Source organism: Acinetobacter sp. TUM15071 (assembly GCF_008980925.1).
GTDB lineage: Bacteria > Pseudomonadota > Gammaproteobacteria > Pseudomonadales > Moraxellaceae > Acinetobacter > Acinetobacter dispersus.
The window spans coordinates 1-57,671 of sequence record NZ_BKGB01000003.1; the positions used below are offsets into that span (position 1 = coordinate 1).

A 57,671-nucleotide genomic window follows, 5' to 3' on the forward strand; every position below is an offset into this window, starting at 1 on the left:
CTTTATTGGTCAATTGTTGATATAATTGATTCTTGCTGGTCTCATCCACCTTTAGAAAAATATATGGAATACAATAGAGAGTTAAAAAATGAACTATTCCGCCTATGTAGTATTGATAAAATACAGTTTACTAGAATTTTAAAAAAATATAACTACCCGAATATACAACGCAACCAAGGTCACAACTTTTTAGAAGATCTTACGGTTTATTTTGAATCCATTATGCCTGTAAGTTCAAATCAAATAAGCAGACTTTTAATATCTATACTTAAGGAAGCAAGAGAAAGTAGAGAATTAGATTTCCTAGTTGACAATGATAACGACACACTAATTGATAATTTTTTTGATTTATATTTGCGACCAGTTTGTTTATTTCCAAATAGCACTCATACTTTTGATGAAGAGAAAAAATTCAAAAAGCATTTAATAAATATAATATATTTTATAAAAACACATCTATTGATTATAAATTTGTTAAATCCATAGAACATATCAAAATCCAACTTTCTGATGTTATATGTGGACTTCTGGGTAGTTACTTTAATTATTTAAAAGAGTTTACTATTCAGTCCCTTTTATCTCACAAAGTAGCTCTGAATCCAAGACAAGTAGAAAACTTGAAATTATTAAGGTTACTAATAGAAAGTTCAGATTATATTCCCAATGGTTTTATTCATAGAACAGCTCCAATGGATAGTGATGCAAAAAGTAACTTTTACCTTTTTGATATGGAACCAGCTGGTTTTCTATTCCTTTAAAAAAATTATTGAGGTGCATCAAATTTCTGTTATCCCTTCATGAATTGTCATTATACCAAATTAGTGATCAACTTCTAAGTAGTACAAAAAAACTAAAGGTGTATATCGAGTTGGAAATGCTACCCTTTCTTGATGGCCTCATGTCACCTGAGTAAGCTAATCTGAGGCACTTTAAAAATAGTTCTCAGCCCTCCTTAGAGGGCTTTTACACATATCCCTACATGAATATTTTTGTTGACAGTCCAAAATATATTTAATACTTTACATATAGTTCATCAAAAAGATGATTGTGTTTAAAGGTTTTCTCAAGGCTTTTAGGAACTGTCTCGGCAATTATTCAGTTTTATTTAAGCCTTCCCTATCAAAGAGCCCTCTCACACTTCGCAGCTCGACCAAAGCCTATAAGCTTCATACATTATTTGTATTGGAGTTTTTATGCAAAAATCTCAGAGTAAAACCCTTCAAAAAAACAGAGTTTTGGCTTATGAATCACAGCGTGGTCTATGCTATTACTGCGGACAACCAATGTGGACAAGTCAACCTGAAAATTTCTGTAATAAATACAGAATTTCTCTCAAATCTGCGAAATTTCTAAAGTGCACAGCCGAACATGTATTCGCACAACAAGACGGCGGCTCAAATCAGCGTGTCAACATAGTTGCTGCATATCTTCATTGCAATAAGACAAGACATAAAGCAAAAAACGCTTTGTCAGTTGAGAAATATAAAGCCAAAGTTATTCGGAGAATGGCCCAAAATAAATGGCACCCTATCCGATTAAGTTAGCGATACCATTATTTATACAGCCCTCAATTGAGGGCTTTTACATATATACAATTAAGCTAATTATTATGAATTCAAGCACCTACTATATGCTTAATTGAAACTAGTTAACGAATAAAAATTCGTGATAAAATCCTATAGACTCTAAATGTAAAAATAAATATCTATACTTTATTAACAATTTAATTCAGAACACAACTATATTCATCTGCAAATTTAATTACACTATGATCAATATTATCAATATAATCGTTAATAAAGATAATACGCACTCCATTTATTTTTCCATCTTTTGAAAAACTCAAATCAAATTTATATAATGACCCGCCTATGACTGGTATAAAACTTTGAATATATGTTGAAAACTTATAGCCATTATCCGAAATACTTAATGCACTATCATAATATCCACCCACCATATAAATAGACTCTTGCACTTCATCATTTGGTACCAAATTCATGCCATTTGCTATAGTAAATTTAATATTATCCCCTTGCTTTTCTAAGACACATGTCTGTTCTCGATCACTAGTAATCAACTCATTAACTTTAAAATCACTAAGTACATCATTTGAACAATTTGTATAGATATCTGAACTTGGTCCTGCTTTACATGCTTCCAAATTTGGAAAGATAACCGGGCTATTAACAGCAACTTTTCTGGGTATTAGAATATTATATTTATTTATATTTTCCATAAAATACAAGTAGTTATTATATTTTAAATCTATTGCTATTCTTAATCCTTTGATGTTATCAAGTATATTTTCATCAAGATCAATAATATCTGTGAAGAACCGAGTTGATGGATCAACATCATAACCTTTTTCATTAAGTTCTTTTACTAGGAGAATATTATTATTATTCATTTTTTCATGAAATGTGGAATAATCTATTAGACTCCCTCTCGCATTATATAGATCACTAGGTAAATATAAATAACCTGACTTATAAGCGATAACCAAATCTGTAAATGGATTTATATTAGTATTATCAGTTGATTTAAACACAACACTATAGTGCATCATATTATCATGATTATTTTTTGAAACTTTTAATCGACAAGGTAATTGATCTGATTTAACTTGTCCTTCCCATCTTCCTTTCTCATCCGTTGTTACAATATCTTTAAACCCTGAATCATCTTTACATCGTGCTGTAACAGTGGCATCGGATAATATATCCCTCGAAATTGCTGTGCCATTAATAGTTACATAAGAGACTACCGGATGGGGTTCCTCTTTAGGCGGAGATTGAATTACAACAGTTGAATCATCTCCACCACATGCAGACAAACTTAAAATTGTTACTAACCCTATAGTTTTCAATGAAAAATTAGACATCTTTATAATCTCCTTTATAAGATTTATATTAATATGAATTAAAAAAATTGAGTATATTAAAAAATCTCAAGATAGTTATATTAAATCAACCTACGACACATTATCCACATTTAATTACTTTTAATTTAATAAACTGTACATTTTAATTGTACAGTAAAATTAGCACTATTATTACGAAACTCGATTGCTGATCCAGCCATAAAAGAACTGCTCCTGTGTAGGGTTACGTTCGCATATTTCGATATAGCGTTGCCCTTGCATGATGTTGAGCACTCGGATTAAGACCTTTTCACCTTCTTTCCTACGTTTGGCCACAAAGGTTTTCAGGGCATTCAAAGTGGCTGGACCATAGATTCCATCAATTACTAAATCTGGCCATCCTCCTTTACCTTGATTGTTCAAAAGATTTAAAGTACGTTGCAGTAACGGTTTGGCAAAGCCAGTCCCACAGTTCACACCTGTATCGAGTAGTTCTTCAGCCACGGCGGCACTGATCGTATTCACTCGATCAAATCGTGGTGAGATCCAGTATTGTTTTCGATAAATGTCTTTGGCCACACTTAATGGCAGATCTCACATGTGTCCTTTAAATCCACTCACACGTGCGACCTCTTCAATGATACCAAACTTGGTCGCTCCTCCTCGATCTGCTGGATTATTTACATACCTACCTTCACGATTGATCAATTCATTTAAATATTGCTCAATGTTCATTTCACTTTCCTTTAGGCAATAAAAAACCGCCATGACGGCGGTATCGATTAATTCTTTAACTGTTAAAAATTATCTTTAAAGTCTTTAACCTCTTTTACGACTTCAAAGATCGTTGATTCTTCCCGGGCATTTACATAATTGAATGACCAGCGGATAATTGCCCAAAATGGTAAGCCTGCAGTAAAGAACAAACCACCTAAGGCGCTTAACCCCGCCCAAGTCGTCGCATAATCATGTAGCCCAAAATGCTGAGACCTACGGCAATCCGTTGGCGCAATTCTTCTCTTAAATCAGCTGGGAAAGATTTACAAAACGAAAATAAGGTATCCATTAATTGCTGTAATGTAATTGACAAATATTCAATAATTCACCTATAAATTAATATAATTTTCATATACCTATAGGTCTAGGAATAAGTGCAATGGAACATCAGAATGATCTTCATCCTTTGGTTGCTCCATTAGCATCGCTTAACTACCTGCATGAAGCACATCAATACATCGACAAGAATCTGACAGTGATACAAGTTTATAACTTAATGACAGGTCATCCACCTTTTTGGCTACGTATCGCCTTTAGAATTAGAGATTTTTTAAGTTTAAAGTTTGGAGGCATTCAACCGATCAAAGGCTTTAATTCAGTTAAACCAGAAAATGTTGCGATCAATGAAAAATTGGATTTTTTTGATATAGTGAAAATTACGGACAAGGAATTATATTTACAGTCTACAGATAAACATCTCAGTGTATTAGTCGCATTACAGCTTCAGGAACATGATGAGCTTAAGAATGAGTTAACGGTCACAACCAGTGTGATCACTTATAATTTTTTCGGAAAAATTTATATGCTTCCTGTCTCCTTGGTGCATGATCTAATCGTCAAAAATTCATTAAAAAATCTAAATTAATCGTTCTCAAGAACAACCACTGGAAGTCTTTATTGAGTATTTCTTCCAGTGGGTAAACTTAAGATAGAAGATTCACACAACTATATCTTCATATTAATCCCAAGCTGAAAACCTCGTCCTGGCAGTGGTGCAATATATTTCAAAGGAGAATTATGTGGTCTCGCTTCCTCATTCAGCAGATTTGAACCGTTTAGGAACACATCAATATCAGAATTCTTTAATTTTAAATGCTTGCTAATCTGCATATCGACCATATTGAAGGCTGGTAAAGGCTTTTCTTCCGAAACATTCTTTCCTAGATATTTAGGTTTATCATAATAAATACTTGAGAGGCGTGCAGCCCAATCCCCTTTACTCCACTCTACGCTTGCGCCATAACGGCTTGTTGGCATGTTAGGTAAATAATTGCCATCATTAAATAAGCTATATTGATTTGGATTTAAGTTTTTATTTTTAACAAAATCAGCTAATGTGCCAAGCGTAAACATGCCAAATTGCTGCGTATTGATTTTCTGTTTAAGGTCAATTTCAAAACCTGTGATTTCAGTATCTGTTTGGGTCCAGTATTTGAGTGGTAATCGGTTCGCCGTTTGCATTCCAGAATGCGTGAGATAGAGATAGTTTTCAAATTTCATCTTATATACAGTAGCCTCAAGATTAAAATTTTGATAATTGAACAAAGCTGTCAACTCTGTATTTTTAGATTTTTCAGGCTCTAACTTTTGATTTCCTTGCTCATTAATCATAATAGAATAATGGTTGCCACTCGCATAAAGCTCATTCAGCTCTGGCGCACGCTCCGATACTGAATATCTAAGCTTCATGCCTAGATAGTTATTCATTTTGAAATATGAACCAAAACTGTAGCTTTCTAAATCGAAATTGGTATCTTGCAACTTGGTATTCGGCGAGTTGCGAGATACTTTAAAGTCACTGTCTTTGATTGTGTGATCAATACTTTCTTGACGATAGCCTGCATCGAAAGATATACGATTCAGGTCAATTTTTTCTTGAATAAAGATCGCTTGTGTCTTGGTTTTTATATTAGGAAGATAGCGTAACTTGCCCTGTCCTTCGATAGTTCGATTAGTCTGACTCAGCCCAAGTAAACCATTTAAGTACGGCAAAGGTTGATGTCTGAATAGTAACTCAGTTTGTTTGGTATCAAAGCGGTAATCATTTGCAAGCTGCGTACCTAAATATTCACCTGAACGATTGATCACTTGATTCGCTTTGAAATCGATCCCCTTCAAAAATGGCGTATCAAAATTATATTGACTATCCAATGTATATTTTCGTTGATCCGTCTTTATTCCTACAGGTAGACCATCATCATAAGAAGATTGAAACGACTTATTTTCTAAAGAAAATCCTGGTACGCCGTATGCATTTTTCTGGGAATCTGCACTCAAGCCAATATAGCCATTTTGCAGAAAGTAAGTACTTCCAATCGCATAATGCTGATTTTCCAAATAGCTATTGCCTAGCTTTCGATTGTAATTTGGTGTCACATCGTTATTAATTCTGTTTTCTTTAAACTTGGGTGTATCAGCAATATATTCAGGATTTACTGGATTGATATATGTCTTACCACTCCAAACAGATGAGGGTTTATCGGTATAGAATGAGAATTTTCCATCTGCCCAATCTGGATTTTCAGTCATAAATTGGTCAATATATTTTTGCGATGCGGTGTTATAAATCTGCTGTATGCGCGTATCTTTTTGACAAGCATCTGCCAACGCTGAATTCACACCACCTGTTGTTGGGAAAACTGCACTATTACAAAGTTCAGCTTTACTGTAGCCCGGAATTTTATATGACGATATGTCCTGTTTTGAAAATAAGAAGTTGGTTGAAAAGTTGCTTTGATTATTTAGATTAAGTTTAAAACCATGGGCATCTGCATTATTCCAACCTTTTCGCACAGCCAGCTCTAAATCATGATCTTTCTTGGGAATTTCTTTGCTAATCAGACCATTCTCAACATTTACACTACCACCAATTGCATTTCCGCCGTATCGAACACTATCCGAAGATTTATTGACAAGAATAGACTGATTAAATAACGGATCAAAAGGAATTGCAATATTGCCACTGATTGCATTCATTCCATAAGCAGAGAGCCCATCCTCAAGAATTTGTACTCTATTGCCACTTAAGCTACGAATGACGGGTGCGCCAGCATTGGGGCCAAAGGCACTACTTTGCACGCCTGACACCTGCTTAAGTGCATCCCCTAAAGTTTGATTATGTGTATTGCGATTATCTACAACGATATTGTTCCCGATTGAAAGATCTGTTTCTGCTTTTAAACTAATATTTGGCAAAATTACAGGGTTATCCTGCTCATTTGCAAATGCTTGATGATTGATTAATAGAATGGCTATTGCCAAGGCTTTGTAACGCACATTGAACTCCTTATTTTCAATTGTTATGTTATAACATAACAATTAAGTGTTCAAACAAAACCTAAGCTTCATTTTTCATTCTTAATGTGCGTGAAAAAGATATCGCTCAAATCCTTTTGAGTGATTAAAAATTTTATGGTTGATTAAAGTAATTCAGAGGCAACTTTAGATAGCGGATTCCATTAGACTCAGGTTCTGGGAATCTGCCTGCATCCATATTAATTTGAATCGCAGGAAGAATGAGCTTAGGCATCGACAAAGTTGCATCACGCTCTTGGCGCATTTGTACAAAATCATGTTTAAGCGTTTTGGCATTTAAGTGAATATTGTTTTGTTTTTGCGCTCGAATATCTGTTTCATAAATATATTTATCGCGGCTTTCTGGTTTATAGTCATGACACAAAAGGACGCGGGTATGTTCTGGCAACTGATATAGCTTTTGTACGGAATCAAATAAGACATTCGCACTGCCTTTGGGAAAATCACAACGCGCCGTTCCATAATCAGGCATAAATAAGGTATCACCAATAAAAACAGCATCACCAATCACATAACTTAGACACGCTGGCGTATGTCCAGGTGTAGGTATGTTATATGCCTCTAAATTGCCAATACGAAAATGTTCATTGTCCTTGAACAGATAATCAAACACCTGATGTGTATTAAAATACTTCATATCCATATGATAAATTGCACTAAATGTTTCCTGAACAATCGCAATTTTCTCGCTTATGGCAATTTTTCCACCAAGCTTTGATTTCAAATACTGTGATGCCGTTAAATGATCGGCATGAACATGCGTTTCTAATATCCATTCAACTGTAAGGGCTTGAGATTCAATATAAGCAATGATCTCATCTGCGTGCTGTGTAGATGTTAATGCCGAGGCAGCATCATAATCCAACACACTGTCTATAATGGCACAATGCTTTGTTTCCGGATCATGCACGACATAGCTAAAGGTATTACTGTTTTCGTCGAAGAAAGCTTTGATAACTGGCTGTTGCACTGCATTTCTCCTACTGTTTGGCCCAAAGACGATGAATCAACATACCGAGCAGCATTGCTGCAATAAAATACCAAACCTCAAAATAACCTAGTCCAATCAAGGTCAATGCCGGTGCTGGACAAATACCTGCAATTCCCCAGCCAATACCAAATAATATCGCACCAGTAATCAACTTCTTATCAATTTGATTATTGTTTGGTAAAGCCATCAGCTCTCCTAATAATGTTTTCGGGCTGCGCAAGGCTTTCTGAAATGGGATAAATGCAACTACAATTGCACCAATCATCACAAACATCAAACTGATATCCCACGCACCAAAAATATCTAGAAAGCTTAATACTTTTTCTGGGTTTGACATTCCTGAAACCAATAAACCCAATGCAAATATACTGCCAAAGAGAAATGCAAATAAATTTTTCATTATGCCACCCCTAGAAGATGACGTATTACATATACTGTCACAAAGCCAGCGAACATAAATGTGATTGTGGCTACCATAGAACGTAGCGATAAACGGCTGATTCCGCAGATCCCATGTCCACTGGTACAACCCGAACCTAAACGTGTTCCAAATCCCACTAATAACCCTGCAATGATTAAAGCCAGCGGAGAAGACTGCATAATAATTTCAGGCTGTATAAAAAATTGATAAACGAAAGGCGTAATGATTAGACCTAAAAGAAACCAAAAAGCTGAACTTTTGAAAAAGGTGTTTGGTTGCAATAGTTGTGCAATCAATCCACTCACACCAGCAATACGTCCATTCACATACAGATAGCCAACTGTAGCAAACCCAATCAGTGCACCACCTATCAAAGCTAAAATAATGCTAGCCATGTTCCACTCACAAAACAATATATGTTTTTATAATATGTTAATTTTAATATTAACTAAAGAAAAATTTGATCTACAATTAAAAAAGGCTGAATTACCTTTGGTAATTCAGCCTTTTTTAATTGTAGATCAAAACTACACTTAACGTACTAGATCTTCAATACCAATCAGTTTTGGCAATTTATCAATTACTTTATTCAACTCGGTATTTGCTGGTGAAATACAACCTGTGTAATGACTGAGTTTCGTTACTGTACCATCAGGTTTTTTCCAAGAGAAATAAGCACTTGGTTGGTCTGTTGCTGTTTCTTCACAACCGGTTGTTTTTACATTTGCACCCGTTGCAGGACGATAGGTTTTTAGCTCTTGTTGCAATTTTTTATAAACAGAAGGATCAACTGTTAAATCTTGAGTACCTGTCACCTTGGTATATTGTTTGCCATCGAAATGGACAGCACCTTCAGGTGTAATCTCAACAGAATAAATTGGGCATGCACCAAAACAAGGGCTAGATGAATAGCGAATTGTTTCCTGTACAGTATCTTGTGGCTGTTGAGGTGTTGTTGCGCAGCCAACTAAAGAAAAAGTAAAAAGGCCCGCAATTAATAATTTTTTCATTTGTTGATCCGTTATAAAGTATGTTATTCAAATTTAACAAATAGTAGAAATTTTGTCATTTAGAATGGTGTAAAAATAAGAAATTTCATCTAAATTTACTTAGGCTATTTTGCAATAACCCCAAAAGTATTGCATCAATTGAAGAAAATTAAGAATGGCTTTGAGATTGCAGAATTAATCGAGCAAGCTCTAAATCATCTGCATAGGTAATCTTGATATTGTCTGAACGCCCTTGTACCACTTGTACAAGTTCATTCGCATGTTCTAAAGCACTCGCTTCGTCTGTAATCGTAACTTGGTCAGCCAATGCTGCTTTAATCGCATTTTTAAGAAGACCCAGTTTAGCCATTTGTGGTGTCTGTGCCTGCCACAAAAACTCACGACTCACCGTTTTCTCAATCTGATTTTGGCTTACGACATGTTTAAGCGTATCACGCACAGGGATCGCTAAAATTGCACTTTGATTTGAATGCTGGGCAGATTCAACCAAACGGATTAAACAATCTGAAGTAACACATGGACGTGCAGCGTCATGGACCAATACCCAATCATCTTCATGAGCAATGTCAGATAAATAGATCAAGGCGTTTAAAACTGAATGGACACGCTCAGTGCCACCAATGCAAAAATGTAGCTTATCTTTGTGCTGAAAAGAGAGGGTTTTCGCGAAATTATCTTGCTCACCAATGGCGAGTACACAACCTGCTAAATCTAAGGAATTCAGTCGATTAACCGTATGTTCAAGTACAGTATGATCTTGAATATACTGATATTGTTTTAATTCAGTTTTTGAAAAACGACTGCCCGAACCTGCTGCTGGTACAACCGCCCATAGCTTAGTCTGGGTTTTCATTTGTTGCTGTATCTTCTTTTGCGTTTGGATCGATATAAATTGGTTTGTAATGGGTACTAATGGTACTCATTTGCACAAAAGTTTCATTCGGCTTGACCAAACCTAAATCTAAACGGGCATGCTCTTCAATGGCTTCACTACCACTTTTTAAATCAAAAACTTCAGCGGCTAAAATACGATTTCGCTCTTTGAGCTCAGTATTAATTTCTGCTTGTTGGGTAATTTGTTGAGTCAAAGCTTGGTGAGGAAAATAACCACCCTCACCTAGCCAAAATTGATACTGCAAACTTGCCACCAAAAATATGACAAGCAACAGAATCAATTTACTCGAGGTCGATCGAAACATATCTAGCATGAAAAAATCCCTACATCCTTCTTACAAGGAAGATCATCTGCAAATTCTATATGATTATGAATTTGCAGAGTTTCTGTCTTTTGTAAAGAAAGATGATCAGAAGTATTCAACATAGATAAATTGACCTTAGTTTAGACCTTTGAATTCAGCTTTACCGCGGTAAGCTGCATTCGTTAATTCTTCAATACGAAGCAATTGGTTATATTTCGCTACGCGGTCAGAACGGCAAAGTGAACCTGTCTTGATTTGACCAGCTGCTGTACCTACTGCCAAGTCAGCAATCGTTGAATCTTCAGTTTCACCTGAACGGTGTGAAATCACTGTGCTATAACCATTTGCTTTCGCAAGGTAGATTGCATCTAGAGTTTCAGTCAACGTACCGATCTGGTTATATTTGATCAGAATAGAGTTACCTACTTTCTCATTAATGCCGCGTTGTAAAATCTTAGGATTAGTTACGAATAAATCGTCGCCAACCAATTGGATTTTATCACCAAGGATTGATGTTAAGTAGCTCCAACCTTCCCAGTCAGATTCATCTAAACCATCTTCAATCGAAATGATTGGGTATTGGTTTACAAGACCCGCTAAATAGTCAGAGAACTGGTTACTTGTGAATGCTTTATTGCCTTCACCAGCAAGAACATATTGACCATTTTTGTAGAATTCTGAAGAAGCACAGTCAAGTGCCAGCATAATATCAGAACCAGCTTTGTAACCCGTTTGACCAATTGCTTCAAGAATAACAGTGATCGCTTCTTCATTTGAACGCAAGTTTGGTGCAAAACCACCTTCATCACCAACAGCAGTATTTAAACCTTTTTTGTTTAAAACTGATTTTAGAGAATGGAAGATTTCAGCGCCTGCACGTAATGCTTCAGCAAATGATGTGAAGCCTACAGGCTCAATCATGAATTCTTGAATATCAACATTGTTGTCTGCATGCGAACCACCGTTGATGATGTTCATCATTGGTACAGGCATCGTCAAAGTTGTTTGACCACGAAGATCTGCGATATATTGGAAAAGAGGGATTTTCTTTTCATCTGCAGCGGCACGAGCAGCAGCCAATGAAACAGCTAAAGTTGCGTTAGCACCTAGTTTTTCTTTGTTTTCAGTACCATCAAGCGCAATCATCGTATTATCGATGTCTTTTTGCTCAAATACTGATTTGCCCACTAAAGCATCACGGATAATGGTATTTACGTTATTAACCGCAGTTTTAACACCTTTGCCCAAATAACGTGCTTTATCGCCATCACGAAGTTCTAAAGCTTCACGAGAACCAGTTGAAGCACCAGATGGTGCACATGCACGACCAACAACCCCAGATTCTAAAATAACGTCTGCTTCGATGGTTGGGTTACCACGAGAGTCCAAAATTTCGCGTGCACGGATGTCAACGATTTGGCTCATGAACAATTCCTCTGTTGAATGAAAAACAAGATGCAAGTTATTGCATCAGTGGGTGTCTAACTTTTTGAATCCTTTAACTAAAGTATCCAATTCTTTTAATTGCGCCAAGAATGGCTCAAGCTGAGATAAACGCAATGCACATGGTCCATCACATTTTGCGATTTCTGGCTCAGGATGTGCTTCCAAGAATAAACCAGCCAATCCTGTAGCCATACCTGCACGCGCTAAAGTCGTGATTTGGGCACGACGACCACCAGCAGAATCAGCGCGTCCGCCTGGTGTTTGCAATGCATGGGTAACATCAAAGAATACTGGCACATTCATTTCTTTCATGGTATCGAAGCCAAGCATATCAACAACCAAGTTGTTATAACCAAATGCTGAGCCACGTTCACAAAGAATGAGTTTGTCATTTCCAGCTTCCAAACACTTATGCAAGATATGACGCATTTCATGTGGTGCTAAGAATTGTGCTTTTTTGATATTGATAATGGCTTGAGTTTTGGCCATTGCTTCAACGAGATCAGTCTGACGACTTAAAAAAGCAGGAAGTTGGATGATATCAGCAACTTCAGCAACAGGTGCTGCTTGGTAAGGCTCATGAACGTCAGTGATAATGGGCACATTAAAATGCTTTTTAATGTCTGCAAGCCATTCAATCCCTTTTTCTAAACCTGGTCCACGGTAAGAGTTCAGACTTGAACGGTTTGCTTTATCAAAGCTCGCCTTAAATACATAAGGAATATCTAAGCGCTTGCAAATATCAACATAAGTTTCAGCAATTTCAAAAGCTAAATCTTTTGACTCTAATACGTTCATTCCGCCAAATAATACAAATGGCAAATGATTTGCCATTTGTATATCGCCTAAACGTACAACTTCTTGTGGTTTTAATTGTGACATTTAAACTTTCCCAGTTTATTTAAAACTCAGTACTTACTTTTGGTGCTGATTTTTAGCAGCCCCGATAAAACTAGCAAATAACGGGTGTCCATCACGTGGTGAACTTGTAAATTCTGGGTGGAATTGTACAGCAATAAACCAAGGATGTTCAGGGATTTCTACAGTTTCAACTAAATGTTGTACTGATGAATAGCCTGAAATTTTCATACCAGCTTCTTCAAGTGCTGGAATAAAACGATCATTCATTTCATAACGATGGCGATGGCGTTCTGTAATTTCAGCTTTACCATAAACTTCGCGAGTCTTGGTACCTTCAACAAGCTCAGATTTTTGCGCACCTAAACGCATTGTACCGCCCAAATCAGACTCAAGACTACGTTGTTGTAGCTCACCACGTTCATCCAACCATTCGGTAATTAAACCAATCAATGGATATTTTGTTGAACGGTTAAACTCAGTTGAACTCGCTTCAGGCATTGCAGCAACATTACGCGCATATTCAATTACCGCCAATTGCATGCCTAAACAAATACCAAGGAATGGGATCTTGTTTTCACGTGCATATTGAATGGCTTTCATTTTGCCTTCAGTACCGCGCTCACCAAAACCACCTGGAACCAAGATCGCATCAGCAGTACTTAAAATGCTAATGTCTTGCTGTTCAAGCTCTTCAGCATTGACATAGTCAATCTGAACTTTGACACGGTTTTGGATACCAGCATGTAAAAGTGCCTCATTCACAGATTTATAAGCATCTGGAAGTTCAACATATTTACCGACCATTGCAACACGAACTGTGTATTCAGGGTTCAGTAATGCTTCAACAACGTTATCCCAATCTTCAAGGTTTGCTTCTGGAAGATCATTAAAGCCAAAACGCTCACAGATCAAGTCATCAACATTTTGCTCGTAGAATGTACGCGGAATTTGATAAATCGTTTTCGCATCTTTACATACCACAACGGCACGCGCTTCCACATTCGTGAACAATGCAATTTTACGCTTAGTATCAACATCGACATCATATTCAGTACGGCAGATCAAGATATCTGGCTGAATACCAATTGACAGAAGCTCTTTCACAGAATGCTGAGTTGGCTTGGTTTTTAACTCAGCCGCAGATTTGATATATGGCAACAAAGTTAAATGCATGAGCATGGTACGTTTATGACCAAGCTCTACCATCAATTGACGTACTGATTCCATAAATGGAAGTGATTCGATATCACCAACTGTACCGCCAATCTCAACGATTGCAACGTCGTAACCTTCACCTGCGCGAAGTACACGTTCTTTAATGTTGTCTGTAATATGTGGAATAACTTGAACCGTACCACCTAAGTAGTCACCACGACGTTCTTTATTTAAAACGTCTTGATATACGCGCCCACTGGTAAAGTTATTCAGTTTGGTCATTTTCGCACGACGTAAGAAACGTTCGTAATATCCCAAATCTAAGTCAGTTTCAGCACCATCCTCTGTGACGAAAACTTCACCGTGCTGAAATGGGCTCATGGTACCTGGATCGACATTAATGTATGGATCCATTTTTACCATAGTGACTTTTAAGCCACGAGCTTCCAAAAGTGCAGCAACAGAAGCAGCAGAAATACCTTTACCTAGTGATGAAACCACACCACCAGTGACAAAAATAAAATGGGTCATTGAGTTTCTCGTACAATCGAGCCGAAATCGGCCTACAATGTTGGGCAATTTTACTGTACTCTGCCCCTATAAAGCAAAGTCAAACCGCATCAATTCAAAGAACTATAAACAACTGGCTATTCTATCAGCATTTTCGATAAAAATTTACGGGATTTGTGGATTTTTCATCCATAAATTACGTTTAGCAGGTCAAAATCAGTTAAAGCGATACCTAAAATCTTGCATTCATCACTTTTAAATTCTTTGCTGCTCGTCTGTTTAATTGCAAGCATTTATAAAATATAAACAAACTCAACAATTCACAGGGATTTCTTCACATAGATTTACTGTTATAATTGCTGCTGTCCTAATTTGATATGTTGTTTTAGCAATGGCGAATAAAAAACTTTTAATTTGTGCAGCACTTGCGACTGGTCTTTTATTAACTGCTTGTGTGAAAAAAGAAGAACCAAAAAACGAAGAGCAGCAAGAACAGGCAGCAACTGAGACTCAAACCCAGCCTGAGCCTGAAAAAATCCAAGAGTTCGAGTCTTTAGAAAGTGTTGATAAACATGAGGCTCCAGCGCCTGTTGTAGAAACAACGCGTGAAGAAACACAGAATACGACTACTGAGATTCGTCGTGAGACTCGTCCTGTTCAAACAGAAACCCCTGCTGCAACACAAACACCAACTGAAGCTCCACGTGCAGAAGAGCCGAAACCTGTAAAAACTGAACAAAAACCAGCAAAAACAGAACAGCCTAAAGCAGAACAACCTGTGAAAACTGCAAAACCATCAGCACCAGCTCAAAGTGAAGATGACGCTGTCGCTGCTGCAATTGCCGCTGCAACGCCTGCTTTAAATAACTAATTCATTCGTGAATAGTAAAAAGCCAGTTGCTTTCAACTGGCTTTTTTTTATATCAATAAATTTAGTAATTCTTAAAAAAATCTGCCATCAAACGTGAAGCCCATGACTTCACACTTAAGCTTTCATAAAAACCGCAATGGCTACCCTTTTTGGTTGTGACCACCGCAATATTCTCCATATGCTGGATCTGATCTTTATAAGGTTCCAAATTTTTAATTGAACAGACTGGGTCATCTTCTGAGTTCAGAATCATCAGTGGAATTTTGACATTCTCAAATACATAAATCGGGTTAATGGCTTGGCAATAACTCTGATAATCCTGAAATCCAGCCATTTCAAAGTATTCTTTCTCAAATTCTTCAAGACTCGTTGTCGTCAACACTTTTTCTACAGAAGAAATCTGGCCCCATGTATTCTGATACGGGTAAATAAAATATTTAAATAATTTCTTGGTCATCATTTTACTATAAAAAGGATGCACATTTTTAAAGCCAAGCTCTGTGTTATAACCTGGACACATTGCAAAAGCAGCTTTAAATGGCGTATTTTCACCCTCTTCACCCAAATATCGAACCAATAAACCCGTTCCTGCGGAAGAGCCAACCGCATAAAGATCAGATTTTGGAAACAAGTTTTGAATGTGACTAAGCTGTTCTTTCAGATCACTGGTCGAACCAAAAAGTGAGATTCGAGGGACAGGCATCGGCAGGCCCGCATGACCACGGCGTAAACACAGTGCAATTCGCCAACCTGTATATTCATGCAGATCTTTGACCAATTCACGCATACTTTCAGGTGTCCCTGTAATGGTATGCATAATCACAACAGTTGGTGTTTCAGCAGGAAGATTATATCCATACCACGCAACTGCTGTAATACCCCCATCCTGCATAATCAATCGATCAACACGGTCATATTCAAGTTTAATGGTTTTCTTCCGAATCACATCAAAATACAATAAATGTAGATGTGTATTACTCAGCCAAGGCGTAGGACGATATTTTTGCTTTAACTGTGGTAATTTTTCCAAAACATCTTTAATTTTACCTTTCGGGTCATAATACATTTTGGGTTGCTCAGCACCGAGCACTGAATCGAATAACTCCGAGCCTAACACTTTAATTTTATCGAAAGCAGATATACCCATATTCAATAATCGCCTCTAACGTTGAGTAAATGTTTGCCGTACTAAAGCCGCAACCTGTTGTCCCCAAATGGCATAAATTTCTTTGCTTGGATGAAAACCATCACTTGCCATTGGCAAATCCATTGCTTGAAAAGCTTCAATATCATATTGAATAAATCGAAATTGCGGTTGTGGTGCCAACCATTGCTGTAATGCCTGATTCATTTGTTCTGCATACTTTCCAAATAACCAAGCCAAAGGATTTGGCAAAGCGGGAAAATGCTGCATTGGTGGTACACCGGATACAATAATGAGTTTAGGTTGAAACTGAGTTTGAATATAACTGAATAGCTGTTTTTGTTGTTTAAGCCAAGATTTTGCAGATGTTAGTTTAGTCACATCATTGACACCAATTGAAGTGATAACAACATCATAGCATTGTGGGTCTAATTGCTGTACTGCTTGGAAAACCTGTTGGGTGGCATCACCCGTTTTGGCATGTAATTTCCATTGCAACAGATATTCATGTTGCAGCTCAGAGATAATGGCCCCAGATAAAGCCTGTTGCTGTGTTTCAACACCAACGCCCGCTGCTGCCGAATCACCAAGAATAAGTAAAGAAAGTGGCTGACCCTGCCCAACAATACCATTGCGGTCGCCACTTGCTTCCGAAAGACGTGGTGTATTGTTACGAACTTTCATACCTTGTACGAGTAATACAGGTAATAAGGCAAAAGTTGAAAGCTTTAACCACATTTTAATTCTCTCAATATTACTTAGGCTATTTTACAGCCATTAATTCGGTTGGTATTTGGCGAATCGTGCACCCATTTTCTCTGCCAGTGCCGCCAAACCGCTCATGGGGCGAATCATGACTTCAAAATCAATGATTTTGCCTAGTTCATTAAAGCGAATCATATCGATGCCTTTAAGTGATTTTCCACTCACATTGGCACTGAATTCCAACACCACATTCTCACCATCTTCAGTGTAAAATTCACGGTGATAGGTAAAATTCTCAAAAACCTGAATCACATTGGTCAAAATAAAGAAGACCACATGTTTTCCCTCATAAGGGTTATAAGCAACGGGTGAACGAAACACCACATCATCAGCCAGTAAATCGTTTAAATTGGATAGATCACCTGTTTTAATCATCTGATGCCAATTTTCTAAAGCTTGTTTTGTTGTTTCCAGTGTCATTGTTTGCTTCCTTGAGATTTAATCGATATGTCCGTGAGCATTTCCTCAATAGAAAATGCTCACGGTTTATTTATAGCGTTGCTGCTAATTCAGCACCTTGGCGAATTGCGCGTTTAGCATCCAACTCACCTGCTTCTTTAGCACCACCAATCAGGTGAACGTTTTTACCGTCTGCTTTAAGCTGATCGAACATCGCGGTATAAGACTCTTGACCAGCACAAATCACCACGTTATCGACTTCAAGCACGCGGCTTTGCCCATCTACAGTGATATGCAAACCTTGATCATCCACTTTGTTGTAGCTTGCCCCAGCAATCATTTTCACATCACGATGCTTTAAGCCTGTGCGATGAATCCAGCCTGTAGTTTTACCCAGACCAGCACCAACAGATGCACTCTTACGTTGCAATAAGTAAATTTCACGTTCTGACTTTTCTAACTCAGCTGGTTTTAAGCCACCCACATGCTCATAAGAAGTATCAATACCCCATTCTGCATAGAACTTTTCAGGATTTAAGCTGCCACTATCACCTTCATGGGTTAAATATTCTGCTGTATCAAAGCCAATACCACCCGCACCAATAATGGCAACGCGCTTACCCACAGGTACGCGTTCTTTCAACACTTGGATGTAGCTCAATACTTTTGGATGATCAATCCCTTCAAATTGCAATTGACGTGGTGTCACGCCTGTTGCAACCACGATATCATCATAGTCTGCTTGGCTCAGTTCTTCATAAGTGGCTGTGTGGTTTAGTACCAGCTCAATATTCGGCTGTAATTCAATTTGACGCTTGAAGTAACGTAAAGTCTCGTAGAATTCTTCTTTACCCGGAATGGTCTTGGCAATGTTGAATTGACCACCAATTTGATTGCTTGCATCAAAGATTTTAACTTTATGACCACGACTTGCAGCATATACCGCAAAGCTCAAACCTGCTGGACCTGCACCAATCACCGCAATATTTTTTACCGCATTCGTTTCTTTAAAGATCAGCTCAGTTTCGTAACAAGCACGTGGATTGACTAAGCAAGTGGCAATTTTCATTGAGAAAATATGGTCTAAACAAGCTTGGTTACAACCAATACAAGTATTGATTTCATCGCTACGACCTTCACTGGCTTTTAATACAAACTCAGGATCGGCCAGCATTGGGCGCGCCATAGACACCATATCTGCATGACCAGAAGCCAATACATGTTCTGCCATTTCAGGCGTATTAATACGGTTCGAGGTAATCAATGGAACTGAAACTTGACCTTTTAATTTTTCAGTCACCCATGTAAATGCTGCACGCGGTACTTTGGTTGCAATGGTTGGAATACGTGCTTCATGCCAGCCAATCCCTGTATTGATAATGGTTGCGCCAGCTTTTTCAATTGCTTTCGCCAGTTGAATGACTTCTTCTAAGCTTGAACCACCTTCAACCAAATCCAGCATTGATAAACGATAAATAATAATAAAGTTTTCACCGACTAGATCACGGGTACGCTTTACAATTTCAATCGGGAAACGGATACGATTTTCATAGCTACCACCCCATTCATCATCACGATGGTTGGTACGTGCGGCAATAAACTCATTAATCAGATAACCTTCCGAGCCCATGATCTCAACCCCATCATAACCCGCGTATTGTGCAAGCTTGGCACAGTTAGCAAAGTCATCAATGGTTTGCTGTACTTCCGCAGAGCTTAATGCTTTAGGTTTGATTGGGTTAATCGGTGCCTGAATCGCAGAAGGTGCAACGATCTCAGGCTGATACGAATAACGCCCCGTATGTAAAATCTGCATCGCGATTTTACCACCCGCATCATGTACCGCTTGGGTGATCACTTTATGTTTTTCTGCTTCTGCGATGCTATCTAATTTAGAAGCATGTGCAAATGTAAGGCCTGCATCGTTTGGAGAAATACCGCCAGTTACGATTAACCCAACATCACCTTTGGCACGTTCTGCATAGAATGCAGCCATACGTTCATAACCTTGTGGCGCTTCTTCTAAGCCAACATGCATAGACCCCATAAGGACACGATTTTTTAAGGTGGTAAAGCCTAAATCTAGTGGCTTTAGTAAATGTGGATAAGCTGACATGGTTTCTCCTTTGGCTCGCACTCTGCTAGCTAATGCAACTTGTTGCATAAAGTTATAAACAAGATTTGATTTTTATGCAACATATTGCATAATTCTGATGAGTCATTTTTTTATTATGGAACATCATGTCACTCGCCCATGTTTTACTGACCAGCTTATTGGAAAAACCAAGTACAGGTTTTGACTTGGCTCGTCGCTTTGACCGTTCAATGGGCTTCTTTTGGAATGCGACTCATCAGCAGATTTATCGTGAACTCAACGGTATGCTGAAAAAAGGATGGATTTCTACATTAGAAGAACAAGCTGCCAACAGCCGTAAAAAAACCTATCAAGTTGAACAACTTGGAAGAATACAACTGGCATCATGGATTGAACAACAAAGTGAACCTGCTCAACTCCGTGATGATCTCATGGTCAGGTTAAGAGCTGAAGCTCAACTCGGTGGTAATAATATTTTGCCCGAATTAGAGCGTCACTTAGTATTGCATAAGGAAAAATTAAGGCTTTATCAAGCCATTCATGATAAAGATTTTAAAGATAACGAACCAACTAATCGCGTTTTGTTTATCCATAAGATGATTCTGGAACTCGGTATCATTAAAGAAAATGAATGGATAAAATGGTTGGAACAAATGATTCCTCAACTGAAAAAGTTTGAAGAAGCTAACAATAGTGGAGAAAAATAATGCCGTTTTATACCATGCCCGATCAAGAAAAATTATTTGTACGACGTGTTGGTGAAGGTGAACCTGTGCTCGTCTTATCTGGACTGGGTATGCAAAGCTGGCAATGGCTACCATTCTTATTTGCCAATCGTAAACAATATGAATTTATCATTCCCGACTGGCGTGGTTTCGGCGGCTCAAAGAATTGTGCGATTCCAGCACTTGATGCAATCTCAAGTCATTGGAATGATGTAGATTCACTGATTAAACAATTAAAGCTCGATCAATTCATCCTAATGGGCTATTCCATGGGTGCAACTACAGCTATGCATGGTATGAAGCATGGTGGCTTAGCTGAGAAACTTAAGGCCTATCTGCATATTGATCAAACCCCTAAAATTGCGGTTGATGATTCTTGGCAATATGGTTTATTTGGCCCCAAACATCCTCAATTTAAAAATCTATTACTTGAGATTCAAACGCTATTACTTGACTATAAACATGCTCAGCAGCTAGAGGATTTACCAGATGATATCCGCTATAAGCTGGTCAGCTTATGGGGTGATTTTATTGAACTGCAAGGTAGCAATAATTATAGCCCTAAAATCCTTAAACTTGCCCTGCATCGTCCCTTCTTACAAAAATATCTACTACCGATTCAGCGTTTAGATTATTTACTTTGGTATGTAGAAAACTACCTAAACCATAATGAAGATTATCGAGAAGCCATCGGTCAACTCAGTTGTCCAACCACCTTCTTTATTGGCCGTGAATCTACACTCTACCCAGAAACAGGACAAACACTGATTGCAAATAGCTTAAGTAATGCAAAAGCCGTGTATTTTGAACGCTCTGGACATACGCCATTGATTACTGAACCAAGAAAGTTCAGCCAAGAAATTGGTCACTTTCTTGCAGCTCAATCCATCCAAGCGGCTTGACTCCACAGGCATAAAAAAGCCAGTCTTAAAACTGGCTTTTTTTCGAGATTAATTTTTATTTCGCATTTTTTCAGCAACTTCCAACAACACCTGTGCCGTTTTATCCCAACCTAGGCAACCGTCCGTAACTGACTGACCATAGGTCATATCACAAGAAATTTTTTGATTACCATCCACTAAATGACTTTCAATCATTACACCACGCACTTTCGACTCAGCACGCTCTGCAATAATTTGCTGTAAAACCTGTGGCTGTAATAATGGATCTTTACCACTATTACCATGACTACAATCGATCACTAACGCGGGTAATTGCTTATGCTTGAAATGCATCGCTTGAATCGAAGCCAAATCATAGTTGGTACCCTGATTTGAACCACGTAAAATTAAATGTGGTAATGGATTACCTTCACTATGCAAAATTGCAGGCAAACCTTGTTGAGTCATCCCTAAAAATTGATGACCATGCAGTGCTGATTGAATCGCATCCAAAGCAATTTGAATCGAGCCATCTGTACCATTTTTGAAGCCAATGCTGTATGGCATATGGCTGGCAATTTCACGATGAATTTGAGACTCACTGGTACGCGCACCAATTGCACCCCAAGCCAATAGGTCATCAAAATAACCTGTCGCCATTGGACTTAAAATTTCGCTTGCAATTGGCAAACCTTTCTCGATTAGCTGTAAGTAAAGCTGACGAGACTTTTCTAAGCCGAGTTGTAAATCTGATGATCCATCTAAATTTGGATCGTATAAGAACCCTTTCCAACCCACAGTCGTACGCGGTTTTTCAATATATGCACGCATCACCAAGAATATTTGATCTTTGACCTGTTCTTGTAGTTGTTGTAGGCGATCAGCATATTCAAGTACTGCGATAGGATCATGAATCGAGCAAGGACCTGTAATCACCATTAAGCGATGATCATGTCCAGATAAAATATTCTGAATCGTTTGACGATGTTTTGAAATTTGCTGCGCTAAAGTTGCAGACAAGGGATACTGCGCTTTGAGTTGTGATGGCAAGCTAAGCATTGATTCTTTTGTATGTGTTTGTGGTTGTGTCAAAGCAGTATTTAAAGCATTCATTTTCAATTCCTTTGGACTGGCCTTCTTCGCAGTCCTATCATTTATTTGAGCAAGTGTGATCTAAGCGATGTTGATTTTTTTGCAAAGTAAAACCAAGAAATCTTGCTAAAATATGAATAGTTAAATGTATACATGGTATTTCTCCTAAAATGATGTTTGTTAAAGCATAAAAAAACCTGATCGGTGTTGCCGATCAGGTATTAACTGGTTGGGCAACCCTTTTTGCTGCCCGAAACGCATCAGGCAACTAACAATATTGCCAAAAATAAAAGTATGCGTTTGTGTTTACAGTATGCTTTAACATGTTTATTTCAAATATCTAAAAAACTGTTCCTAACCCTTAAATTACGCACTATTTCAGCATTTGACAAGCACTTTTTATGTTTTTTTAATCAAAACTTTAAAATAGTAAAATTTGACCTTTATTGTTTTCATCCATAGAATAGCTGAAAAATAAACCATTCTGAGATTACGCCAATGAAGTAAGCCCTATTTTTATCATCAAAATCCTTTTTCTTTTTGATGTGCAAAATAGACTTATCTATCATTTAGCAACACCGACTAAAATTATCTATATTTTTCTATTTTGCATATCCTGTTTATGAGGTTTCTTATGACTCAACAGGCATGTATTGTTTCAAACTTATCACTCGAATTAGCCCAGCACAAACTCTTCGATCAGCTTGCATTCCAATTGCCCTTAAATCAGTTTTGCGGATTGATTGGACGTAATGGTCAAGGTAAATCACTGCTGATGACTATTTTACAAAACCAATTCGCATCTGAATTAACCTATTCAGGCCAAATCTCATGGCAATGTCCACATCAGCATCTTGCTCAACTCCAGCGTGTCCAAGTCAATACCATTGCTCAAGCCTTGGAGATTGAAGATTTGCATGCATGCTTTGAACGGATTCAGCAAGGTACCGCTTCATTTAGCGATTATGATCTGGTTGAACATCTCTGGCACCTGCCCCAGTGGAATGGCAACAATTATTAGAAAGTGCGGGATTGCCTACTGCACTAGATACACCAACTCAACATTTGAGTGAAGGCCAAAAAACCAAACTCGCACTTTGTCGGCTATTTCTACTCAAAGATCATTATCTATTACTGGATGAACCCAGTAATCACTTAGATACACGGGGACGAGAATGGTTAATCAGCCAAATGAAACAGCATCCTACAGGTGGGCTTATCATTAGCCACGACCGACAGCTTTTGGCTCATGTACAGGGCATTTTTATACTCAATCAGTTTGGCATACATTATTACGGTGGTAACTACACGCTGTATCAACAACAGCATCAAACACAAGTCGAAGCATTATCACAAACTGTGCAGCAAGAAAAGCGCGAGCTAAAACAGCTTAAAGAGCAGCAGCTTCAAAGCCAGATGAAAGCACAAAAGCGCAAAAAAACGGGTGAAAAGTTAAGAGCCTCAGGATCTCAAGCTCCTATCTTATTGGATGCTAAGAAAGAACAATCTGAGCAATCTCTTTCCCACCTACGCAAACAACAGAGCAAACAGTTTGCAGATGCAAAAGAGGAATTACAACAGAAAAAAACGAAACTTGAACATCTTAAATCACAGTCTTTTGAATTTACTCAAGCTACTGATAAATCAGGTGAAATTTTACGCTGCCAGAAATTACAACTTGCTTATGCAAAAACAAGACCGATTGATCTTGCACTATCGACTGGAGAAAAATTACATTTAAGTGGCGCAAATGGCAGTGGTAAATCCACCTTACTTAAGACGATTCAAGGTTTAATTCCCCCACTTGTTGGAGAGATTTATTGCAAAGTAAATTCTGTTTATTTGGATCAAAATCTTTCCTTACTCAATGAAAATCTATCTGCCGTTGAATATTTATGTGAAATAGATTCAAATCTGACAGAACAGCAAGCACGTACCCTATTAGGAAATTTACAAATCCGTAGAGATAAGGCGCTTAGTCCTTTAACAAAATTGAGTGGCGGTGAACGACTAAAAGTCGCCTTAATAGCTTTAAAACAACAAGCAGTAGATTTATTACTTTTGGATGAACCAGAGAATCATCTGGATATTGAATCTCGGGAGCTGCTCGCACAAGCAATTCGCTCTTTTAATGGTGCTGTGATACTGGTCTCACATGATAAAACTTTTGTTGAAGAATGCGGAATCAATGAAAGCTATTTACTCAGTTAATTTTTATATGGTTTATATCAGCATGGATAAATAGCACCATGCTGATATCAATTTAACGAACCAATCCTTGTGGCTGTAAAATAATCAGGCAAGCGCCACACACAACCACAATACCACCTAAGATATCCCAACGCGTTAGCATAACTTGATCAACATAACGTAACCACATCAGCGCTGTAAAAATATAAATTCCGCCATAGGCCGCATAAATACGTCCTGATGCCGCTGGATGCAACGTCAGCAGCCAAACAAAAATAGCCAAACTTAAAGCTGTAGGAATCCATAACCAATGTGATTTTCCTTGATTCAAAATCAAATATGGAAAATAACAACCTAAGATTTCAGCAATTGCTGTGACGAAAAATAACCCAAATACTTTAAGTACTTGGGTTATAGAGAAAGAAAGTTCAAACATTAAGCAGGTTCAGCACTCGGGTTAATATGATCTTCAAAGACTTCCAATTTTAGGCCAACCTCTTTGCCATTTTCTGTTTTCACAGAAACCGCAACGTTACCACCGTGCTCAGCAAGCTCACCAAACAGAATCATCTCAGCTAACGGCTTTTTCAAATGCTCTTGAATCAGGCGTTGCATCGGACGAGCCCCCATGAGGCGGTCATAACCATTGGCTGACAACCAGTCACGAGCACTTTGATCCACCTCAAGCACCACTTGTTTCTCATCCAGCTGCGCTTGCAACTCTGTTAAGAATTTGTCCACCACAGAATCGATAATTGTGGTTGGAAGTGATTTGAATTGAATCACACCATCTAAACGATTACGGAATTCAGGTGAGAATGCACGTTTCATCGCATCCTGATTGTCTGCACTATGATCTTGTTCAGTGAAACCAATACTTGCACGGACAATACTCTCTGCACCAATATTAGTGGTGAGCACAATAATCACATTTCTGAAATCAGATTTACGACCATTGTTATCAGTCAAAGCACCATGATCCATTACTTGCAATAACAAGTTAAATACATCTGGATGGGCTTTTTCAATCTCATCAAGCAACAGTACACAATGCGGATTTTTATGGATCGCATCGGTTAGCAAACCACCTTGATCATAGCCAACATAACCTGGAGGTGCACCAATCAAGCGAGAAACCGCATGACGTTCCATATACTCAGACATATCGAAACGAACCAACTCTACACCGAGCAATTTTGCCAGTTGTTTAGTGACCTCGGTTTTACCCACACCTGTTGGACCAGCAAATACAAAACTACCCACTGGCTTATCTGGTGCTTTCAGACCTGCGCGAGATAATTTGATCGCTGATGCAAGCGCTGTAATCGCTTCATCTTGACCAAATACAACACGTTTAAGATCACGTTCCAGATTCTCAAGTACAGACTTATCATCTTTAGACACGGTTTTTGGTGGAATACGGGCAATTTTGGATACGATGTCTTCAATATTCTCAACTGAAATCGTTGTACCATCTACTTCCGCTTTCAAACGACGTTGCGCGCCTGCCTCATCAATCACGTCAATCGCTTTATCTGGCAAAAAGCGATCATTGATAAATTTAGCTGACAACTCAACAGCAGCGACTAAAGCTTTATCATCGTATTCAACATGATGGAAATCTTCGAACTTGTTCTTCAAGCCACGTAGAATTTCAATCGTTTCACCAATACTTGGTTCATTCACATCAATTTTTTGGAAACGACGTGATAAAGCATGGTCTTTCTCAAACACTTGACGATATTCTTGGAAGGTTGTTGAGCCAATGCAACGTAAGCTACCATTTGCCAATGCTGGTTTGATTAAATTCGATGCATCCATCGTACTGCCCATACTTGAGCCTGCACCAATGATCATATGAATTTCATCAATGAATAAAATCGCATTTGGATTTTTCTTCAACGCATTTAACAGTTGTTTTAAACGCTTTTCAAAGTCGCCACGATATTTAGTCCCTGCAACCAATGCACCGATGTCTAAACTATAGACTTCAGCATTCGCAAGTGGTTTAGGTGCTTTACCATTAACAATTAACCATGCCAACCCTTCTGCAATCGAGGTTTTACCTACACCTGGGTCACCCACTAATAATGGGTTGTTTTTACGACGACGACATAAAATCTGAGCCGCACGCTCAATTTCTTTTTCACGTCCAATTAAAGGATCAGTTTTACCCTTTTGTGCTTCGATGTTTAAGTTAAGCGTGTATTGCTCAAGTGGTCCAGCATTCGCTGAAGCCGCACTTTCACCTTCAATATCCTCAACTTCTTCTTCAACTTGAATCTCATCTTTACGTGTGCCATGAGATAAATATTGAGTCAAAGTCAAACGGTTAATTTGATGACGCTTTAATAAATAAACTGCAAAAGAATCTCGTTCCGAATACATCGCAACTAAAACATCCGCACCTTCAACCGTACGATCGCCACCACTTGACTGAACATGGAAAATTGCACGCTGTAAAATACGATCAAAGCTCTCAGTTGGATGAGGTGCCTGTTCGCTATTATCACCAAGTTTTGGGGTATGTTGCTCTACATATTCCTCTAATTCTTTACGCAAAGTAACGATATCTGCACCGCATGCTTTTAATGCATTTACGGCTGAGTCGTTATCTAGCAAGGCAAGCAACAAATGTTCAACTGTCAGAAACTCATGTCTCTTTTGACGAGCCATGCTAACAGCCAAACGTAACGATACTTCTAATTGACGACTGAGCATGTAACCCCCTTATCTCTTGGGCTTAATCATAAAAGATAAATCTTTTCATGAAAAAAGCTAATTATTGACTTGATCCGCTGAGCTTCTGTAATCGTTTTAAAGACACGTCTACAAGCCTCTTTGCTTCATATCTTACTGTTAGCATTAGTTGAGTATCTTGGTCAAGATTCAAAACAAAGTATTGTTGTAAAAATTTAATTACAAAGAGAATAAGACTTATCTAATCGTTCAAAAAGCCAGCAAACCTGTTCTTTATTTATGAAAGCGTATTCAACCCATGAAAAATTGTAATACACCACGATCTTAGTTAAAGCCTAACAAATCATTTATAGGTTGAATATAAAGATAGTCAGTATATTGATTCATATTTTTAGCACAAAACAATATATGCCTTAATTTACAGCTTAAATACATATCGAAAGATAGCCTTATTTTCTAAAGACCCATTCGCAAGATACGATTGTCCAAAGTGATATTCAGCAGCTTTTCTTACGCTTTCACTCGTAATTTATGAGCCATACATGGCGTAAGGTCTTGCGCATGAGGAATATATTCCGAAGTGCATTGCTTTTCTTAACGCCTTCACTCACAGCATAGCTGTTCGTCAAATAGATTCCTGATCTTAACGCTGTTACTCGCAACATAGTTGCTCGTCTTGCGCAGCTAAAAAGCTTCGCTTTTTTTAACGCTGCTCAGGTTCGATCTGGCACAATAAAGGATGACCTTGCGCTCGTGCATAGTTATTCACTTGATTTGCTTTTGTTTCAGCAATATCACGTGGGTAAATGCCGGCGGTACCTTTACCTTCGTAATGAACCGTCAGCATGACTTGACTTGCTTGATCAAGGTCCATTCCAAAATAACTTTGCAATACTTCAATAACAAAATCCATTGGCGTGTAATCATCATTCATTAAAACAACCGCATATAAAGGTGGTCGTTTTAATTCTGGAGGGGCAGTTTGTACAACCACCTCACCCTCATGATCCTCTTGCGAATCACTTAAACGTGGACTTAAGTGCCAATCGACATAACCTGATTGATGAAAAGAATTTTTCACTTCACTTAAATTCATTTGACGTTTATATCTTCGCATATTGAGTTCTTAATCTAAAAAATTATTGAGCGTTAGCTTCAGCTTGCGGTATTTCTGACACAAAAGCAGAGCCAACATCGACAGGTTTGCCGCGTTGCCAACTAAAACGTTTGATTACAGGCGTACCAGCCCCAGTTAAACGTACTTCGATAAATTGAGGCATAAAGCCTTTAGGCATTGTCCAACGACCTGTTAAACGTTCAAAATCATCAAAGTTAAAGTTTTTGTCTTCTAAAGGTACAACTAGAATTTCTGTATCTTTAATTAAGCGCAACTCAACCGAACCAGATGCACGGCGTTTATTTGGGCTGACTTGAACTAGATCAATCTGATATTCAAAAGCATTTTCTGGCAAAGACTTAATGGCCATATTTTGAATGGTTAGACTTACACCGCCACGCTGTTTCAAAATGTCACGATAAATCGTATTCATCCCTTCAAACTGCGCTTTATCTGCATTGGCTTGGTTTACTGCTTTGAATAAATCATCAGCATTGCCTACCGCCATATCACGCTCTTGAACAGCAGCATTCAAGCTCTTCGTGACAGAATCCAACGCAGTCTTTTGTTTCTGAACAACATCTACCAATTGCTCAGCATCTGCATCATACCCAACCACAGTTAAACCCTGACGATGACCTACAGTATAACCAAGCGTAAAACTGCCGCCAATTAGAATTACGGCACCAATAATCAAAGGTAAATTCGTTTTTAAGAATTTATTTTTTTCAACGGAACTGTCTGGTGAAGTAGTCGGTTCAACGTTTTCCATCATCATCTCTATCTTTATGATCTACATCAAAGCACACATTAGAATCGAAATTTAAATGTGTGTGAAGTAAAAAAGCGTTTTTTATGGTAATAAACCAATACCTTCCAAACCAGCAGCTTCATCAAAACCGAACATTAGGTTCATATTTTGAATGGCTTGACCTGCCGCACCTTTTACCAAATTGTCTTGTGCAACCAAAATAATCAATTTATTCGGTTGTGGACGATATAGTGCAATTCTTAACTCATTCGTACCACGGACACTACGTGTTTCTGGTGAGCTATTTGCTGGCATAACATCAACAAAACGTTCATTTTTATAGAATTCTTCGTATAATGTTTGAAGATCGATTTGCTGAGCTTGTTCAGTAAGGTCGACATAAATTGTGCTCAGCATACCACGAATCATTGGGACTAAATGCGGCACAAAAATCAGTTGATCAAATTGCCCTTTTTGTCCTGAGATATTTTCAAGTGCTTCTACAATTTCAGGATGATGACGATGTCCTGCAACACCATAGGCTTTGAAATTATCGGCATTTTCGCTGTAGATCATGCCCAAGCTTGCTTTACGACCAGCACCAGACACACCAGATTTAGCATCAATAATAATGGTTTGTGTATGAATCAACTGATCTGAATTTTTAAGTAGTGGTGCTAAACCTAGTTGTACAGTCGTTGGATAACATCCAGGATTCCCAATCACTTGGGCTTGTTTAATTTTTTCACGATTTAACTCAGTTAAACCATATACAGAGTCTTTTAACACAGCTGGACAGCTATGTTGCATGCCATACCATTTTTCAAATTGAGTTAGATTCTGTAAACGAAAATCTGCAGCGAGATCAATTACTTTTGTACCCGCAGCAATAAGCTCTTCTGCATGTTTCATTGCTACACCATGAGGTGTGGCAAAGAATACGACATCACATTGTTTTAATTGGTTTAAATCAAAATCTGAAAACTCAAGTGTTGTATGTCCACGTAAACTTGGGAACATATCAACAACGCGCTTTCCTGCTTCTGTACGAGAAGTGAGAATACGAACTTGAACTTGTGAATGTCTTAATAGAAGACGTAATAGCTCAACCCCAGTGTATCCAGTTCCACCAACTATACCAACAGAAATCACGTGTGACACCTCAAGCGTTCATTTAGGCAAATAGTATGGCAGTTTGACCCGTTTTACACAATCTTCAAGTACCTAACTTTTAACAAAATAAAAGTACGGGCAATCCTGATGAAATGACCTAAATTCTAAAAATACAGACCAATGGATTTAATATATTTAAATTGATTCTACCATTGGTCAAGAAATACTATTGAATCCTTTCACTATTCGAATAGAATAAAAAAAATGCGGTAATAATAAATTTCATGGATGCAAAATTTTTCTGGAGAGCTGGAATGCCTTCTTTGATGTCAAAACAAAGATTACATCATCATATTTGCTTAGGACTAAGTACGCTTTTACTCAGCTCAACCTTAATTGGTTGTGGAAGCGGCGAAAGTAAAGCAACAATAGAAACCACCCCAACCATTACTGAACCTAAACCTAAAGATTTCAATATCAAAGCCGCTGTAGAAATGCGAGATGCTGTCCTTAAAGTCTTCGACAACTTCGATAACACACTCGTATTAGAACAAAATTTAAGTACCACTTCCGAGATCAATATCACATTACCACGTGTTTTAAATAAAGAGCGCTTATATCGTATTGAACTATCAACTACACCAAACTCATTGATCTATGACTTTCAAAATGGTCAATATCCCAATGCGTCTATGACGCTACATAGCCTTGTTGAAGTTGATACCAGTAACCTTACACAAACGATTTTTATCAATCCAAGCTCAGAAGCGATTTATCAACGCGCCCTAGTACGCTCAGGAGTATTACCAACGGATAGTAATATCAACCCAACAAAAATTAGTGCATCTCAGTTAAACCTTGCTATTGCAGATGTAAATTCAGCGTTAGGCAATGCATTTTATCAGCTCAATATTCCGAATTTGAACCCATCTTATGTTTTAAATGCATTCTCACCACAAAGTACAACTTTAAAACCTAATTTATATGTCAATACCTATCTAAGCTTTGGTTTTATTCAACAATGGGCAAATTTATATCCAAACAATAATTTTGCGGAATTTACAAAAAACTTAGCTACCGATTTAAAAGATGGTTATCTTGATGCAAAAAAAATACGGGGTGATCAAAGTGCTTTAACCTCATTGGTCATCGCTACACCAGATAATATCGACCCCTCTAAAAATAATTTATTGTACATTGCAGAAAATCAAAAAAGTGCACGGGATACTTTTGCAACCTCGTTAAAGCAAGCTGTCTTACAACTGGCAGATAACTATCAACAAGCCTTACTTAATCCACAAGGTTATACACTATTACAGCAAAAAGCTTATGCAGGCACTGGCCCTACAAATAATGCAAGTAATGCTTTTCGAGTTATCGGTGCTGGAGATTATCGTCGTGCTTTAGGTTTTTCAGATACCACTCAAACATGTAATGGCTCGATTTACCCATGTAAGCAAGGCATTACAGGAATTAATATTGTGAGTGCAAACCTACCTTCGATTGAATATTTAATTGGAAATTACAAAGATTCAAGCAGCAACTGCCAACTCAATATTCGTGGAGATGGGTGGTTAGAGCTGATTAAAGATGGTAAGACCTATAGCTCCAAACTCGATGGCGACAGTACCGATAACTTATTACAAGTCGATAAAGCCAATTTTGAGTATCTGTTAAATAGCAGCTCCGCGGAACCCAACAATAGCACTTTGCAATACAGCTTTATCCAGCTTAAAGTTAAAGCAAATCAGGTTTTAAGTGCCAGTGCTGGTTTAGACAGCCGCAAAGCACCTGATCAGTTGCAAACAACACAGTTACAGTGCAATTTCTAAGACTAAAGTCACACATGCAAGCAATCGAACAGCAAATTCATTGCTTGCAACAAGCACGCTATGTCATTATGAAAAAATAATCTGAGTATTTGCGATTACTACGAAAGGAAAGACTGTTGTTTTTATCAAATATGTATTTGTTATCATGATATTCAATACTGACTGCTATACTCACATTAAACCGTTTTAATGTTCTTGATTCATGTTTTTAAAATATAAAATTCCAACTTTACTTGTTTATTCCAGATTACTCTTAGGTTTTCTGATCATTGCTGTGACCTTGCTACAACCTCAATTCTTTCCTATTTATACTGTGGTATTTTTAACGCTGGGACTGATCAGTGATATCTGTGACGGCATCATTGCAAGACATCTAGGTGTTTCCAATGAAAAATTACGCCGACTCGATTCTAACGTTGACCAGGTCTTTTTTATTTGTGCAATTGCCTCGATTTACCTACAACAGCCTGATTTCTTTAAGCAACATCTTTGGGCGGTTGTCATTTTAATTTTGTCAGAAGTTGCGATCTATATCGTAAGTTTCATTAAATTCCGAAAAGAAGTCGCTACACATAGTCTAGGTGCTAAAATTTGGACCTTATTTCTTTTTGCTTTATTGGTACAAGTCACATTAACAGGTCATGCACAAATTTTATTTGTAGTCGTTTTCTGGCTAGGAATACTGACACGGGCTGAAATTATCGCAATTATCTTAGTACTCAAACAGTGGCAAAATGATGTCCCCAGCCTAAAACAAGCCCTACGTATTCGAAAAGGTCTAACTGTACAAAACAATCGCTTGTTTAATGGTTAATACAATACGTACACTCTATTATTTTTTATAGTACCAACTCGGCAATTGAGTCTGTTTCAATTGCTTTCGATGCTCAAGATAATTGGCATCATGCTTTTCCACTTCATTCCAAAACGCAGCACTATGATCAAAATGTTTGGTATGTGCTAGTTCATGTACACAGACTGATCGTACAATATGTTTTGGCATTAGCACCAATGCAGCATGTAACATGATGTCATGCTTAGAACTACAACTACCCCAACGCGTCTTTGGCTTACGGATACTACATTGTTGGTAAGACAAACTGATTTGCTGGCTTACTTGAGCTAAATATTCAGGTAAAAACTGTTTTGCATAAGCCATGACAGCGGCTTGTAAAGCCTGCTCGGACTGTTCATGCCGAATCAGTAATTGTTGTTGCTCGAAATCAAACTTAAAAATATGTCGTTGCTGTTGCTGAATAATCTTAAAAGGCTGGACATGGTGAAATAATACCAACGATTCAGGAAATACCGTCGTTTGATTAAATTGCTGTTGTTGTTTGCCCCAGGTTTCTATCAACCATTGTTCAGACTGATGCAGAAACTGCTGAATCTGTCGTTTGCTACAGAACAAAGGAACTGTGAGGCGAATACCTGTTGGCTCAACACGCAAGCGCAAATTTCTTGCCCTTGCATGTCGAACAACTTTAATTTCAGGTAACAGCGTTTCTAATGAAACTAATGGCATTATTGTGCTGTACGCTCTTCGATACCACTGTCAGTTGCTACAACAGCAATGGTTGCTGCATTTAATGCAAAGATACCATTGGTCACAACGCCTGGAATGTCGTTAATGGTCTTTTCCAACTCAATCGCATTTAGAATATTCAGATTAAATACGTCTAAAATCACATTCCCATTATCGGTTACAACACCTTCGCGATAAACAGGATCACCACCCAAGGCAACAATCTTACGGGCTACGGCAGAACGCGCCATCGGAATCACTTCAACAGGAAGTGGGAAATCACGTCCTAACTGATCTACCCATTTTGAATCATCTACAATACACACAAATTTCTTTGCAATTGAGGCAACAATTTTTTCACGGGTTAATGCCGCACCACCACCTTTGATCATATGCATGTGACGGTCAATTTCATCAGCACCATCAACATAAGCATCTAAACCACCGACAGAGTTCATATCAACAACTTCAATGCCCAGTTTTTTTAGACGGTCAGCTGTTGCAGTTGAACTTGCTACTGCTGCTTCTAATTGCAATTCAGGCAATAAATCAATTAAAAAATTAACGGTACTTCCTGTTCCTACGCCCAAAATGCCGCCTTTAGGCAAATGTTTCAAGGCTGCTTTGGCCGCAGCTTGTTTTTTTTCATCTTGGGTTGCATATAGACTCATGACTTCACTCAACTATTTTGACATTTGCTTTAAGAAAACAGCGCAAATGCACAGGGGTTTGCTACAATGATTGCCTATTTTAAACTGTTATAGGGAAGATGAACATGCTGTCTCGTGTGGTACGACAAATTTTACAAGCAACGGTTTATGATGTTGCGATTGAAACACCGCTTGAAGCAGCTCCACGAATTAGTCAGAAAATTAATAATAACATTCGATTTAAACGTGAAGATCTACAACCTGTATTTTCTTTCAAGCTACGCGGTGCCTACAACCGCATTAGCCAACTACCAAAAGATCAACTCGATCGTGGTGTCATTTGTGCATCTGCAGGCAACCATGCCCAAGGCGTTGCACTGTCTGGGAAAAAATTAGGCATTCCTGCCATTATCGTCATGCCAAGCACCACACCTGATATTAAAGTTCAGGCAGTTAAACGCTTAGGCGGTCAAGTTGTGTTACATGGCGATAGTTTCGATGTTGCTAATAAATATGCAAAACAACGTGCTGAAGATGAAGGTTTGGTGTTTATTCCACCTTATGACGATGAACTGGTGATTGCGGGTCAAGGCACAATTGCCAATGAATTATTGCGCCAATGGCGTGATGTTGAATATGTTTTTGTTGCAGTCGGCGGTGGCGGACTCATTGCTGGTGTTGCAGCATACTTGGGCGAAGTTGCACCACACGTCAAAGTAATTGGTGTTGAATACGAAGAATCTGCATGTTTAAAAGCAGCTCTTGAATCAAACGAGCGCGTTGTGTTGCCGCATGTAGGCCTATTTGCTGATGGTACGGCTGTTGCTCAAATTGGCGAATTGCCATTTGATGTAATCCGTTTACGGAAGTCTGATAATTCAGGCCCAATCGTTGAACCAGATATTGTCACTGTAGATACAGATGAAATCTGTGCTGCGATTAAAGATACTTACGATGAGAATCGCAGCATTGTTGAACCTTCTGGTGCTATGGCGTTAGCGGGTATTAAAAAATATGTTGCAGAACATCAAATAATAGATAAAAACATGGTCTCTATTGTTTGTGGTGCCAACATGAACTTTGACCGTTTACGCTATATTGCAGAACGTACTGAGTTGGGTGAACGTCGTGAAGCGATCTATGCGGTGACGATTCCTGAGCAAAAAGGCGCCTTCCTGCATTTCTGTCGTGCGCTACAAGGTCGTAACATCACCGAGTTTAACTACCGTGCCAGTGATAGTAATCTTGCTCAAGTCTTTGTAGGGATCAGCCTTAAAGGCGGTGAAACCGAACGTCATGAAATTCATGAGATGTTGAAACAACAGTATGAAGTAGATGATCTTTCTGATGATGAAGTTGCGAAACTGCATATCCGTTATTTGATCGGTGGTCATGCCAATATCGAACATGAGCGTTTATTCCGTGTTGAATTTCCAGAACGTCCAGGTGCCCTATTAACCTTCTTAGAACGTTTAGGCCCAACCCATAACATTACCTTGTTCCACTATCGTAACCACGGCGCAGCAGAAGGCCGTGTACTGGTTGGCCTACAAGCAACCGATGCAAAGCAAAATCCAGATGGCTTAGTCGAAACATTGGAAAAGATCACTTATCCATATGCTGAAATCAGCAATAATATTGGATATAAGCGTTTTCTTAAATAAGCTTTCTAGTACCTTAAAGCCGATCTCGTATCGGCTTTTTTTATTTGATATTTTGCTTATCCATGTGCAGCGCAAACAAAATCATTACAAATAGAAAGTTATTCCATCTTAAAATGAATAAAAAGACATTTTTATCATTTAGTTAAGGACAGTTATGGCACAGTTTGCAGTCATTGGTTTAGGTAGTTTTGGGGCAACTGTTGCATTAGAGCTGACTAAATTGAATCATGATGTCATTGGGATTGATACGATCAAACGTAATGTCGAAAGCTTGGCTGATCGTATTACACACGCAGTGATTGCCGATGCCACCGATGAGCATGTCCTAGAAGAATTGAATATCCAAAATTGCGACGCTGTTGTTGTCGCAATTGGTGAAGATATTGAGGCCAGTATTCTCTGTGTTTTAAATCTCAAGAACTTAGGGGTTGAGAAAATTCTGGTCAAAGCTAAAACTAAAGCACATCACACCATCCTCTCCCATTTAAATGTCAGTAAGATTATCCATCCTGAAGAAGATATGGGTGTGCGGGTTGCTCAAGCTTTAAACTATCCAATGGTGAGCCGTTATATGGCTTTAGATGATGATCATTACATCGTTAAAGTTCCAGTTAATGAAAAACTCAACAATGTAAATTTATCAGGCATCTTAAAACAAGAGCCAAATATCAAGCTACTGCTACTGAAACGAGATCAACAGATTCACTATGAAACAGATGCAAATTTTACCTTGCAAACGGGTGATGTCCTGATTTTAGAAGGTTCACTCAGCCATCTTAGAAAACTTTCAGGATGTTTCGCATAACATGGCATTCAAAATAAACTCTCAGAAGATTTTCAATCTAAGCCCTCCATCTTTACTGGCAATTGGGTTTCTTAGTTTTATTATCATTGGCACGATACTGCTAAAAATGCCGATTGCAAATAAAGGCAATGTCAGTTGGATGGACGCTTTATTTACAGCAACTTCGGCCGTGACCATTACTGGCCTATCCGTGGTTAATTTGAATGAATCATTCAATCATCTCGGGCAGTTTATTATTCTTTTGCTAATTCAATCAGGTGGTTTAGGCTTTATGACCTTTGCCATCTTGGCAGCATTGAGTCTCGCACCTAAACTCGGCTTAAAACAACAAATGATGGCGCAAGATAGCTTAGGTCAAACCAGCCTATCCAAAGTGACCTTCGTTGCCAAAGGTGTCGTGCTATATACCTTATTTTTTGAATTGATTGGCGTGGTTATCCTGACAGCCTCCTTTGCGCCAATATATGGTTTTGGTCGCGGGCTTTATTATGCTGTTTTCTATAGCGTTTCAGCTTTTAATAATGCAGGTTTTTCCTTATTTGATAACAGTCTGATTAACTTTCAAAGCCACTATCTGATTTGTCTCACCATTAGCATGTTATATACCCTAGGCGGAATCGGCTTTTTGGTTCTGATTGATGTTAAGCAAAATAAACGCTGGAGTAAGTTGACCCCAAACAGCAAACTAATTCTGAGTACCATCGCAATTTTAAATCTTGTTGCATTTATCTTAATTTGGTTATTAGAGTCCAACAACCCTCTCACGCTCGGCTCAATGGGCCTTGGTGAACAAGCCATGAATGCTTGGTTCCAAGCGACGGTGCCACGTTCGTCAGGGTTTAACACCATTGATACTGGTTCAATGGAACATAGTACCGCTTTATTGACCATGTTATTGATGTTTATTGGTGGTGGTTCTCTCAGTACTGCAGGCGGTATTAAAGTCGGTACTTTTGTAATTTTATTGCTCTGTGTGATTTCCTTTCTGCGCCGTAATGAAGAAATTCGGATTTTTAATCATTCAGTTTCACAAGAAACAACTTATAAAGCACTTGCAGTGACTGCCATTACAGGCATGCTGGTTTTTGTGGGGTGCTTTATTGTCTTTCTACTTGAACCAAAATTAGATGTGCTCGACCTGATGTTTGAAGTGGTCTCTGCCGCATGTACTGTAGGACTGTCACGAGGTGCAACGAGTCAGTTGCATGATGGTAGTTTGTTTGTTCTGAGTTTGCTGATGTTTACAGGACGATTGGGACCGTTAACACTGGCCTATTTAATTGCGACTCCAAAGAAGAGCCGCTTAAAACACGCCAATGCCAATATTCAGATAGGATAATGATCAACAGGCTGTTGAATCACAATCACTTGTCGACAAATTTCATCGCTTTGACGTTGTTGTTCAAACACTGTTTTAGACATCACGTCAAAATGATCACAAAAACTAATTTCGTGTTCATCGATTGAATAAATTAAGGACTGGTTCCCCATACCTTGTAATGTGTCATAAAACACGATCACGAAGTGGCCTTGTTCAAAAGCTTGCTGAATCTCTGAATAAGTTAAAGCAGCCTGAATCGGAATCTGAAGACGCTGTGCATCAAGATAACTTTGCTTTTCCTTTTCATCAATATGAGGGTCAGGCGCCGTATAGAACGATACCTCAAACCCTAATTTTTTCAGTGCCACAGCCAAAGCAATAGTGAATGTCCCGTCTTCTCGATCATGGCCAGACAAACGAATCAGGTCAGCAATATCAATATGGGTATGATATTGCTTCACGATTAACCAGAGTGCAAAGACACCACAATTTGCTTCAAGCTGCAATAAGGACTCTGGAATATTTAAACTCATTTAATACCAGTTCATTAAAGATACACCCAATCCGACATAGGTTGCTCGGTGGTTATAATCAATCAAGCTCTCGCCATAGCCATCAAATATTTGCAAATGACCACGTAATTTATCTTTAATTGGGAAAGCCCAGTCAAACTGAACCGCTCCGTGCGAACGATCTCCACCTTTCAATGAATGACGTAACATCAGAGAAAAGTCGTTATCGCCTTTACGGTAGAATGCGGTCAAATCACCACGACCGATATAATCTTTAATATCTGGATTATTATCATCTTTGGCTTCTTCCTCTACCCGATACCAAGGACGAACCATCAAGGCGAAATTATCTTTTTCAAACCCAAGATTGAAAATGACACGATTCCAACTACGCGATAAAGGATCAGAACGACCATTAGACTGATGGTTCAAGGTCACACCAAGCAAACGAGCATTGAGACCTAAAACCTCATAGTTGGTCCTAAACATCAAACTTGCTTCAGGCTCATAATTGGTTTCACGAAATGGTCGCGACTCTTCCGAATTATAGACTTGCCAACGAGATGACTGAGTATAACCCAACCAGAGATCACCGTTATCACCAAAGATATTTTCCCAAGCCTTGGTCTTAAAGGAAAGCTGAAATTTGGCTTCACTTGACGTTAATTCTTGCTTCTCTTTGACCGTATTTTCTGGATTTGGACTACTTGGAAATTCGTTTTTATCACTGGTCCAAAACACTGGAAGCAAATAAACAGGTTGATAGGCACGAATGTTCCACACCCCGAGCTTACTTTCTTCGGATAACTCCCAACGACGATCTAATAAAGAAACATTTGGATCAAATTTCGGTGCAGCCCCTAACAAATGCAAATCACTTACTTTTTGAACCACTTTATCTTTTAAAGATTCTGGCTTGGCTTTTTCATTAGACTCAATCACAGGCATCGCGGCTGCAACCACTGGTGCGGCATCCGTCTGAGCTTGTGTTGGAATAATGACAGGTGCTTTATACAGACTATCATAACAAGCCAAACGTTCAGCATTTGCAGCCAAAGCCACACATGCTTCAACACTCGCAGGGCTTGTCGGTGCTGTAGATTGTGCATTCGCCAACGATGTCGTTAAAGAGCCAAGTATCGCCATGATACTGAGCTCCAAATGACTACGTTCAAAAGATTTGAACGCCATAGATTTCTCCAATTTTTATTTTAATTGACTTGCTGAATACTAAATCCAAGTTTCTGCAATTCTTCACGTTTCGCAAATGGCGCAACCACAGCTTTCACCGGTTTTTGAGCCAATAGATATTGCTTCGCAACACGCTGTAAATCATCCAAGTTCACGTTGAGTAGACGCTCACGTAAGATTTTACGGAATTTTGGTGTACGTGCATGCAACAAGGCATAACATGCAGTAATTGCTTCCCCAGCTGGTGAACCCGGTTTATCCATACCAGCCACTAAACCTAGAATTGCTTCTTCCAGTTGATGTGGTTGTTGTTCAGTATTCAATAACCATTGCACACTGGCTTCAAAATCATTAAATGTTTCTGCTAAGCGTGGATCACGATAGCTATAGAAACGGAACGAACACGCATTGCCATCATAACTTGCCCCACCACCATATGCCCCACCTTTTTCACGAATGGCACTGTGTAAGAAGCCGTTACGCAAATAAGCTGCTAACACCATTAAAGGTGCTGCATCAGGATGCGCGACATCGACTGCTTGATAAGCAGATGAACAGAATTGGACATTGGCTTGAATCAACCATGCTTCATCGTCGTTGGTATTGACCTGTTCTACTTGCGTTAAAATAACAGGTGCTTTATCAACAACCAGCTTATCCCAAATGTTTTGCACTTCTTCAACCAAACGATCAGATTGATGTTCTTCACATACCAACAAGAATTGTTTAGGTGCTTGCAGCAACTTACGATGAATCGACTGTAATTCAGTAATCAATGCTTGATAAGCGCTATCATCTTGATCAATTTTCGCAACCAAGTCACTGAGCCAGTTCAATGCACCTAGACCCGTATTGTGATAATCACGGCGCGCAAGTGCACTCATTTGACGTGAAGCCGCTTGCATCGCATAACTATGACCAGAACCAGACAAACGTGACTGCCAACGCGTTTTACGTTGCTGCAACAACTCGATAATGCGGTCTTTTTCATCAAAACGAAGTTGCTCAAATGCCAATTTTAATAATTGAATGGCATCTAGTTTTTGCGTCAGTGATTTGGTCGTTAAAGTCAGCCATGCACTGATACGGTCTTTATCATCGACCTTACTGCGCAATGATGCCCCCATACCTAAACCACCACTTACTGCGGTTTGGATTTGCTGGAATTCCAAATAATCGTACTCACCCGCACCAACCTCTCCCATTAAAATAGAGAGTAAATTGAAGTATGGAGATTGTACGATTTCATCTGGAATCTGAATCAATACTTGTTGGTAATAAATACCATTGGTTCCTGCATGATATAAATTCAACGGCGTATCTAGGCCATTGCAAATAATTTCACGTAGTTGACCTTGCACAATTTGCAATTCAGCAGGCACATCTTCCAAACCAACTTTTGGTAGCAATTCAAGATCATCTGGTGTGTCTTGGCGTTGCTTTAATGCAGCCGTTTTTTCTTGGATTTCAACTTTCTGCGCATCAGTGAGATGAGCTGTAATCTCAGCCAAACGTGCTTGTTCAGCCTGTTGTTCTTTCACTGATTTGGTTGCGTCAGGTACCAAAGTCATTTGTACACGGTGTGGATTATCCAACAAGTGAGTTTGAATTAAGTTTGATAACCACATTGGATCTTTTAACTCTTCTTTCACTTGTTCAATCGCAGAGTCCACATCCCAGACATGAACTGGATCACTGTGATGAATCGCACTACCTAACCCATTCAGAATCAGACTGAGACCATACGGTGTACCATCACCATTGATTTCACGTTGATGTAATTCAATTTGATGAAGAATGGCATCGACAAAATCAGTATCTACTGGCTTAGAAGCAACATCTTTCAGAATATCGAGAATGCCATTTTTAAATGTTTCTGCATGTTCAGCATTAGAACCTTGAACACCACAATAGAAAGTCATTTCAAAGTTGCTGTCATCAACACCCATTAAAGGACCTGTTGATTGTGCATAACCACAAGTTTCTAAGTAATGGCGTAAAGGTGAAGCAGAGTTTTCTAATAGAATTCCCTCAACCAAACGCATACCTAGACGTAATTTAGTATCACTGGTTTCAGGTAATAACCATGACATCACATGGTAAGTCTTATCTTTCAGATCTTCACTATCAACCGCATAGCTTTCAGTCACTTCTACAGGTGCAGTTAAACGCTTTTCTGGTTTTGAATATAAAGTTGTTCCTTGAGAAAACTTATGTAGAGCTAGTTTCTCAAATTGCTCTTGCAAGTCGTATGCACTTTGATTGCCAAAGGTCATGAATACAGCATTGCTTGGGTGATAGTGAACTTTATAGAAATCCACCAATTGCTCATAGCTTAGGTCAGGAATATCTTTAGGATCACCACCAGAGTTGTAGTGATAGGTCGTTTCTGGGAATAAATGATGCGCCAGTTGATGATATAACTGATCTGAAGGAGAGCTCATTGCTCCTTTCATTTCATTAAACACCACACCTTTATAAACCGCTTGATCATTTTCCAGCTCAATACGAATACCTTCTTGCGCAAAATCCAAAGGGTTTAAATTCGCGGCAAAGGCAGCATCTAAATACACCGACAATAGGTTTTGAAAGTCCTTTTTGTTCTGTGTTGCAAATGGATAAGCCGTCCAATCCGCTGCTGTGAATGCATTCATAAATGTATTTAATGAACGGCGGATCATTAAAAAGAAAGGATCACGTACAGGGAACTTTTCAGAACCGCAGAGTGCCGTATGTTCTAAAATATGTGCAGCACCTTTGGAATCCATCGGCTGAGTTCTAAATGCCACCAAGAACACATTTTCATCATGCGTTGTGGCCAAATGGTAGTGAACTGCACCAGTCACTTTGTGCTTATATTCTGAAACTTGAATATCGAGTGCTTCTACATGGTGTTGACGTAATAGCTGAAACGCGGGATGAGTCGTTTGATTAATGCTTTCAGTAACATCGACAGTCATGTGATCTCCAATTTATCTATTTAAATCATTACAATTGATTATAGAGAGTCTACCGAAGAATACGTATGGATATCCATGTAAATTACTATGTTTTTGTAGAAAAATGCAGCGGCTAATCAAAACACACTTTATTCAAAAACTTTCCGAAAATTAGTATGTGCCCAGTTTATCCGTTCATACCCCATACTTTGATAGAAAAAAGCGGCTTCCTCGGTATCAGTAAACAAATGAAGCCTTTCAAAATAGGCTTGCGCATATCGTTCGATATGCATCAACAAGTAAGTTCCGATTCTTTTTCGACGATAATCTGGATGAATATAGAAACGGCGTAAACGCCCCACTTTATTTGCGTAATCAAAAGGATCCTGATTGAGTCCACCTATCGCAATCAAATGATTTTTTACATATACAGCAAATAGAGCCTCTCCAACTTGATCAAAACGATTTCGACCTGTTTGAAAATCTTGTTTTAAACGTTGTAGAAAAAGAAAATCCTCTTGCAGGGCAAACTCAATCAACAAATCCAGCTCTGGCGGTAAATGATAAATACGTTCTGCTCTCAATAAAATGTCTCCCAGAAATTCTTAAAACCTATTACTAATTGAGAATTATTATCAAAACAAGCCCATCTTATTCAATTCTGGTTATTGTCCTTTTTTGTTGTATATCTTTGGTTTTTAGAATAAATAAGATGAATTTCTTTCAACAAACTACTGTAGTCCTGAGCATTAGTGTAAACTTTGCTTTTTGATTTTTACTGTGATGACAAACATGGCAACTGTTGATCTTTTTGCAATTGGTAATGCACTCATTGACCAAGAATTTAAGGTTTCAAATGAGTTTCTAACGCAACAGGGATTGCCAAAAGGCACAATGCATTTGGCCGATGGTGAAACACAGGCAAATTTATATCAAAAATTACAAGATACTCAAAGCTACAAGGGCCAAGCCAGCGGTGGTTCAGCAGCGAATACAACCGTTGCATTTAGTGCCTTAGGTGGTACTGCATTTTATGGCTGCCGTGTAGGTAATGATGAACTCGGTCGCATTTATCTCGATGGCTTAAACGAAGCTGGCATTACAACTACAACACAATCAATCAGTGAAGGTGTTACAGGTACTTGTATGGTTCTGATCAGCCCAGATTCAGAACGTACCATGCAAACCTATCTCGGTATCACCGCTGAATTATCCGACGAACAAATCGACTTCGAACCGCTTAAAACTGCAAAATGGCTGTATATCGAAGGTTACTTATCAACCAGCGATACCGCACGTGTTGCAGTTAAACAGGCACGTGAACTGGCTAAAGCACACGGTGTTAAAATTGCATTATCACTCTCCGACCCTGCAATGGTGCAATATGCACGTCAGGGTTTGGTCGAACTCTTAGATGATGGTGTAGATCTGTTATTCTGTAATGAGCAAGAAGCGCTCATGTTTACCGAAACAGACAATCTTGATGCTGCGATTGAAAGCCTAAAATTAAAAAATCAACATATTGTGATTACACAAGGTGCAAAAGGTGCTGTGATTGTTGATCAAGCACGCAACTTCCATGTCAATGGTCGTGCTGTTGAAGCTGTAGACACCAATGGTGCTGGCGATGCATTCTCCGGTGCATTTTTATATGCAATCAATGCTGGTTTAAGCTTGGAAGCAGCGGCACAACTTGCTATTTTGATCTCAAGTGAAGTGGTTGCTCAATATGGGCCACGTTTAAGCGTAGACAATTACGCTAAACTCTTTGAACAATTCCAAAAAGCTCAACAGGAATGTGCATAACATGGAAAAGATTTGCATGACAGAAGAAGTCCCTGAGCGTGAGTCTCGTGCATACGACACCATGAAAGGGACCACGATTTTTATCACTCAAAAAGATGGCAGCTTCTATGCCTATCAAAACGTTTGCCCACACTTGCAAACTGAACTTGAGTATTTAGAAAATCAGTTCTTGGACCAAGATAAAGAATATATTCAATGTTCTACTCATGGCGCACTGTTTTCAGTCGAAACAGGTGAATGTATTTCAGGCCCATGTCTAGGTGAATTCCTTGAGAAAGTAAATTTGGAAGTCCACTCAGATGGTGGTATCTATATTGATTAAGCCCTAGATCATGAATTCTGCGATGACTGAGTTTTTCCTCAATTACTATCTGATGCCATTTCATATGAGTGTCGTGGCTTTAATTGTGCTCAGCATTGCAGAAACCATCGGGATTGTTATTGGCTTACGACCGAGTCAATTGGTTCAAAAGCTCACCCCAGATTGGTTACTGAATTCACCTCTACTCGACGTGAAATTTTCTAAATACCTGATCTTTGTTTTTTTACTGATTAATTTTAGTTTTGCAGGCTATTTTCTGGAACTCTCGTTCTTTGCTTTGCAACACTACTTCATTTCACCTTACTATTTATTTGTTCCAGCACTAATCATCGATATTTTCTTTACCGTATTTATGATTCACTGCCTAGATCAGGTGATCAAACCTAAAGTCACTCATACCCATACCAATTTGGTTGGTCGTTTAGCCACAATCTCAACTGGAAATGCACGTCCTGGTTTCTCAGCCCAAGCACGTGTGCGTGATGAGTTCGGACAACTCTATTATGTACAAGTTGAACCTGAGTATGGTGAATTAGAATTACAGTCCCAAGTGTTGTTAATTAGCCAAAAATCAAACTCACACTATCTGGCGAAAAAAATATCTCTCTCAAATAACTTATTCGCACCAGACTGATTTTTGTCTCAAAATTGCGCTTGAGTAGAGAAAAATAGTAGTTTTTACATTTTATTACAAATATATCCTGCAAAAGTTTTGAATTTAGCTCTTCCCTTCTTGTTGTTTTCATGATCTCACTGGCACAAAAAACACAACAGTGACACCTATCACATTTTTTAAAACAATCTCTACCTATACACTAGGTTTTGTAGAGACTTCATTGTAAGAATTATTTAATTATGTAATAAAAACGATAAGTCACTGTATATATTATTAATTTTATATTCATACTATTTTAGTTGGTTTAATATTTATTTAATTCAGTATAAACCCTATCTTTTTAATCAGATTTAAAAATATAAATACAACCGTTTTGATCAGGTTTTAAAATCAATTCATATTATTTTAGTTGGTTAAAATAACCATTTTAAATATTTTAATAAAAACACACCATCACATTGATTTAAAACAATTATTTAATTTTATATTATTTAAAAATCCTAAAGGTTTATTTTCAATGAATTTTATTTAATAATGTTTTACATCTTCTTTAAATATGAGGCTAGGTTCTATGAACACGAGTTCTCAAGATCCAAATCGGCGACTCGTCAGAGAAATCACGATTATTCTTATTATTAAAGTTGTACTTCTCTTGGTGATTAAACACATCTGGTTTGATGCGCCAACGATTCCAAAAGATTTTAACAATGAAGTTGCCGAGCGTATTGCTGGTGACATGTCCAAAACTCAGGAGACACGTTGATGATTTCTGAAAGCGTGGTCGATCTTTCGCGGTTCCAATTTGCAATGACCGCAATGTATCACTTTCTTTTCGTCCCTCTAACTTTAGGTTTAGCTTTTATTCTTGCCATCATGGAAACCACCTATGTGATTTCTGGTAAAGAAATTTATAAAGACATGACTAAATTCTGGGGGAAACTCTTCGGGATTAACTTTGCCTTAGGGGTAACCACTGGTCTGACTATGGAATTCCAGTTCGGTACCAACTGGGCTTATTATTCTCACTATGTAGGCGATATTTTCGGGGCACCGCTTGCAATTGAAGGCTTGATGGCTTTCTTCCTAGAATCCACCTTTATTGGTTTATTCTTCTTTGGCTGGGATCGTCTCTCTAAAGTACAGCACTTAGGTGTGACTTGGTTGGTGGCGATTGGCTCGAATATGTCAGCCTTGTGGATTCTCATCGCCAACGGTTGGATGCAAAACCCTGTCGGTGCTGCATTTAACTATGAAACCATGCGTATGGAACTGGTGGATTTTGGTGCACTGATCTTTAACCCTGTGGCACAAGTAAAATTTGTACACACAGTTTCTGCAGGTTATGTCACTGGTGCAATCTTTGTACTTGCCATCTCAAGCTATTACTTATTAAAGAAACGTGATTTACCTTTTGCGCGTCGCTCATTCGCCATCGCTGCAATCTTCGGTTTAGCGTCAACTTTATCTGTGATTCTTCTTGGTGATGAATCAGGTTATGAGTTGGGTGATGTTCAAAAAACCAAACTTGCTGCAATCGAAGCAGAATGGCATACCGAACCTGCACCTGCAGCATTCACCTTATTTGGCCTCCCAAATCAGCAGGAAATGCGGACCGACTATGCAATTAAAATTCCTTATGTGATGGGGATTATTGCAACACGTTCTACCGATAAAGAAGTGACGGGTTTGCGTGACCTCATGAAAGAGCATGAAGTGCGTATCCGTAATGGAATGGTGGCCTATAGCGAATTAGAAAAACTTCGTGCAGGTGACCGCTCTCCAGAATTGTTAGCTTCATTTGAGAAAAATCAAAAAGACTTAGGTTATGGCCTACTCTTGAAAAAATATTCTCCAAATGTGGTTGATGCGACTGAAGAACATATCCAAGCTGCAACTAAAGATACCATTCCAAACGTCGCGGCACTGTTCTTCTCTTTCCGTGCTATGGTCGCTTCAGGCTTCCTCATGCTGTTGTTATTCCTATTCGCGACTTGGGCTGTGGCAAAACGTAATGCCGAAGATAAACCTTGGTTACTCAAATTTGCTTTGTTTGCTCTCCCTCTCCCATGGATTGCAGCTCAAACAGGTTGGTATGTAGCTGAAGGTGGTCGTCAGCCATGGTCGATTGGTGAAATCTTACCAACACACCTCTCTGCATCAAGCGTAAGCGCTGGTGATGTGTGGGGCTCGATTATTGCGCTTGCAGCGTTCTATACCGTACTGCTGATTATTGAAATGTACTTAATGATCAAATTTGCTCGTTTAGGTCCAAGTTCTTTGCATACTGGTAAATATCATTTTGAAAAACTAGAAGCAAAAACTGGGGAGGCTCAATCATGATCGAATATGAACTCCTAAAAATTATCTGGTGGGTGCTCGTTGGTGTACTACTGATTGGCTTTGCACTTACCGATGGTTTCGATATGGGCTCAATGGCACTGATGCCATTCGTGGGTAAAACCGATTCTGAACGCCGTGCTGCAATCAATACGATTGCACCGCACTGGGATGGTAACCAAGTCTGGTTCATTACCGCTGGTGGTGCTTTATTTGCAGCTTGGCCAATGGTCTATGCGGTTGCATTCTCCGGAATGTACTGGGCCTTGCTACTGGTTTTATTTGCCCTGTTCCTGCGACCCGTTGGATTTGACTATCGCTCCAAGTTAGAGAATACCCAATGGCGTACTTCTTGGGACTGGGGTTTATGCATCGGTGGTGCGGTACCTGCGCTAGTGTTTGGTGTGGCATTCGGGAACTTGTTCTTAGGTGTACCATTTAGCCTAGATGACACATTACGCTCACAATATACTGGTAGCTTCTTTGCATTACTGAATCCATTTGCATTGATTTGCGGTATTGTCAGCTTATCCATGCTGTGCGCACACGGCGGTGCATGGCTCATGCTACGTACGGACGGGAATTTACATAATCGCTCTGCCAAAGCAACACAAATCATGGCAATTGCATTCCTTGTGTGCTTCTTGGCTGCTGGCGCATGGTTATTCTTTGGTAATATCTCGGGTTATAGCTATGCCACTGCTGTAAATACTAATGCGGCACTCAACCCACTTGCTAAAGACGTTGTGACCAATGCCAATCACGGTTGGTTAAATAACTATGTAACTTATCCGATTACGATGGCGGCACCTATTGTTGCAATTTTAGGTGCGCTATTGGTCATCATCAGTGCAGCGAAACATAAAGCGGCTGTGAGTTTTACTGGTACAAGCCTGATGATTGTTGGTGCAATTCTCACTGCTGGTTTTGCCTTGTTCCCATTCTTATTGCCATCAAGCATTGATCCAACTTCAAGCTTGACCATGTGGGATGCCGTTTCTAGTCATAAAACCCTTGGGGTAATGACCGTTGCTGCATGTATCTTCGTTCCTCTCATTTTGATCTATACCTCTTGGTCGTATTACAAAATGTGGGGTGTCATCACCAACAAACATATCGAAGAAAATTCACATAGTTTGTATTAATCAGGAGATATGACATGTGGTATTTTGCATGGATTCTAGGTGTCTTGATGGCATGTTTCGCAGGCGTACTCAGTGCGTTGTATATCGAACATCATCAAGATTTAGATGAGGAATAATAGAATGGCTGAAGCAATGACAACACCGAAGAATAGTAAAGCGCAAGTACTTGCAATGACCATTTCGTTTTTGTTGGCATTGCCACTTGCTGCTATTTTACTGGTCCATCCATCGCTGATGTTAGATGCCAACGGACATTATAATCATAGCTTACTGATGTTGGTGATGATTGGGATTTCTGGCGGTTTCGTACATGGGGTTGGGTTTATACCAAGATTCTGGTTATGGAAATGGTTATTTAGTCCTTATATCGCATGGCCATTAATGGTGTTGGGATATTTCATTTGGATTGGAAATTAATTTCTGAGGAATCTAAAAAAAGAGGAAGCAATATTGCTTCCTCTTTTTTATCAACTTGATATTAAAACTTGAAGGATACAGAGCCCGTTACATTACGCGGTGCACCAAAGGTTTGATTTGAGGTATTTAAACGATAGCTTTTATCCGTAATATTATTGAGATTTAAACCCACTGTTAAATCTGGGCTGAGTTCATACTTCGCCATTGCATCAACCAATGTAAAAGCTTTTTGACCATTGCTATTACGGGCGAAGCCTTCCATATCATAGCTGCTATAAATTTTACTCTGCCATGTCACCCCAGCCCCAACACTCAGCTTGTCTAAATCACCCGAAAATTTATAAGTAGCAAAGAGCTTAAACTGATCTTTTGGAATATCGGTATTGATACGATCGCCTTTTTCTTTGGTCTCTGAATAAGTATATCCCCCATTTAGATTCAGATTAGGCAGCAGTTCTCCAGACACTGCCACATCAAAGCCTTTTGTCTTCGCACCTTTTGCAGAACGGTAATAAGATGTTCCCGCAACGGCACCAGGCACTTCTTCACTGGTTGCATATTTACCAGCTTCAACAGCAACATTATCCATATTCGATTGGAATAAAGCCAAACTGGTGTTCACACGACCCGCAAACAGCTCACCTTTTACACCTAGCTCATAGCTATCACCTTGTTTAGGATCCAGCAATTTCATTTGATAGTCTTTATTTGCTTGTGGTGAGAAGATACTGGTATAACTACCATAAACTGCCCATTCAGGTGTGACATCAAAAACGATCCCTGCATAAGGCGTAAACTGATCATCAATTTTAATTTTTGTTCCACTATTTTTATTACCAGACTCGGCATAATAATCAAAGTTTGAAATACGACCACCTAAAATTACTTTGAGACTATCCAAAAGATTTAAGCGAGTTGCTAAATAGCCACCATATTGTCTAAATTGCAGTACAGAATTTCCTGCACTTGCTGCTGTATATAACCCTGCAGGCTGTGCAGTATAACCATTCCAGCTTTTGATATTAATTACGCCAGTTTCACCCATTACCCGATTGTAATAAGGATCATTTTGGTCTACATCCTGAAAGTTTGCACCTAGCATCAGCTCATGTTCACGACCAAAAAGTTGATATGGGCCAGTCACACCCAAATCAACAGAATGCTCAACAGGTTTAGTATGCTGATAACCAGCAGTCACAGTTGATGTATTTTTTTCATAATCAGTGTAATAAACAGGTTTACCATCAGCACCAATGACCTGTACACGCTTGCCATCTTGCATCTTATAAACGCCAGATGTATTTGACCCAATCACACCATAGATGCTTTCTGTATTGGTTGTTGCAAAATTATAATTTGCATTCAACTTCCAACGATTTTCAAACTCATGCTGCAACTGCGCAAATGCATTTAGACTATCGGTATGGGTATAAGCCCATCGTGGGGCTGAGTTGTCCTTGCGTCCCATTGGAGAAAGAATATTCTTCGCATCAAAATTTGCATAAGCGTGGATACTTTGGCCATCACTTTCATTACGGCTTAATGATGTACCAATACTTAAAACTGTTTTATCACTTAAATCAGCATCCACTACGCCATATAAAATGGTTGATGTAGCATCGCCCCATTTCTGCCAGCTATCACCTTGTTGATGTGCTGCGACAACACGACCACGAATACTCCCTGATTCATTCAATGCTTGAGAGGCATCAATTTCGCTACGCCAAGTATTCCATGAACCATAACTCAGCTTGGCAGATGACTGAGCATTTGCTGTTGCATGCTTACGGTTAAAATTAACACTGGCGCTTGGCAAACCACTACCATTTAACAAGCCAGTTGCCCCCTTAACAACAGTGATATTTTCAAAAATAGCGGTATCAATATTACTGAGAGCGGTGTTACTACGGCCTTCTATCGCAGGACTCGACAACAATCCATCAATCTGAAAGTTAATAATTTTAGAGCCACGCGAATAATACGAAGTATATTCACCACCCGTTCCCCAAGCAGATGTCGCACCATAACTTTGTCGATAAATACCAGGAATCTGATCAAGCACCCCAGATACGCTTGTCAGATTTTGATCTTTCATTTGTTGTTCGGTTATCACACTCACTGACTGTGGCGTTTCTTTTAAAGACAGGTCCAGTTTGGTTGCCGATTTTGATTTTTTAATGGTATATGCAGAAGCTTCATGATCCGCTTTAAGATGAATAACAGGTAACACATCCGATTTTTTTAAGTCTTCTGATTGATCTTCTGCCCACGTCATTGTTGTAGAAGCCCCAAATAGGCTAAACATAATCGCTATATATAAGTTGTGATGCTGCATTGCTCCCCCGAGATGAAATATTTTTTTACATAGTACACAAATGATAACAATTATCAATAGCATTTGAATCATCATGTTCTGACTAAACCAATTAAGTTTTTGAATATAAGCTTTAATTTTTGTTGAATTTAAATAATAATTATTATCATTATAGTTAACAGATTAATAACATGACTTTAAAACTCTTAGGGATCATGGTTTCACTGCTTGCCTGTATGAGTGTCTATCTCAGCCACACCCATCAAATTTTTCTGAAAAAGCAGTTGTCTCGGCCATTCTTCTACCTCGGACTTGTTGGCTTATTCGTCGGGTTAAGCATCTTGATTTATTGCTTACCCCTTTTGGTTGCTATTTTAATCTGGCTGGCAGTTGCTACGCTGGTTTGGTCATTTTCCCCCTTCATTATGCTCATGAAAAGGCCAACTTAAATGAACATGCTTAAACAAAAACTACAACCTGATTGGTGGACCAAAACATTTGTTGGTGCCGTTCTCGGTCTCAGCTTTGCAATGGCGATGGGAGCAATCATTCTTTTACTCAGTAAATCCAATGCTGATTCTTCGATTGCACCACAATTGGGAATGTGGTCAATTCCTTGGATTTGGCTATGCGTCTTTTTTATTGTCTATTTCATCCCGAAAGGCTGGCAAAGCTTAGTGATCTACAGTATTGCCAATGTCCTTGCTTATGCCCTGTTATTTTGGATAAGAGCTTAAAATGAAAATTCGTGCGGATATTATTAAAACAGGCAAAAATCTACATACGTGGGTTGGCATAAGCGCAGGTATTTTATTATTTATCTGTTTTTTTGCTGGTGGGCTAACGATGTTTCAACATCAACTTAGTCAATGGGCAGCGCCTCCTCAGCAAAAGTTAGCAAAAATTCAAACCAACCAATACAACCAATTGGTCGAGCAAGTTCAGGCGAAGTTCCCTGAAACACAAAAGGCATTCACTTTAAGCTTTAACTGGCCAGAAGGACATAATGCACCCATCCAATGGGAAGCAGCACATGAGGAAACTGAAGATCATCATGGCGTTGATATTGCTCAAACAACTATGATGGCAACACTGGATAACAATGGACAACTGATTGCCAAAGAAGAAAATCTATCTAAATTAGGTTGGCTGATTGAACAATTGCATGAAACTGCGGGTATCCCTGGCATGATGGGACACCATACCGCAGGTGTAATGGTAATGGGCGTTGTGGCTGTTTTATACTTTCTTGCCATAATGTCGGGTTTAATCGTGTTACTCCCCACGCTGATCAGTGACTATTTTGCTGTGCGCAAAGGTAAAAACAAGAAACGCTTTTGGTTAGATACGCATAATGTCATTGGCATCACCAGCTTGCCTTTTCATATCATCATTAGCGTTAGTGTCGTCGTTTTTGCTTTTCATGATATTTTTTATGGCGCACTCACTCAACTGGTTTCGAAAGATAAGCCGCTATTTGAACGTCCACCAGCCGTTAAAATTGTTGAGCCGAATCCGCAACTCGATGTAGAAAAGGTTTTTCTCAACATTCAAAAAGCAGCACCTGATTATCGTATTGATGGTATTCGTTTTAACCAGCTGGATAATCCTGAACGTGCATCTGCCTTTGTTGCTTTATATCATCCTGATCGTATGCTTCGTGGTGATACCTTCGACTATATGTCATTTAATCCATATCAAAGTACACCTTACCCAACCAAGACCCTATCCACTGAAGAAAGCTCAGCCGCTTCTCTCATTCGTTCAATGTTTGCCTTACATTTTGGTAATTATGGTGGCGAACCCATCCGCTGGATCTATTTGATCTTTGGCTTAGGTGGGGCTTATCTGTTCTATTCAGGCAATATTCTGTGGATTGAAACTCGCCTTCGTAAACAAAAGAATCCCAACCTACCAGCACCGCAACAGCGTAAAGACGTCATGTTTATTGCCAACCTGACCATAGGTGCTTGCTTAGGTTGTATGTTAGCGATATTTACCAGTATGTTGATGGGTCGATGGGCCTATGTCATACCATTGCAATTACAAAGTCATAACCATGTATTTATGTATAGCTACTATTTAGTATTTATTGCTTGTATTTCATACAGTTTTATTATTGGTGCAGCAAAAGCTTTAGCTCAACTGTTCTTCGCCATTGCACTGGTTTTATTGCTGATTCCTGCGACTTCTGTGCTTGCCTATGCGTTTCCAATCCAAGGACTTTGGTATTCAACAGGTCATTTGATTTGGATTGATATCACAGCTTTGATATTTGCTTTAATATTTATACGTTTTTATCAACAAGCCAGAGATCGTGCGCAAGCCGCGCCAATTGGTTCAATTTGGTCTACACAGAAAGTTGAGCAAACATCCTCCCTTACTGAAAACAAAACTTAAACCCTTGTCGATAGAGCCTTGATTGTTGCAATCATGGCTCTTTTATATACTCAAGATTTTTTTCATTTCAATCAGTTGAATAGGTACGATGGGTTGCCCTACTTCAGCCTCAATTGGATATTCACTTTTCCGTCCCGTTATTTGGTAACCGCGGCGCTGATAATAGGCCAACAGCTCAGTTCGAACATCTAGAACATGCATGACTAAATCACGAATTTTTGGATAATTTTGAGCAATATATAACTCAGCATAATTGAGTAATTTACGCCCATAGCCTTGATTTTGTATGCTTGGATCAATCGCAAAAGTACCTATCTCTATACAATCATCATTCAAACTTAATCCGATGCAGGCAACAATCTCATCATTACCTAGCTCACCTACCAATAATTCGAAATTTGCTTGCTGCAATATTTGCTCTAATTGAAATTTACCAATGCGATCACCTTTCACATATGCTTTTTCAGTTGTCCAACTACGTTCTGATTGTTCTCTATAAGCGATATTAATCAGCTTAACCAATTGTTCCAAATCATTATTCTTTGCTTTTCTAATCGTTAAAGACATTTTTATTTTATTCCACACAAAACAAAGCCGATGATAACATCGGCTTTGTTATTAAATTTTAGATTAGTTTGTTTGACCAGCTAACCAAGCCATAAATTTTTGGCGTTCAGCTTTAGATGCTTTCTGCCACAATTCTGCCAATTGTTGATCTGTGGTTTTTGCTGTACCTACTGCCGCTGCTGTTGTTACTGCTACAGGCGCAGTTGCAGCTACTTGTGATGTAGTTCCTGCATAAACAGGTGCAGGTTGATTCGCAACATTATTCTTATTCTTTTGCGTTAAATCCAGAGTGCGGCTTAATAAATTATTGCCAGTAAACCATGGCTGTGCTTCATTATTTGCACCAGTTTGCTGGACCACCAGTTTTTTATTTTGATCATACAAAGCAACGGTAGGTTGATCTGCATATTTCTTTGCAGCATCGAAGTTTTTAGGTGCATTGACCAAGCCTAGACTATAAGACTGATTGTCTTGCAAATCTTGTGCTTGAATGGTTACAACGCCTGATTTAATGATGTCATGCTCACCATTTAAATGCTCAAAATATTCACGATAGCGAACATTGACGGTTAAATTGCCTGGATCTACTTGATAGTTATTCTTCTTTGATGGAATTAATCCACTATTTACTTCTTGACCATTTACAGCAAGAATCACGATTTCTTCAGGTGCAGTGATTGTGACTGCTGAAAAAACTGAACTACTTAATAATAACCCGAAAGCAGCAACACCAACTCTTAAAGACATTAGACTCTTCTCGATATAAACAATTTATGAAATCGTATGCACTATGCAATGCGATTGTGACTATTTTATGACAGAAAACAAAACTGTCTATTCCATCAATTCGGCTTATTTAAGATATATACATCATTTTTGATTATAAGTGCCATACTTCTTTTGGCGAATATCCTATCCAAATAAAAAAAGAGCACTAAACAGTGCTCTTTTTTGCTACTCGTTTTAACTTAGTTAAAAGTTTTGAAACGTGCAGAATCATCCATATATGTTTTCTCGCCTGCCGCTGCTTCGATTGAACCGAATACAAGCTGAGCACGTAATTTCCAGTTTGCTGGAATATCAAAAGTTTCTGCAACTTCGGCATCAACAATTGGGTTGTAGTGCTGTAATGATGCACCCACGCCAATTTCAGATAAAGCAGTCCATGTTGCGAACTGAGCGATTGCACTTGAATGTTCTGACCATACTGGGAAGTTATCTGCATATAATGCAAATTGCTCTTGTAAGCCTTTTACAACATCTTGATCTTCATAGAATAACGCTGTACCAAAACCAGCAGCAAAGCTATCAATTTTTGCACTTGTATTTGCAAATGCTTCTGCTGGTACCATTTTACGCAAAGTTTCACGTACGATTTCCCAAAATTTAACATGAGAGTTGCCATACAAAGTCACAACACGTGAAGTCTGTGAGTTGAATGATGATGGGCTGTGTTTTACCGCTTCACGGATGGTCTCTTCAATTTTAGTTTGGTCAACTGTAAGGTTTTTACCAATTGCATAAATGGTACGGCGTGATTTAATGCTATTTAAGAAGTTGCTCATGTTGTTATTCCTACCTATGTGCCCTTTGGGGCGTTATCTTGGATTGAATGTAGTGTATAACGACGCATTTTTTAGGAATAGTCTAAAAAACATGACAGATCGTTTTATTTTTGAAACAGTCTTATTTTTTATTCGAAATAAAAACTCCACATGTCGTGGAGTCTTTTTTAACACAATTTAATTACTTATCGGTTTCAAATAATGCAGCAACGAATGATTTTGCTGAGAAAGGTCGTAAATCATCAATCTTCTCACCCACACCAATATAACGAATCGGCACATGGGTACGACTTGCAATATTAAATAACACGCCGCCTTTTGCTGTACCATCAAGCTTGGTAATAGTAATCCCTGTTAAGCCAACCGCTTCATCAAACAACTGAACTTGGTTAATTGCATTTTGACCTGTGCCAGCATCAACGATAAGCATAATTTCATGCGGCGCAGTTGCATCAATCTTTTGCATCACACGCTTCACTTTTTTCAGCTCTTCCATCAAGTTGGCTTTATTCTGCAAACGTCCTGCAGTATCCGCGATCAAGACATCAATGCCTTTGGCACGCGCACTTTCAAAAGCATCAAAAATAACCGAAGCACTGTCTGCACCATGACCTTGAGCAACCACAGGGATGTCATTACGCTCACCCCAAATTTGCAGCTGTTCAGTCGCTGCCGCACGGAACGTATCACCTGCAGCAAGCATGACTTTCTTGCCTTCGCCTTGTAAACGCTTCGCCAATTTACCGATGGTTGTAGTTTTACCTACACCATTTACACCGACCATGAGAATCACGTAAGGCGATTTATTAGGATCGATATGCAGTGGTTTAACACGCGGTGCGAGTAAAGCGACTAATTCTTCTTGCAGTGCTTTGTACAACGCATGGGAATAAATCAAATCACCACGAGCTGTTCTTTCAGTTAAATTGGCAATAATGGTTTTGGTTGCATCTACACCAATATCAGCAACCAACATTTGCTCTTCAACTTCTTCTAATAACTCGTCATCAATCTCTTTGCCACCGATCAAGATATTGACCATACCATCGGTGAAACTACGACGTGTTTTAGTCAAACCATCTTTCATGCGGCCAAAGAATCCCGTAGCTTGGGTTTCTTCTTCAACAACAGGTGCTGTTGCTGCGATTGTTACAGGTGCTGGCGTCTCAACTGTAGTTTTTACAACTGGCTCATCAATAATGGGAACATCGACAGCAGGTAAATTCGGTAATGTGACATCATCATCACCAATGTCAGCATCTATCAAGAATTTATTTTGCATATTCGATTGCTGTTGCATGTCGATTCCTTGAGAATAAAGCAGCTTTTAAAAAAGACCGCTAGTCTAGCAT

The 57,671-nt window shown here is 38.8% G+C and carries 53 protein-coding genes and 4 pseudogenes; 23 read left to right on the forward strand and 34 right to left on the reverse strand.

Annotation, left to right across the window (positions count from 1 at the left end; genetic code table 11):
- Window positions 1–486 (forward strand): annotated as a pseudogene (locus GBI66_RS19415) (hypothetical protein); the annotation flags it as partial.
- Between the two features lie 707 nt (window positions 487–1,193).
- Complete coding sequence (locus GBI66_RS19420; protein ID WP_171494258.1) at window positions 1,194–1,544, forward strand: restriction endonuclease; 351 nt, start codon at window positions 1,194–1,196, stop codon at window positions 1,542–1,544.
- A 179-nt stretch (window positions 1,545–1,723) separates the two neighbouring features.
- On the opposite strand, the gene GBI66_RS03405 is transcribed toward GBI66_RS19420, so the two are convergent.
- From GBI66_RS03405 to GBI66_RS19705, 3 genes and pseudogenes are all read right to left on the reverse strand, one after another.
- Window positions 1,724–2,884 carry a hypothetical protein gene (locus tag GBI66_RS03405; protein ID WP_151715170.1) on the reverse strand — a complete coding sequence of 387 codons (1,161 nt, stop codon included), beginning with the start codon at window positions 2,882–2,884 and terminating at the stop codon, window positions 1,724–1,726.
- Between the two features lie 171 nt (window positions 2,885–3,055).
- Window positions 3,056–3,598: pseudogene (locus GBI66_RS03410) on the reverse strand (glycoside hydrolase family 108 protein).
- A gap of 62 nt (window positions 3,599–3,660) precedes the next feature.
- Window positions 3,661–3,849 (reverse strand): annotated as a pseudogene (locus tag GBI66_RS19705) (hypothetical protein); the annotation flags it as partial.
- A gap of 170 nt (window positions 3,850–4,019) precedes the next feature.
- Here GBI66_RS19705 and GBI66_RS03420 point away from each other — a divergent pair.
- Window positions 4,020–4,505, forward strand: a complete 486-nt coding sequence (locus GBI66_RS03420; RefSeq protein ID WP_151715171.1) for a DUF2867 domain-containing protein — start codon at window positions 4,020–4,022, stop codon at window positions 4,503–4,505.
- An 80-nt stretch (window positions 4,506–4,585) separates the two neighbouring features.
- On the opposite strand, the gene GBI66_RS03425 is transcribed toward GBI66_RS03420, so the two are convergent.
- The 10 genes from GBI66_RS03425 to GBI66_RS03470 all read right to left on the reverse strand — a co-directional run bounded on the left by GBI66_RS03425 (window position 4,586) and on the right by GBI66_RS03470 (window position 14,569).
- Complete coding sequence (locus GBI66_RS03425) at window positions 4,586–6,916, reverse strand: TonB-dependent receptor (protein WP_151715172.1); 2,331 nt, start codon at window positions 6,914–6,916, stop codon at window positions 4,586–4,588.
- Between the two features lie 133 nt (window positions 6,917–7,049).
- Window positions 7,050–7,925 (reverse strand): MBL fold metallo-hydrolase, encoded by an 876-nt coding sequence (locus GBI66_RS03430; RefSeq protein ID WP_151715173.1) that lies wholly within the window; start codon window positions 7,923–7,925, stop codon window positions 7,050–7,052.
- Window positions 7,926–7,935: 10 nt separating this feature from the next.
- Window positions 7,936–8,346: a DUF6691 family protein gene (locus GBI66_RS03435; RefSeq protein ID WP_151715174.1), complete on the reverse strand. Its 411-nt coding sequence runs from the start codon at window positions 8,344–8,346 to the stop codon at window positions 7,936–7,938.
- Window positions 8,346–8,762, reverse strand: coding sequence for a YeeE/YedE family protein (locus tag GBI66_RS03440; protein ID WP_151715175.1), 417 nt, complete (start codon window positions 8,760–8,762; stop codon window positions 8,346–8,348). Before GBI66_RS03440 ends, GBI66_RS03435 begins: the two co-directional genes overlap by 1 nt.
- Before the next feature lie 138 nt (window positions 8,763–8,900).
- Window positions 8,901–9,377, reverse strand: coding sequence for a DUF6438 domain-containing protein (locus GBI66_RS03445; protein WP_151715176.1), 477 nt, complete (start codon window positions 9,375–9,377; stop codon window positions 8,901–8,903).
- A gap of 148 nt (window positions 9,378–9,525) precedes the next feature.
- Window positions 9,526–10,230, reverse strand: coding sequence for a 2-C-methyl-D-erythritol 4-phosphate cytidylyltransferase (ispD, locus tag GBI66_RS03450; RefSeq protein WP_151715177.1), 705 nt, complete (start codon window positions 10,228–10,230; stop codon window positions 9,526–9,528).
- Window positions 10,214–10,585, reverse strand: a complete 372-nt coding sequence (ftsB, locus tag GBI66_RS03455) for a cell division protein FtsB (protein ID WP_005153300.1) — start codon at window positions 10,583–10,585, stop codon at window positions 10,214–10,216. The genes ispD and ftsB overlap by 17 nt, the downstream gene beginning before the upstream one ends.
- Before the next feature lie 126 nt (window positions 10,586–10,711).
- Window positions 10,712–12,001 (reverse strand): phosphopyruvate hydratase, encoded by a 1,290-nt coding sequence (gene eno, locus GBI66_RS03460; protein ID WP_151715178.1) that lies wholly within the window; start codon window positions 11,999–12,001, stop codon window positions 10,712–10,714.
- A gap of 45 nt (window positions 12,002–12,046) precedes the next feature.
- Window positions 12,047–12,904, reverse strand: a complete 858-nt coding sequence (gene kdsA, locus GBI66_RS03465) for a 3-deoxy-8-phosphooctulonate synthase (protein ID WP_005153309.1) — start codon at window positions 12,902–12,904, stop codon at window positions 12,047–12,049.
- 33 nt (window positions 12,905–12,937) lie between these two features.
- Window positions 12,938–14,569 carry a CTP synthase gene (locus GBI66_RS03470; protein WP_004772379.1) on the reverse strand — a complete coding sequence of 544 codons (1,632 nt, stop codon included), beginning with the start codon at window positions 14,567–14,569 and terminating at the stop codon, window positions 12,938–12,940.
- Window positions 14,570–14,939: 370 nt separating this feature from the next.
- Here GBI66_RS03470 and GBI66_RS03475 point away from each other — a divergent pair, with 370 nt between their 5' ends.
- Window positions 14,940–15,419, forward strand: coding sequence for an internalin (locus tag GBI66_RS03475; protein ID WP_151715179.1), 480 nt, complete (start codon window positions 14,940–14,942; stop codon window positions 15,417–15,419).
- A gap of 61 nt (window positions 15,420–15,480) precedes the next feature.
- Here the strand turns inward: GBI66_RS03475 and GBI66_RS03480 are convergent, their stop codons facing one another.
- The 4 genes from GBI66_RS03480 to GBI66_RS03495 all read right to left on the reverse strand — a co-directional run bounded on the left by GBI66_RS03480 (window position 15,481) and on the right by GBI66_RS03495 (window position 19,843).
- On the reverse strand, window positions 15,481–16,566 hold the full coding sequence (locus GBI66_RS03480) for a YheT family hydrolase (protein ID WP_151715180.1): 1,086 nt from the start codon (window positions 16,564–16,566) through the stop codon (window positions 15,481–15,483).
- A 15-nt stretch (window positions 16,567–16,581) separates the two neighbouring features.
- Window positions 16,582–17,301: an SGNH/GDSL hydrolase family protein gene (locus GBI66_RS03485; protein WP_151715181.1), complete on the reverse strand. Its 720-nt coding sequence runs from the start codon at window positions 17,299–17,301 to the stop codon at window positions 16,582–16,584.
- Window positions 17,302–17,340: 39 nt separating this feature from the next.
- Window positions 17,341–17,748: a nuclear transport factor 2 family protein gene (locus tag GBI66_RS03490; protein WP_151715182.1), complete on the reverse strand. Its 408-nt coding sequence runs from the start codon at window positions 17,746–17,748 to the stop codon at window positions 17,341–17,343.
- Window positions 17,749–17,818: 70 nt separating this feature from the next.
- Window positions 17,819–19,843 carry an NADPH-dependent 2,4-dienoyl-CoA reductase gene (locus GBI66_RS03495; protein WP_215901023.1) on the reverse strand — a complete coding sequence of 675 codons (2,025 nt, stop codon included), beginning with the start codon at window positions 19,841–19,843 and terminating at the stop codon, window positions 17,819–17,821.
- A 125-nt stretch (window positions 19,844–19,968) separates the two neighbouring features.
- Here GBI66_RS03495 and GBI66_RS03500 point away from each other — a divergent pair, with 125 nt between their 5' ends.
- Together GBI66_RS03500 and GBI66_RS03505 are read left to right on the forward strand one after the other, a co-directional pair.
- Entirely contained in the window at window positions 19,969–20,529 is a 561-nt protein-coding gene (locus GBI66_RS03500) for a PadR family transcriptional regulator (protein ID WP_151715184.1), read from the forward strand.
- Window positions 20,529–21,449: an alpha/beta fold hydrolase gene (locus GBI66_RS03505; protein ID WP_151715185.1), complete on the forward strand. Its 921-nt coding sequence runs from the start codon at window positions 20,529–20,531 to the stop codon at window positions 21,447–21,449. Before GBI66_RS03500 ends, GBI66_RS03505 begins: the two co-directional genes overlap by 1 nt.
- A 48-nt stretch (window positions 21,450–21,497) precedes the next feature.
- Here the strand turns inward: GBI66_RS03505 and GBI66_RS03510 are convergent, their stop codons facing one another.
- Entirely contained in the window at window positions 21,498–22,541 is a 1,044-nt protein-coding gene (locus tag GBI66_RS03510; RefSeq protein WP_151715186.1) for a 3-deoxy-7-phosphoheptulonate synthase, read from the reverse strand.
- A 613-nt stretch (window positions 22,542–23,154) separates the two neighbouring features.
- Here GBI66_RS03510 and GBI66_RS03515 point away from each other — a divergent pair.
- Window positions 23,155–24,731, forward strand: a pseudogene (locus GBI66_RS03515) (ATP-binding cassette domain-containing protein).
- A 52-nt stretch (window positions 24,732–24,783) separates the two neighbouring features.
- Here the strand turns inward: GBI66_RS03515 and GBI66_RS03520 are convergent.
- The 5 genes from GBI66_RS03520 to argC form a co-directional block, all read right to left on the reverse strand.
- Complete coding sequence (locus GBI66_RS03520; RefSeq protein ID WP_151715187.1) at window positions 24,784–25,146, reverse strand: YnfA family protein; 363 nt, start codon at window positions 25,144–25,146, stop codon at window positions 24,784–24,786.
- Window positions 25,146–27,431: an ATP-dependent Clp protease ATP-binding subunit ClpA gene (gene clpA / locus GBI66_RS03525; RefSeq protein WP_151715188.1), complete on the reverse strand. Its 2,286-nt coding sequence runs from the start codon at window positions 27,429–27,431 to the stop codon at window positions 25,146–25,148. Before clpA ends, GBI66_RS03520 begins: the two co-directional genes overlap by 1 nt.
- Before the next feature lie 682 nt (window positions 27,432–28,113).
- Entirely contained in the window at window positions 28,114–28,527 is a 414-nt protein-coding gene (gene clpS / locus GBI66_RS03530; protein ID WP_171067163.1) for an ATP-dependent Clp protease adapter ClpS, read from the reverse strand.
- Window positions 28,528–28,549: 22 nt separating this feature from the next.
- Window positions 28,550–29,299 carry a DUF6776 family protein gene (locus tag GBI66_RS03535; protein ID WP_151715332.1) on the reverse strand — a complete coding sequence of 250 codons (750 nt, stop codon included), beginning with the start codon at window positions 29,297–29,299 and terminating at the stop codon, window positions 28,550–28,552.
- Between the two features lie 81 nt (window positions 29,300–29,380).
- The gene (argC, locus tag GBI66_RS03540; RefSeq protein WP_151715333.1) at window positions 29,381–30,430 is read right to left on the reverse strand and encodes an N-acetyl-gamma-glutamyl-phosphate reductase; all 1,050 of its coding nucleotides are present in this window, start codon (window positions 30,428–30,430) and stop codon (window positions 29,381–29,383) included.
- 275 nt (window positions 30,431–30,705) lie between these two features.
- Between argC and GBI66_RS03545 the strand changes: the two genes are divergently transcribed.
- Entirely contained in the window at window positions 30,706–32,223 is a 1,518-nt protein-coding gene (locus GBI66_RS03545; protein ID WP_151715189.1) for a hypothetical protein, read from the forward strand.
- Between the two features lie 202 nt (window positions 32,224–32,425).
- Entirely contained in the window at window positions 32,426–33,037 is a 612-nt protein-coding gene (locus GBI66_RS03550; protein ID WP_151715190.1) for a CDP-alcohol phosphatidyltransferase family protein, read from the forward strand.
- An 18-nt stretch (window positions 33,038–33,055) separates the two neighbouring features.
- Here GBI66_RS03550 and GBI66_RS03555 read toward each other — a convergent pair whose 3' ends face one another.
- The gene (locus GBI66_RS03555; RefSeq protein WP_151715191.1) at window positions 33,056–33,748 is read right to left on the reverse strand and encodes a M48 family metallopeptidase; all 693 of its coding nucleotides are present in this window, start codon (window positions 33,746–33,748) and stop codon (window positions 33,056–33,058) included.
- Window positions 33,748–34,419: a ribose-5-phosphate isomerase RpiA gene (gene rpiA / locus GBI66_RS03560; RefSeq protein WP_005188157.1), complete on the reverse strand. Its 672-nt coding sequence runs from the start codon at window positions 34,417–34,419 to the stop codon at window positions 33,748–33,750. The genes GBI66_RS03555 and rpiA overlap by 1 nt, the downstream gene beginning before the upstream one ends.
- Before the next feature lie 98 nt (window positions 34,420–34,517).
- On the opposite strand from rpiA, the gene ilvA reads away from it, so the two are divergent.
- From ilvA to GBI66_RS03575, 3 genes are all read left to right on the forward strand, one after another.
- A complete protein-coding gene (ilvA, locus tag GBI66_RS03565) occupies window positions 34,518–36,062 on the forward strand; it encodes a threonine ammonia-lyase, biosynthetic (RefSeq protein WP_171494260.1) in 1,545 nt (514 codons plus the stop codon).
- A gap of 154 nt (window positions 36,063–36,216) precedes the next feature.
- Window positions 36,217–36,867 (forward strand): TrkA family potassium uptake protein, encoded by a 651-nt coding sequence (locus GBI66_RS03570; RefSeq protein WP_004653749.1) that lies wholly within the window; start codon window positions 36,217–36,219, stop codon window positions 36,865–36,867.
- Window position 36,868: 1 nt separating this feature from the next.
- Entirely contained in the window at window positions 36,869–38,206 is a 1,338-nt protein-coding gene (locus tag GBI66_RS03575; RefSeq protein ID WP_151715193.1) for a TrkH family potassium uptake protein, read from the forward strand.
- Here GBI66_RS03575 and GBI66_RS03580 read toward each other — a convergent pair.
- The 4 genes from GBI66_RS03580 to GBI66_RS03595 form a co-directional block, all read right to left on the reverse strand.
- Window positions 38,194–38,721, reverse strand: a complete 528-nt coding sequence (locus tag GBI66_RS03580) for a cysteine peptidase family C39 domain-containing protein (protein ID WP_151715194.1) — start codon at window positions 38,719–38,721, stop codon at window positions 38,194–38,196. The two genes, GBI66_RS03575 and GBI66_RS03580, sit on opposite strands and share 13 nt — an antisense overlap.
- Window positions 38,722–39,891 (reverse strand): phospholipase A, encoded by a 1,170-nt coding sequence (locus GBI66_RS03585; RefSeq protein ID WP_005188153.1) that lies wholly within the window; start codon window positions 39,889–39,891, stop codon window positions 38,722–38,724. It abuts the gene before it with no gap.
- A 20-nt stretch (window positions 39,892–39,911) separates the two neighbouring features.
- Window positions 39,912–42,851, reverse strand: coding sequence for an insulinase family protein (locus tag GBI66_RS03590; protein ID WP_151715195.1), 2,940 nt, complete (start codon window positions 42,849–42,851; stop codon window positions 39,912–39,914).
- Window positions 42,852–42,979: 128 nt separating this feature from the next.
- Window positions 42,980–43,414, reverse strand: coding sequence for a GNAT family N-acetyltransferase (locus tag GBI66_RS03595; protein WP_151715196.1), 435 nt, complete (start codon window positions 43,412–43,414; stop codon window positions 42,980–42,982).
- Window positions 43,415–43,622: 208 nt separating this feature from the next.
- On the opposite strand from GBI66_RS03595, the gene GBI66_RS03600 reads away from it, so the two are divergent.
- The 8 genes from GBI66_RS03600 to GBI66_RS03635 all read left to right on the forward strand — a co-directional run bounded on the left by GBI66_RS03600 (window position 43,623) and on the right by GBI66_RS03635 (window position 49,473).
- Window positions 43,623–44,636: an adenosine kinase gene (locus GBI66_RS03600; protein WP_151715197.1), complete on the forward strand. Its 1,014-nt coding sequence runs from the start codon at window positions 43,623–43,625 to the stop codon at window positions 44,634–44,636.
- A gap of 16 nt (window positions 44,637–44,652) precedes the next feature.
- Window positions 44,653–44,958, forward strand: coding sequence for a Rieske (2Fe-2S) protein (locus GBI66_RS03605; RefSeq protein WP_017402009.1), 306 nt, complete (start codon window positions 44,653–44,655; stop codon window positions 44,956–44,958).
- A gap of 22 nt (window positions 44,959–44,980) precedes the next feature.
- Complete coding sequence (locus GBI66_RS03610) at window positions 44,981–45,592, forward strand: OB-fold-containig protein (RefSeq protein ID WP_167515391.1); 612 nt, start codon at window positions 44,981–44,983, stop codon at window positions 45,590–45,592.
- A 553-nt stretch (window positions 45,593–46,145) separates the two neighbouring features.
- Window positions 46,146–46,337 (forward strand): cytochrome oxidase putative small subunit CydP, encoded by a 192-nt coding sequence (gene cydP / locus GBI66_RS03615; RefSeq protein ID WP_005188129.1) that lies wholly within the window; start codon window positions 46,146–46,148, stop codon window positions 46,335–46,337.
- Complete coding sequence (locus tag GBI66_RS03620; RefSeq protein ID WP_005188126.1) at window positions 46,337–47,914, forward strand: cytochrome ubiquinol oxidase subunit I; 1,578 nt, start codon at window positions 46,337–46,339, stop codon at window positions 47,912–47,914. Before cydP ends, GBI66_RS03620 begins: the two co-directional genes overlap by 1 nt.
- The gene (gene cydB / locus GBI66_RS03625) at window positions 47,911–49,056 is read left to right on the forward strand and encodes a cytochrome d ubiquinol oxidase subunit II (RefSeq protein ID WP_151715198.1); all 1,146 of its coding nucleotides are present in this window, start codon (window positions 47,911–47,913) and stop codon (window positions 49,054–49,056) included. Before GBI66_RS03620 ends, cydB begins: the two co-directional genes overlap by 4 nt.
- A gap of 14 nt (window positions 49,057–49,070) precedes the next feature.
- Window positions 49,071–49,172: a cytochrome bd-I oxidase subunit CydX gene (gene cydX, locus GBI66_RS03630; RefSeq protein WP_004653762.1), complete on the forward strand. Its 102-nt coding sequence runs from the start codon at window positions 49,071–49,073 to the stop codon at window positions 49,170–49,172.
- 4 nt (window positions 49,173–49,176) lie between these two features.
- Window positions 49,177–49,473 (forward strand): cyd operon YbgE family protein, encoded by a 297-nt coding sequence (locus tag GBI66_RS03635; protein ID WP_004806745.1) that lies wholly within the window; start codon window positions 49,177–49,179, stop codon window positions 49,471–49,473.
- Between the two features lie 61 nt (window positions 49,474–49,534).
- On the opposite strand, the gene GBI66_RS03640 is transcribed toward GBI66_RS03635, so the two are convergent.
- Window positions 49,535–51,748, reverse strand: a complete 2,214-nt coding sequence (locus tag GBI66_RS03640; RefSeq protein WP_228267282.1) for a TonB-dependent siderophore receptor — start codon at window positions 51,746–51,748, stop codon at window positions 49,535–49,537.
- 230 nt (window positions 51,749–51,978) lie between these two features.
- On the opposite strand from GBI66_RS03640, the gene GBI66_RS03645 reads away from it, so the two are divergent.
- Genes GBI66_RS03645 through GBI66_RS03655 form a run of 3 tightly spaced genes read left to right on the forward strand, consistent with a single transcriptional unit; the run spans window position 51,979 to window position 54,187 of the window.
- Complete coding sequence (locus GBI66_RS03645; protein ID WP_151715200.1) at window positions 51,979–52,236, forward strand: hypothetical protein; 258 nt, start codon at window positions 51,979–51,981, stop codon at window positions 52,234–52,236.
- A complete protein-coding gene (locus GBI66_RS03650) occupies window positions 52,237–52,524 on the forward strand; it encodes a hypothetical protein (protein ID WP_005212618.1) in 288 nt (95 codons plus the stop codon).
- 1 nt (window position 52,525) lies between these two features.
- The gene (locus GBI66_RS03655) at window positions 52,526–54,187 is read left to right on the forward strand and encodes a PepSY domain-containing protein (RefSeq protein WP_151715201.1); all 1,662 of its coding nucleotides are present in this window, start codon (window positions 52,526–52,528) and stop codon (window positions 54,185–54,187) included.
- A 42-nt stretch (window positions 54,188–54,229) separates the two neighbouring features.
- Here GBI66_RS03655 and GBI66_RS03660 read toward each other — a convergent pair whose 3' ends face one another.
- The 4 genes from GBI66_RS03660 to ftsY all read right to left on the reverse strand — a co-directional run bounded on the left by GBI66_RS03660 (window position 54,230) and on the right by ftsY (window position 57,619).
- Window positions 54,230–54,754 (reverse strand): GNAT family N-acetyltransferase, encoded by a 525-nt coding sequence (locus GBI66_RS03660; protein WP_151715202.1) that lies wholly within the window; start codon window positions 54,752–54,754, stop codon window positions 54,230–54,232.
- A gap of 63 nt (window positions 54,755–54,817) precedes the next feature.
- A complete protein-coding gene (locus tag GBI66_RS03665; protein ID WP_151715203.1) occupies window positions 54,818–55,501 on the reverse strand; it encodes a DUF2057 family protein in 684 nt (227 codons plus the stop codon).
- A 221-nt stretch (window positions 55,502–55,722) separates the two neighbouring features.
- A complete protein-coding gene (locus tag GBI66_RS03670) occupies window positions 55,723–56,319 on the reverse strand; it encodes a nitroreductase family protein (RefSeq protein WP_033132896.1) in 597 nt (198 codons plus the stop codon).
- Window positions 56,320–56,500: 181 nt separating this feature from the next.
- Complete coding sequence (ftsY, locus tag GBI66_RS03680; RefSeq protein ID WP_005212624.1) at window positions 56,501–57,619, reverse strand: signal recognition particle-docking protein FtsY; 1,119 nt, start codon at window positions 57,617–57,619, stop codon at window positions 56,501–56,503.
- Window positions 57,620–57,671 lie beyond the last annotated feature (52 nt).

Excerpts from the sequence above, each read along its gene's own strand:
- GBI66_RS03635 (WP_004806745.1), top strand. The coding sequence starts at position 49,177 with ATGGCTGAAGCAATGACAACACCGAAGAATAGTAAAGCGCAAGTACTT.
- rpiA (WP_005188157.1), bottom strand. The coding sequence starts at position 34,419 with ATGAGTCTATATGCAACCCAAGATGAAAAAAAACAAGCTGCGGCCAAA.
- GBI66_RS03480 (WP_151715180.1), bottom strand. The coding sequence starts at position 16,566 with ATGGGTATATCTGCTTTCGATAAAATTAAAGTGTTAGGCTCGGAGTTA.
- GBI66_RS03555 (WP_151715191.1), bottom strand. The coding sequence starts at position 33,748 with ATGCCATTAGTTTCATTAGAAACGCTGTTACCTGAAATTAAAGTTGTT.
- GBI66_RS03570 (WP_004653749.1), top strand. The coding sequence starts at position 36,217 with ATGGCACAGTTTGCAGTCATTGGTTTAGGTAGTTTTGGGGCAACTGTT.
- GBI66_RS03490 (WP_151715182.1), bottom strand. The coding sequence starts at position 17,748 with ATGACACTGGAAACAACAAAACAAGCTTTAGAAAATTGGCATCAGATG.
- clpS (WP_171067163.1), bottom strand. The coding sequence starts at position 28,527 with ATGCGAAGATATAAACGTCAAATGAATTTAAGTGAAGTGAAAAATTCT.
- GBI66_RS03545 (WP_151715189.1), top strand. The coding sequence starts at position 30,706 with ATGCCTTCTTTGATGTCAAAACAAAGATTACATCATCATATTTGCTTA.
- GBI66_RS03650 (WP_005212618.1), top strand. The coding sequence starts at position 52,237 with ATGAACATGCTTAAACAAAAACTACAACCTGATTGGTGGACCAAAACA.
- cydP (WP_005188129.1), top strand. The coding sequence starts at position 46,146 with ATGAACACGAGTTCTCAAGATCCAAATCGGCGACTCGTCAGAGAAATC.
- cydX (WP_004653762.1), top strand. The coding sequence starts at position 49,071 with ATGTGGTATTTTGCATGGATTCTAGGTGTCTTGATGGCATGTTTCGCA.
- cydB (WP_151715198.1), top strand. The coding sequence starts at position 47,911 with ATGATCGAATATGAACTCCTAAAAATTATCTGGTGGGTGCTCGTTGGT.
- GBI66_RS03605 (WP_017402009.1), top strand. The coding sequence starts at position 44,653 with ATGACAGAAGAAGTCCCTGAGCGTGAGTCTCGTGCATACGACACCATG.
- ftsB (WP_005153300.1), bottom strand. The coding sequence starts at position 10,585 with ATGCTAGATATGTTTCGATCGACCTCGAGTAAATTGATTCTGTTGCTT.
- GBI66_RS03520 (WP_151715187.1), bottom strand. The coding sequence starts at position 25,146 with ATGTTTGAACTTTCTTTCTCTATAACCCAAGTACTTAAAGTATTTGGG.
- GBI66_RS03435 (WP_151715174.1), bottom strand. The coding sequence starts at position 8,346 with ATGAAAAATTTATTTGCATTTCTCTTTGGCAGTATATTTGCATTGGGT.
- GBI66_RS03665 (WP_151715203.1), bottom strand. The coding sequence starts at position 55,501 with ATGTCTTTAAGAGTTGGTGTTGCTGCTTTCGGGTTATTATTAAGTAGT.
- GBI66_RS03550 (WP_151715190.1), top strand. The coding sequence starts at position 32,426 with ATGTTTTTAAAATATAAAATTCCAACTTTACTTGTTTATTCCAGATTA.
- GBI66_RS03585 (WP_005188153.1), bottom strand. The coding sequence starts at position 39,891 with ATGGCGTTCAAATCTTTTGAACGTAGTCATTTGGAGCTCAGTATCATG.
- GBI66_RS03580 (WP_151715194.1), bottom strand. The coding sequence starts at position 38,721 with ATGAGTTTAAATATTCCAGAGTCCTTATTGCAGCTTGAAGCAAATTGT.
- GBI66_RS03655 (WP_151715201.1), top strand. The coding sequence starts at position 52,526 with ATGAAAATTCGTGCGGATATTATTAAAACAGGCAAAAATCTACATACG.
- GBI66_RS03505 (WP_151715185.1), top strand. The coding sequence starts at position 20,529 with ATGCCGTTTTATACCATGCCCGATCAAGAAAAATTATTTGTACGACGT.
- GBI66_RS03535 (WP_151715332.1), bottom strand. The coding sequence starts at position 29,299 with ATGGAAAACGTTGAACCGACTACTTCACCAGACAGTTCCGTTGAAAAA.
- GBI66_RS03600 (WP_151715197.1), top strand. The coding sequence starts at position 43,623 with ATGGCAACTGTTGATCTTTTTGCAATTGGTAATGCACTCATTGACCAA.
- GBI66_RS19420 (WP_171494258.1), top strand. The coding sequence starts at position 1,194 with ATGCAAAAATCTCAGAGTAAAACCCTTCAAAAAAACAGAGTTTTGGCT.
- GBI66_RS03440 (WP_151715175.1), bottom strand. The coding sequence starts at position 8,762 with ATGGCTAGCATTATTTTAGCTTTGATAGGTGGTGCACTGATTGGGTTT.
- GBI66_RS03620 (WP_005188126.1), top strand. The coding sequence starts at position 46,337 with ATGATTTCTGAAAGCGTGGTCGATCTTTCGCGGTTCCAATTTGCAATG.
- GBI66_RS03475 (WP_151715179.1), top strand. The coding sequence starts at position 14,940 with ATGGCGAATAAAAAACTTTTAATTTGTGCAGCACTTGCGACTGGTCTT.
- GBI66_RS03500 (WP_151715184.1), top strand. The coding sequence starts at position 19,969 with ATGTCACTCGCCCATGTTTTACTGACCAGCTTATTGGAAAAACCAAGT.
- GBI66_RS03670 (WP_033132896.1), bottom strand. The coding sequence starts at position 56,319 with ATGAGCAACTTCTTAAATAGCATTAAATCACGCCGTACCATTTATGCA.
- GBI66_RS03575 (WP_151715193.1), top strand. The coding sequence starts at position 36,869 with ATGGCATTCAAAATAAACTCTCAGAAGATTTTCAATCTAAGCCCTCCA.
- GBI66_RS03485 (WP_151715181.1), bottom strand. The coding sequence starts at position 17,301 with ATGTGGTTAAAGCTTTCAACTTTTGCCTTATTACCTGTATTACTCGTA.
- ispD (WP_151715177.1), bottom strand. The coding sequence starts at position 10,230 with ATGAAAACCCAGACTAAGCTATGGGCGGTTGTACCAGCAGCAGGTTCG.
- GBI66_RS03640 (WP_228267282.1), bottom strand. The coding sequence starts at position 51,748 with ATGACGTGGGCAGAAGATCAATCAGAAGACTTAAAAAAATCGGATGTG.
- kdsA (WP_005153309.1), bottom strand. The coding sequence starts at position 12,904 with ATGTCACAATTAAAACCACAAGAAGTTGTACGTTTAGGCGATATACAA.
- eno (WP_151715178.1), bottom strand. The coding sequence starts at position 12,001 with ATGAGCCAAATCGTTGACATCCGTGCACGCGAAATTTTGGACTCTCGT.
- clpA (WP_151715188.1), bottom strand. The coding sequence starts at position 27,431 with ATGCTCAGTCGTCAATTAGAAGTATCGTTACGTTTGGCTGTTAGCATG.
- GBI66_RS03610 (WP_167515391.1), top strand. The coding sequence starts at position 44,981 with ATGACTGAGTTTTTCCTCAATTACTATCTGATGCCATTTCATATGAGT.
- GBI66_RS03645 (WP_151715200.1), top strand. The coding sequence starts at position 51,979 with ATGACTTTAAAACTCTTAGGGATCATGGTTTCACTGCTTGCCTGTATG.
- ilvA (WP_171494260.1), top strand. The coding sequence starts at position 34,518 with ATGAACATGCTGTCTCGTGTGGTACGACAAATTTTACAAGCAACGGTT.
- GBI66_RS03495 (WP_215901023.1), bottom strand. The coding sequence starts at position 19,843 with ATGTCAGCTTATCCACATTTACTAAAGCCACTAGATTTAGGCTTTACC.
- GBI66_RS03420 (WP_151715171.1), top strand. The coding sequence starts at position 4,020 with ATGGAACATCAGAATGATCTTCATCCTTTGGTTGCTCCATTAGCATCG.
- GBI66_RS03470 (WP_004772379.1), bottom strand. The coding sequence starts at position 14,569 with ATGACCCATTTTATTTTTGTCACTGGTGGTGTGGTTTCATCACTAGGT.
- GBI66_RS03590 (WP_151715195.1), bottom strand. The coding sequence starts at position 42,851 with ATGACTGTCGATGTTACTGAAAGCATTAATCAAACGACTCATCCCGCG.
- GBI66_RS03405 (WP_151715170.1), bottom strand. The coding sequence starts at position 2,884 with ATGTCTAATTTTTCATTGAAAACTATAGGGTTAGTAACAATTTTAAGT.
- GBI66_RS03445 (WP_151715176.1), bottom strand. The coding sequence starts at position 9,377 with ATGAAAAAATTATTAATTGCGGGCCTTTTTACTTTTTCTTTAGTTGGC.
- GBI66_RS03660 (WP_151715202.1), bottom strand. The coding sequence starts at position 54,754 with ATGTCTTTAACGATTAGAAAAGCAAAGAATAATGATTTGGAACAATTG.
- ftsY (WP_005212624.1), bottom strand. The coding sequence starts at position 57,619 with ATGCAACAGCAATCGAATATGCAAAATAAATTCTTGATAGATGCTGAC.
- GBI66_RS03510 (WP_151715186.1), bottom strand. The coding sequence starts at position 22,541 with ATGAATGCTTTAAATACTGCTTTGACACAACCACAAACACATACAAAA.